At 72.5% G+C, this 56624-nt stretch carries 52 protein-coding genes (2 of these 52 only partly in view); 28 read left to right on the forward strand and 24 right to left on the reverse strand.

The annotated features are described in order from the left end of the window. A protein-coding gene (locus tag ACIO9J_RS22790; RefSeq protein ID WP_402002396.1) for a sugar phosphate isomerase/epimerase family protein crosses the window boundary here: on the forward strand, positions 1 to 99 show its final stretch. 798 nt of this gene lie to the left of the window's left edge; only the last 99 of its 897 coding nucleotides appear in the window; the start codon falls outside the window, past its left edge; the stop codon is at positions 97 to 99. Between the two features lie 51 nt (positions 100 to 150). Further along, positions 151 to 3291 (forward strand): ThuA domain-containing protein, encoded by a 3141-nt coding sequence (locus ACIO9J_RS22795; RefSeq protein ID WP_402002399.1) that lies wholly within the window; start codon positions 151 to 153, stop codon positions 3289 to 3291. 92 nt (positions 3292 to 3383) lie between these two features. Here ACIO9J_RS22795 and ACIO9J_RS22800 read toward each other — a convergent pair whose 3' ends face one another. Further along, entirely contained in the window at positions 3384 to 4571 is a 1188-nt protein-coding gene (locus ACIO9J_RS22800) for an aminoglycoside phosphotransferase family protein (RefSeq protein ID WP_402002402.1), read from the reverse strand. A 234-nt stretch (positions 4572 to 4805) separates the two neighbouring features. Between ACIO9J_RS22800 and ACIO9J_RS22805 the strand changes: the two genes are divergently transcribed. Further along, positions 4806 to 6296, forward strand: coding sequence for a hypothetical protein (locus ACIO9J_RS22805; protein ID WP_402002405.1), 1491 nt, complete (start codon positions 4806 to 4808; stop codon positions 6294 to 6296). A 45-nt stretch (positions 6297 to 6341) separates the two neighbouring features. On the opposite strand, the gene ACIO9J_RS22810 is transcribed toward ACIO9J_RS22805, so the two are convergent. From ACIO9J_RS22810 to ACIO9J_RS22835, 6 genes are all read right to left on the reverse strand, one after another. Further along, on the reverse strand, positions 6342 to 7760 hold the full coding sequence (locus tag ACIO9J_RS22810; RefSeq protein ID WP_402002408.1) for a PP2C family protein-serine/threonine phosphatase: 1419 nt from the start codon (positions 7758 to 7760) through the stop codon (positions 6342 to 6344). 307 nt (positions 7761 to 8067) lie between these two features. Continuing rightward, positions 8068 to 8712, reverse strand: coding sequence for a response regulator transcription factor (locus ACIO9J_RS22815; RefSeq protein WP_402002411.1), 645 nt, complete (start codon positions 8710 to 8712; stop codon positions 8068 to 8070). Between the two features lie 37 nt (positions 8713 to 8749). Continuing rightward, positions 8750 to 10066: a sensor histidine kinase gene (locus ACIO9J_RS22820; protein ID WP_402002414.1), complete on the reverse strand. Its 1317-nt coding sequence runs from the start codon at positions 10064 to 10066 to the stop codon at positions 8750 to 8752. Positions 10067 to 10146: 80 nt separating this feature from the next. After that, positions 10147 to 10956 (reverse strand): ABC transporter permease subunit, encoded by an 810-nt coding sequence (locus tag ACIO9J_RS22825; protein WP_402002417.1) that lies wholly within the window; start codon positions 10954 to 10956, stop codon positions 10147 to 10149. Further along, entirely contained in the window at positions 10953 to 11705 is a 753-nt protein-coding gene (locus ACIO9J_RS22830; protein ID WP_402002420.1) for an ABC transporter ATP-binding protein, read from the reverse strand. The genes ACIO9J_RS22825 and ACIO9J_RS22830 overlap by 4 nt, the downstream gene beginning before the upstream one ends. A 161-nt stretch (positions 11706 to 11866) precedes the next feature. Next, positions 11867 to 12412, reverse strand: a complete 546-nt coding sequence (locus ACIO9J_RS22835) for a potassium channel family protein (protein WP_402002423.1) — start codon at positions 12410 to 12412, stop codon at positions 11867 to 11869. A 141-nt stretch (positions 12413 to 12553) separates the two neighbouring features. Here ACIO9J_RS22835 and ACIO9J_RS22840 point away from each other — a divergent pair, with 141 nt between their 5' ends. The 4 genes from ACIO9J_RS22840 to ACIO9J_RS22855 all read left to right on the forward strand — a co-directional run bounded on the left by ACIO9J_RS22840 (position 12554) and on the right by ACIO9J_RS22855 (position 16301). Next, positions 12554 to 13768 (forward strand): cation:proton antiporter, encoded by a 1215-nt coding sequence (locus ACIO9J_RS22840; RefSeq protein ID WP_402002426.1) that lies wholly within the window; start codon positions 12554 to 12556, stop codon positions 13766 to 13768. Between the two features lie 201 nt (positions 13769 to 13969). Further along, positions 13970 to 14389: an SHOCT domain-containing protein gene (locus ACIO9J_RS22845; protein WP_402002429.1), complete on the forward strand. Its 420-nt coding sequence runs from the start codon at positions 13970 to 13972 to the stop codon at positions 14387 to 14389. Between the two features lie 56 nt (positions 14390 to 14445). Next, the gene (locus ACIO9J_RS22850) at positions 14446 to 14955 is read left to right on the forward strand and encodes a DUF6069 family protein (RefSeq protein ID WP_402002432.1); all 510 of its coding nucleotides are present in this window, start codon (positions 14446 to 14448) and stop codon (positions 14953 to 14955) included. Then, positions 14952 to 16301, forward strand: a complete 1350-nt coding sequence (locus tag ACIO9J_RS22855; protein WP_402003567.1) for a chloride channel protein — start codon at positions 14952 to 14954, stop codon at positions 16299 to 16301. The genes ACIO9J_RS22850 and ACIO9J_RS22855 overlap by 4 nt, the downstream gene beginning before the upstream one ends. Positions 16302 to 16337: 36 nt before the next feature. On the opposite strand, the gene ACIO9J_RS22860 is transcribed toward ACIO9J_RS22855, so the two are convergent. Continuing rightward, positions 16338 to 17141 (reverse strand): helix-turn-helix transcriptional regulator, encoded by an 804-nt coding sequence (locus ACIO9J_RS22860; RefSeq protein ID WP_402002434.1) that lies wholly within the window; start codon positions 17139 to 17141, stop codon positions 16338 to 16340. 143 nt (positions 17142 to 17284) lie between these two features. On the opposite strand from ACIO9J_RS22860, the gene ACIO9J_RS22865 reads away from it, so the two are divergent. After that, positions 17285 to 18022: an SDR family oxidoreductase gene (locus ACIO9J_RS22865; RefSeq protein ID WP_402002437.1), complete on the forward strand. Its 738-nt coding sequence runs from the start codon at positions 17285 to 17287 to the stop codon at positions 18020 to 18022. Positions 18023 to 18081: 59 nt separating this feature from the next. Here the strand turns inward: ACIO9J_RS22865 and ACIO9J_RS22870 are convergent, their stop codons facing one another. After that, on the reverse strand, positions 18082 to 19704 hold the full coding sequence (locus ACIO9J_RS22870; RefSeq protein WP_402002440.1) for an amidase: 1623 nt from the start codon (positions 19702 to 19704) through the stop codon (positions 18082 to 18084). Positions 19705 to 20032: 328 nt separating this feature from the next. Here ACIO9J_RS22870 and ACIO9J_RS22875 point away from each other — a divergent pair, with 328 nt between their 5' ends. Together ACIO9J_RS22875 and ACIO9J_RS22880 are read left to right on the forward strand one after the other, a co-directional pair. After that, on the forward strand, positions 20033 to 20926 hold the full coding sequence (locus tag ACIO9J_RS22875; RefSeq protein WP_402002443.1) for an NAD-dependent protein deacetylase: 894 nt from the start codon (positions 20033 to 20035) through the stop codon (positions 20924 to 20926). A 181-nt stretch (positions 20927 to 21107) separates the two neighbouring features. Next, the gene (locus ACIO9J_RS22880; protein WP_402002445.1) at positions 21108 to 21866 is read left to right on the forward strand and encodes a DUF4232 domain-containing protein; all 759 of its coding nucleotides are present in this window, start codon (positions 21108 to 21110) and stop codon (positions 21864 to 21866) included. A 39-nt stretch (positions 21867 to 21905) separates the two neighbouring features. Here the strand turns inward: ACIO9J_RS22880 and ACIO9J_RS22885 are convergent, their stop codons facing one another. Beyond that, the gene (locus ACIO9J_RS22885; RefSeq protein ID WP_402002448.1) at positions 21906 to 22625 is read right to left on the reverse strand and encodes a leucine-rich repeat domain-containing protein; all 720 of its coding nucleotides are present in this window, start codon (positions 22623 to 22625) and stop codon (positions 21906 to 21908) included. A gap of 177 nt (positions 22626 to 22802) precedes the next feature. Here ACIO9J_RS22885 and ACIO9J_RS22890 point away from each other — a divergent pair, with 177 nt between their 5' ends. The 8 genes from ACIO9J_RS22890 to ACIO9J_RS22925 all read left to right on the forward strand — a co-directional run bounded on the left by ACIO9J_RS22890 (position 22803) and on the right by ACIO9J_RS22925 (position 32468). Further along, a complete protein-coding gene (locus tag ACIO9J_RS22890) occupies positions 22803 to 23516 on the forward strand; it encodes a GPP34 family phosphoprotein (RefSeq protein WP_402002451.1) in 714 nt (237 codons plus the stop codon). Between the two features lie 75 nt (positions 23517 to 23591). Next, positions 23592 to 24713: an ABC transporter substrate-binding protein gene (locus ACIO9J_RS22895; protein ID WP_402002454.1), complete on the forward strand. Its 1122-nt coding sequence runs from the start codon at positions 23592 to 23594 to the stop codon at positions 24711 to 24713. A 160-nt stretch (positions 24714 to 24873) separates the two neighbouring features. Next, positions 24874 to 26517, forward strand: a complete 1644-nt coding sequence (locus ACIO9J_RS22900) for a PucR family transcriptional regulator (protein ID WP_402002457.1) — start codon at positions 24874 to 24876, stop codon at positions 26515 to 26517. 173 nt (positions 26518 to 26690) lie between these two features. Next, on the forward strand, positions 26691 to 27773 hold the full coding sequence (locus ACIO9J_RS22905; protein WP_402003570.1) for a M20 family metallopeptidase: 1083 nt from the start codon (positions 26691 to 26693) through the stop codon (positions 27771 to 27773). Then, complete coding sequence (locus ACIO9J_RS22910; RefSeq protein ID WP_402002459.1) at positions 27770 to 28630, forward strand: GNAT family N-acetyltransferase; 861 nt, start codon at positions 27770 to 27772, stop codon at positions 28628 to 28630. Before ACIO9J_RS22905 ends, ACIO9J_RS22910 begins: the two co-directional genes overlap by 4 nt. A 5-nt stretch (positions 28631 to 28635) precedes the next feature. Continuing rightward, positions 28636 to 29739 carry an o-succinylbenzoate synthase gene (gene menC / locus ACIO9J_RS22915; RefSeq protein WP_402003573.1) on the forward strand — a complete coding sequence of 368 codons (1104 nt, stop codon included), beginning with the start codon at positions 28636 to 28638 and terminating at the stop codon, positions 29737 to 29739. A gap of 117 nt (positions 29740 to 29856) precedes the next feature. After that, positions 29857 to 30654 (forward strand): SAM-dependent methyltransferase, encoded by a 798-nt coding sequence (locus ACIO9J_RS22920; RefSeq protein ID WP_402002462.1) that lies wholly within the window; start codon positions 29857 to 29859, stop codon positions 30652 to 30654. Between the two features lie 92 nt (positions 30655 to 30746). Then, positions 30747 to 32468: an FG-GAP repeat protein gene (locus tag ACIO9J_RS22925; RefSeq protein WP_402002465.1), complete on the forward strand. Its 1722-nt coding sequence runs from the start codon at positions 30747 to 30749 to the stop codon at positions 32466 to 32468. Positions 32469 to 32483: 15 nt separating this feature from the next. Here the strand turns inward: ACIO9J_RS22925 and ACIO9J_RS22930 are convergent, their stop codons facing one another. Further along, entirely contained in the window at positions 32484 to 33815 is a 1332-nt protein-coding gene (locus tag ACIO9J_RS22930; protein ID WP_402002468.1) for an MFS transporter, read from the reverse strand. 95 nt (positions 33816 to 33910) lie between these two features. Here ACIO9J_RS22930 and ACIO9J_RS22935 point away from each other — a divergent pair, with 95 nt between their 5' ends. After that, the gene (locus ACIO9J_RS22935) at positions 33911 to 34369 is read left to right on the forward strand and encodes a winged helix-turn-helix transcriptional regulator (RefSeq protein ID WP_402002471.1); all 459 of its coding nucleotides are present in this window, start codon (positions 33911 to 33913) and stop codon (positions 34367 to 34369) included. Between the two features lie 288 nt (positions 34370 to 34657). Here the strand turns inward: ACIO9J_RS22935 and ACIO9J_RS22940 are convergent, their stop codons facing one another. Next, on the reverse strand, positions 34658 to 34927 hold the full coding sequence (locus ACIO9J_RS22940; RefSeq protein WP_402002474.1) for a hypothetical protein: 270 nt from the start codon (positions 34925 to 34927) through the stop codon (positions 34658 to 34660). Positions 34928 to 35090: 163 nt separating this feature from the next. On the opposite strand from ACIO9J_RS22940, the gene ACIO9J_RS22945 reads away from it, so the two are divergent. Then, positions 35091 to 36485: a glutamate decarboxylase gene (locus tag ACIO9J_RS22945; protein ID WP_402002477.1), complete on the forward strand. Its 1395-nt coding sequence runs from the start codon at positions 35091 to 35093 to the stop codon at positions 36483 to 36485. Positions 36486 to 36561: 76 nt separating this feature from the next. On the opposite strand, the gene ACIO9J_RS22950 is transcribed toward ACIO9J_RS22945, so the two are convergent. Next, positions 36562 to 36864 (reverse strand): YrhK family protein, encoded by a 303-nt coding sequence (locus ACIO9J_RS22950; RefSeq protein WP_402002480.1) that lies wholly within the window; start codon positions 36862 to 36864, stop codon positions 36562 to 36564. A 182-nt stretch (positions 36865 to 37046) separates the two neighbouring features. On the opposite strand from ACIO9J_RS22950, the gene ACIO9J_RS22955 reads away from it, so the two are divergent. The 4 genes from ACIO9J_RS22955 to ACIO9J_RS22970 all read left to right on the forward strand — a co-directional run bounded on the left by ACIO9J_RS22955 (position 37047) and on the right by ACIO9J_RS22970 (position 39818). Next, on the forward strand, positions 37047 to 37472 hold the full coding sequence (locus tag ACIO9J_RS22955; RefSeq protein ID WP_402002487.1) for a DUF302 domain-containing protein: 426 nt from the start codon (positions 37047 to 37049) through the stop codon (positions 37470 to 37472). 36 nt (positions 37473 to 37508) lie between these two features. Beyond that, the gene (locus tag ACIO9J_RS22960; protein ID WP_402002490.1) at positions 37509 to 38717 is read left to right on the forward strand and encodes a cytochrome P450; all 1209 of its coding nucleotides are present in this window, start codon (positions 37509 to 37511) and stop codon (positions 38715 to 38717) included. 66 nt (positions 38718 to 38783) lie between these two features. Further along, on the forward strand, positions 38784 to 39335 hold the full coding sequence (locus ACIO9J_RS22965; protein ID WP_402002493.1) for a DUF421 domain-containing protein: 552 nt from the start codon (positions 38784 to 38786) through the stop codon (positions 39333 to 39335). A gap of 99 nt (positions 39336 to 39434) precedes the next feature. Next, positions 39435 to 39818 carry a hypothetical protein gene (locus ACIO9J_RS22970; protein ID WP_402002496.1) on the forward strand — a complete coding sequence of 128 codons (384 nt, stop codon included), beginning with the start codon at positions 39435 to 39437 and terminating at the stop codon, positions 39816 to 39818. A 40-nt stretch (positions 39819 to 39858) separates the two neighbouring features. On the opposite strand, the gene ACIO9J_RS22975 is transcribed toward ACIO9J_RS22970, so the two are convergent. Together ACIO9J_RS22975 and ACIO9J_RS22980 are read right to left on the reverse strand one after the other, a co-directional pair. Next, complete coding sequence (locus ACIO9J_RS22975) at positions 39859 to 40446, reverse strand: vitamin K epoxide reductase family protein (protein ID WP_402002499.1); 588 nt, start codon at positions 40444 to 40446, stop codon at positions 39859 to 39861. Between the two features lie 81 nt (positions 40447 to 40527). Next, positions 40528 to 41109 carry a hypothetical protein gene (locus ACIO9J_RS22980; RefSeq protein ID WP_402002502.1) on the reverse strand — a complete coding sequence of 194 codons (582 nt, stop codon included), beginning with the start codon at positions 41107 to 41109 and terminating at the stop codon, positions 40528 to 40530. A 253-nt stretch (positions 41110 to 41362) separates the two neighbouring features. Between ACIO9J_RS22980 and ACIO9J_RS22985 the strand changes: the two genes are divergently transcribed. After that, a complete protein-coding gene (locus tag ACIO9J_RS22985) occupies positions 41363 to 43102 on the forward strand; it encodes a BTAD domain-containing putative transcriptional regulator (protein ID WP_402002505.1) in 1740 nt (579 codons plus the stop codon). 12 nt (positions 43103 to 43114) lie between these two features. Here the strand turns inward: ACIO9J_RS22985 and ACIO9J_RS22990 are convergent, their stop codons facing one another. Together ACIO9J_RS22990 and ACIO9J_RS22995 are read right to left on the reverse strand one after the other, a co-directional pair. Further along, positions 43115 to 44410, reverse strand: a complete 1296-nt coding sequence (locus tag ACIO9J_RS22990; RefSeq protein ID WP_402002508.1) for a M20 family metallopeptidase — start codon at positions 44408 to 44410, stop codon at positions 43115 to 43117. After that, positions 44407 to 46986, reverse strand: coding sequence for an ATP-dependent Clp protease ATP-binding subunit (locus ACIO9J_RS22995; RefSeq protein ID WP_402002511.1), 2580 nt, complete (start codon positions 46984 to 46986; stop codon positions 44407 to 44409). Before ACIO9J_RS22995 ends, ACIO9J_RS22990 begins: the two co-directional genes overlap by 4 nt. Before the next feature lie 396 nt (positions 46987 to 47382). On the opposite strand from ACIO9J_RS22995, the gene ACIO9J_RS23000 reads away from it, so the two are divergent. After that, the gene (locus ACIO9J_RS23000) at positions 47383 to 48024 is read left to right on the forward strand and encodes an HdeD family acid-resistance protein (protein WP_402002514.1); all 642 of its coding nucleotides are present in this window, start codon (positions 47383 to 47385) and stop codon (positions 48022 to 48024) included. Between the two features lie 30 nt (positions 48025 to 48054). Continuing rightward, positions 48055 to 49599, forward strand: coding sequence for a threonine/serine exporter ThrE family protein (locus tag ACIO9J_RS23005; RefSeq protein WP_402002516.1), 1545 nt, complete (start codon positions 48055 to 48057; stop codon positions 49597 to 49599). A gap of 33 nt (positions 49600 to 49632) precedes the next feature. Here the strand turns inward: ACIO9J_RS23005 and hemC are convergent, their stop codons facing one another. Continuing rightward, entirely contained in the window at positions 49633 to 50568 is a 936-nt protein-coding gene (hemC, locus tag ACIO9J_RS23010; protein WP_402002519.1) for a hydroxymethylbilane synthase, read from the reverse strand. A 48-nt stretch (positions 50569 to 50616) separates the two neighbouring features. Then, on the reverse strand, positions 50617 to 50832 hold the full coding sequence (locus ACIO9J_RS23015; RefSeq protein ID WP_402002522.1) for a hypothetical protein: 216 nt from the start codon (positions 50830 to 50832) through the stop codon (positions 50617 to 50619). A 149-nt stretch (positions 50833 to 50981) separates the two neighbouring features. Between ACIO9J_RS23015 and ACIO9J_RS23020 the strand changes: the two genes are divergently transcribed. Continuing rightward, positions 50982 to 51455, forward strand: coding sequence for a GNAT family N-acetyltransferase (locus ACIO9J_RS23020; protein ID WP_402002525.1), 474 nt, complete (start codon positions 50982 to 50984; stop codon positions 51453 to 51455). Between the two features lie 20 nt (positions 51456 to 51475). Here the strand turns inward: ACIO9J_RS23020 and ACIO9J_RS23025 are convergent, their stop codons facing one another. From ACIO9J_RS23025 to ACIO9J_RS23045, 5 genes are all read right to left on the reverse strand, one after another. Then, positions 51476 to 53047: an MFS transporter gene (locus ACIO9J_RS23025; protein WP_402002528.1), complete on the reverse strand. Its 1572-nt coding sequence runs from the start codon at positions 53045 to 53047 to the stop codon at positions 51476 to 51478. A gap of 15 nt (positions 53048 to 53062) precedes the next feature. After that, a complete protein-coding gene (locus ACIO9J_RS23030) occupies positions 53063 to 54616 on the reverse strand; it encodes an MFS transporter (protein ID WP_402002531.1) in 1554 nt (517 codons plus the stop codon). A gap of 89 nt (positions 54617 to 54705) precedes the next feature. Beyond that, positions 54706 to 55308, reverse strand: coding sequence for a sigma-70 family RNA polymerase sigma factor (locus tag ACIO9J_RS23035; protein WP_402002534.1), 603 nt, complete (start codon positions 55306 to 55308; stop codon positions 54706 to 54708). A gap of 118 nt (positions 55309 to 55426) precedes the next feature. Beyond that, a complete protein-coding gene (locus ACIO9J_RS23040) occupies positions 55427 to 56176 on the reverse strand; it encodes a hypothetical protein (protein ID WP_402002537.1) in 750 nt (249 codons plus the stop codon). Between the two features lie 111 nt (positions 56177 to 56287). After that, positions 56288 to 56624, reverse strand: partial view of a cation:proton antiporter gene (locus ACIO9J_RS23045; RefSeq protein ID WP_402002539.1) — the 3' end only. 941 nt of this gene lie beyond the right edge of the window; 337 of the gene's 1278 nt are visible here — the last part of the coding sequence; its start codon lies off the right edge, out of view; its stop codon occupies positions 56288 to 56290.

Consider the following 56624-nt stretch of genomic DNA (forward strand, 5'->3'; position numbering starts at 1 on the left):
GCCGTCGCCGCCTCCGTCTGGCGCCCGCTGGCCCGCAGCCAGGACGCGCTCGCGACCGACGGCCTCGGCTTCCTGCGCCGCGCGCTCGCGGCCCACTGAGTTTCCGGCATCCGGCACCCGCACCCCCGTCCACACAGAGAGGACCCGCTCATGGGCTGTCATGCTCGTGACATTCATGGTCTGAGAAGCCTGCGAAGAGGTCTCGTCGTGCTCGTCGCGGCGCTGCTCCTCACCGTGGCCTTCCTGCCAGGCACCGGAGCCACGGCCGCCGACAAGGCCCCCGCCTTCCGCGCCCTGCTCTTCACCAAGGCCGTCGGCTACGTCCACGACTCCATCCCGGCGGGCATCCAGATGCTCAAGGAGCAGGCCGCCGCGAACAACTTCGAGGTCGTCCAGACCGACGACGCCACCGTCTTCGACGACGCGAAGCTCAAGGACTTCGACGTCGTCGTCATGCTCCAGAACTCCGGCATGGTCTGGGACACCGAGGCCCAGCGCGACGCGATGAAGAAGTACGTCAAGAGCGGCAAGGGCGTCGTCGCGCTGCACAACACCCTCGACATGGGCGTCGAGGACTCCTTCCCCTGGTGGGACGACCTCATCAACGCCGGTGCCCACATGCCCGCCCACTCACCGGGCGTCCTCAAGGGCACCGCCAAGGTCGCCGACCGCGCCCACCCCTCCACCAAGGGCCTTCCGGAGCGCTGGGAGCGCCCGGAGGAGTGGTACAACTTCGACAAGAATCCCCGCGGTGACGTGCACGTCCTGGTCACCGCCGACGAGAGCACGTACGACCCGGGCGGCTCCAAGATGGGCGCCGACCACCCCATCTCCTGGTGCCGCAACGCCGAGGGCGGCAAGGTCTGGGCCACCGCCATGGGCCACGACAAGGCGTCCTACAGCGAATCCGCCTTCCGCGAGCACGTGCTCGGCGGCATCAAGTGGGCGGCGGGCAACGCGCCCGGCGACTGCGGCGGCACGGTCTGGTCCGGCTACGAGAAGACCGCACTCGACGACAACACCGCCGACCCCATGGAGCTCGACGTCGCCAAGGACGGCAAAGTCTTCTACGTCCAGCGCAGCGGCGAGGTGAAGATCTTCGACCCCAAGACCCACGCCACCACCACCGCGGGCAAGCTCGACACCTACACCGGCGGCGAGGACGGCCTGGTCGGCATGGAACTCGACCCCAAGTTCGCCACCAACCGCTGGATCTACCTGTACTACGCGCCCGCCAAGGCCACCGACGACGTCAACCGCCTCTCCCGGTTCACGGTCAAGAAGGACAACACCCTCGACCTCGCCAGTGAGAAGAAGCTCCTCGACGTCCCCGCCTACCGCGACCGTACCTTCCCCGAGCCGGGACACACCGGCGGCGCCGTCGAGTTCGGCCCCGACCGCACCCTCTACCTCGGCGTCGGCGACGACACCCCGCCCAACCTCGACCCGGCCTGGCAGGGCTACGCCCCGCTCGACTGGCGCCCCGGCAAGCAGATGCTGGACGCCGCACGGACCGCGGGCAACACCAACGACCTGCGCGGCAAGATCCTGCGCATCAAGCCCAAGGACTCCGGCGGCTACACCATCCCCAAGGGCAACCTCTTCAAGCAGGGCACGGCCAAGACCCGCCCCGAGATCTACGCGATGGGCTTCCGCAACCCCTTCCGCTTCACCGTCGACCCCAAGAACGGCTACGTGCACGCCTCCGACTACGGCCCCGACCGCGGCGGCCCGACCACGGAGCGCGGCCCCGAGGGGCTCGTCGAGGTCAACGTCATCAAAAAGGCGGGCAACTTCGGCTGGCCCTTCTGCCACGGGAACAACCAGGCGTACGCCCCCTACGACCCCGACACCCAGAAGGCCGGCGCCAAGTTCGACTGCGCCGAGCCCACCAACCCCTCGCCCAACAACACCGGCCTGAAGGACCTGCCCGCCCTGGAGCAGCCCGACATCTGGTACGGGTACGGGGAGTCCAAGGAGTTCCCCGAGATGGGCGCGGGCGGCTCCGCGCCGATGAGCGGACCCGTCTACCACTACGACGCGAAGAACCCCTCCACGACCAAGTTCCCCGCCTACTTCGAGGGCGCGAACTTCTTCTACGAGTGGGCGCGCGACTCGGTGAAGGAGATCCGCTTCGACAAGGACGGCAAGCTCCTGAAGATCAACGACTTTCTGAAGTCGGCGAAGTTCGCCAAGCCGATGGACATGACCTTCGGCCCTGACGGATCGCTGTACGTCCTGGAGTGGGGCAGCGAGTTCGGCGGCGGCAACAACGACTCCGGGCTCTACCGCATCGACTACGCCCAAGGACAGCGCATCCCGCTCGCCAAGGCCAAGGCGTCCGCCACCAACGGCCCCGTCCCGCTCAAGGTCGACTTCTCCAGCGCGGGCAGCGCCGACCCGGACGGCGATCCCCTCACCTACGCCTGGGACTTCGACGGCGACGGAACGTACGACTCGACCGACGCCAACCCCTCGCACACCTACACGGCCAAGGGGAACTTCAACGCCCAGCTGAAGGTCACCGACTCCACGGGCAAGTCCGGCTACGCCAACATCCCCGTCAGCGCGGGCAACACCGCGCCGACGGTCAAGGTCGAGACACCGGTCGACGGCAAGCTCATCGAGTTCGGCGACAAGATCCCCTACAAGGTCACGGTGACCGACCCCGAGGACGGCACCATCGACTGCTCCAAGGTGACGGTGAACCCGGCGCTCGGCCACGACGACCACGAACACCCCACCACCGACATCCCGGGCTGCGAAGGCACGGTCGACACCGGCGACCTCGGCGGCCACCCGGAGGGCGCCGACCTCACCTACGTCCTCAACGCCAAGTACACCGACAAGGGCGGCGACGGCGTCAACGCCCTGACCGGGTACGGACGTTCGGTGCTGCAACCCAGGCACAAGCAGGCCGAGTACCGCGACGACCAGTCGGGCACCCGGATCGTCTCGCAGGAGGGCGCCGAGAACGGCAAGCGCATCGGCGACATCAGCGACGGCGACTGGATCGCCTACAGCCCGATGAGCGTCGAAGGCGTGAGCAAGGTCAGCTACAAGCTGTCCTCGCCCTACGGCGTCGGCTCCGTCGAACTGCGCGCGGACGCGCCCGACGGCAAGCTCCTCGCCACCACGCCCGTGCCCAACACCGGTGGCTGGGACACCTACCAGTCCACGCCCGAGGTCCCGGTGGAGGCGCTGACCGGCACACACAAGCTGTATCTGGTGTTCAAGTCCCCGCAGGACAATGCGTTCGACGTCGACGCGGTGCAGTTCTCCACGTCATAGTCCTGAGGCCATAGTCGAACAGCAGTAGCCAGAGGCATACGAGAGTCCGCGGTGCGCCACTGTCCAAGGCGCACCGCGGACCGTCGTCCCCGTCAGCGAGTGCCGACCGCCGCGCGCACGGCCCGGCGGGCCAGCTGGCAGTCGTCGTGCAGCCGCCTGAGCAGCAGCCGCTGTTCCTCGCCGGACGGCGCAGCACCGGGGTGGGCCGGACCCGGTGCAGCCGGGGTCGTCTCGTGCATCGAACGCTGCACGGCCGTTTCGTACGTACGGATCTCCCTGGTCAGGACGAGCATCAGGTTCACCAGGAAGGCGTCGCGCGCCGCGGGGCCCGCGCTCTGTGCGAGCTGGCTGATCTCGCGCCGTGCCACGGGGGCGTCCCCGAGGACGGCCCACAGCGTCGCCAGGTCGTACCCGGGCAGGTACCAGCCCGCGTGCTCCCAGTCGACGAGGACGGGCCCGGCGGGCGAGAGCAGTACGTTCGACAGGAGGGCGTCGCCGTGGTTGAACTGCCACATGGCGTGCAGCCCGTTGCCCTGGTGGGCCACCGAGTGCGCGATGCCGTGCAGCAGCTTCTGCAGGTCGCCCATGTCGCGGTCGGTGAGCAGGCCCAGCTCGTGGAAGCGGGAGATGCGCCTGCCGTAGTCCAGCGGCCTGCCGAACATCTCGGCCGGCGGACGCCAGGCGTTCAGCCGGACGACCGAACCGAGGGCCGCCCTGATGTCGGCGCGCGGCGGGGCCTCCGCGGGGTGCCGGTGCAGCGCCGCGACGCGTCCCGGCATCCGCTCGATCACCAGCGTGCAGTCATCGGGGTCGGCGGCGATGAGTCGCGGCGCCCTGACCGGCGGGCGGTGCCGGACGAACGAGCGGTAGGCCGCTATCTCGTGCCGGATCCGCTCGGCCCAGACAGGCGAGTGGTCGAGTAAACACTTGGCGACGGCGGTCCCGCGTCCCGCTGTGCCGACGAGCAGCACGGTGCGGCCGTTTCTGCGGAGCACCTGCACCGGATTGAACTCGGGGCAGATGCGGTGCACCGAAGCAATCGCGGTGCGCAGTTGCGCCCCCTGGGGGCCGGACAAGTCGAGTCTCCCGCTGAGCGGTTGGGTGCCGGGCCCCGACGCACGGCGCGTCCGGCCGGCGCCGAGCTGCGTGGCACCGGGGCGCACGGGCTCCAGATACGGGCCGCTCCCCGACGAGGGGGGAATCTCGCGGCCCCGTGGGACCGGGGGGCGCGGGTGGAGCGGCCGGGGCGGGGCGGACACGGAGGACGATGCTGCGTACATGGGCGATACAGATCCCTTCGTGTGCCTGTGAGTTGCGTGCGCCTCCCGGCCCGGCCGCTTCGGGTGCACCCTGGGGAGTGCCTTGCGGCGACCGGGTCGGGGTGGCGCACTCCTACCTGACACCCGGCGTCCCATGGCACACCATCTGGCGCACCCTGGCGAACCCTGGCGAATAGTCGCCCAGCAACTGACAGAGGGTTACTGTCAACTCAGCCGAGAACCTGGGGGCTTGACGTGAACGGACAACCCAATACTCGCCTTTCGGACCTTTTCGGCCTGGCCGGTTGGTCCAAGGGGGAGCTCGCGAGGCTGGTGAACCGGCAGGCGGCGGCCATGGGCCACCCCCAACTGGCCACCGACACCTCGCGGGTGAGGCGGTGGATCGACATGGGAGAGATCCCGCGCGATCCGGTGCCCCGGGTGCTTGCCGTCCTGTTCACCGAGCGTCTCGGCCGTGTCGTGACCACTGAGGATCTTGGTCTGGTCCGGCACGGGCGCGTTGGGAAGCGGCGTGGCGACGGGAGTGTGGAGCACCCCGACGGCGTGCCGTGGGCGCCCGAGCGGACAGCCGCGGTCCTCACCGAATTCACGGGAATGGACCTCATGCTCAACCGACGCGGCTTGGTGGGCGCGGGCGCTGCGCTTGCCGCAGGCTCCGCACTCAGCAGCGCCATGCACGACTGGCTGCACACCGATCCGGCCTTCGCGGCCGACGCTCCCCGCATCGAAGATCCCCTGCACGCCGACCCCGCTGGGTTCGACCGCTACGAGGCCGCCCCCATCGGGTCGCAGGAGATCGAGGAACTGGAGCGCTCCGTCGAAGTGTTCCGCGCCTGGGACGCGGCCCGCGGCGGCGGGCTGCAGCGCAAGGCCGTGGTGGGCCAGCTCAACGAGGTGGGCGGCATGCTCGCCTACCGACACCCCGAACACCTCCAGCGGCGCCTGTGGGGCGTCGCTGCCAACCTCGCGGTGCTCGCGGGCTGGATGTCGCACGACGTCGGCCTGGAGCCCACGGCACAGAAGTACTTCGTCATCGCCGCGCACGCGGCCCGAGAAGGAGGGGACAGGCCGCGTGCCGGCGAGGCCCTGTCACGGGCCGCGCGCCAGATGGTGCACCTGGGCAAGCCCGACGACGCCCTGGATCTGATGAAGCTCGCCAAGTCGGGAGCGGGCGAGGAGGCGCTGCCGCGCACCCAGGCCATGCTGTACACCATCGAGGCCTGGGCGCAGGCGGCGATGGGGCGCGGCCAGGCGATGCGGCGCACCCTCGGCCTCGCCGAGGACCTCTTCGTCTCGGACAAGGGGGACGTGCCGCCGCCCAGCTGGATGCAGATGTTCGACGAGGCGGATCTGCACGGCATGCAGGCCCTCGCGTACCGCACCCTCGCCGACCACGAGGCGTCCGCGGCGACCATCGCCCAGCAGCACGCCCGGCAGGCCATCGAGCTGCGCGCGAAGAACCGCAACCGCTCGCAGATCTTCGACTACATCTCCCTGGCATCGGCGTGCTTCATCGCCGACGACCCCGAACAGGCCGACAGGTACGCGCGGTTGGCGCTGGTGTCGATGCGGGCCAACTCCTCGCACCGCACCTGGGACCGGCTGCGCGAGATGTACCGGCTCACCGCGCAGTACTCCGGCTACCCGAAGATCCAGGACCTCCGCGAGGAGATCAAGCTCGCGCTGCCCAGGAGCAAGAGGGCGGGGAGGACGGCAAGGGCCTGACACACTCCCGGATCAGGGAGACCAGGGAACACACCGCGCGATCGGTCAGATCCGCGCGATCAACAGGCAGGCGTCGTCCTCACGCGGAGCCTCGCCGAACTCCTCGACGACGGTCCGCACGCAGTCCTGTGCCGTACGCGCTCCGCCGAAGCGGGACGCGAGGGAGAGCAGCCGGCCCGTCGCCGCTTCCCTGTCGCACCGTGACACCAGGCCGTCGGTGTGCAGCAACAGCAGGTCTCCGGGCCGCAGTTGCTCATCCGCCTGCCCGTACGTCGCGCCCGCGGTGGCGCCGAGGAGTTCACCGTCCGGTGGCGTCAGCGCGCGCCCCGTCCCGTCGCGGAACAGCAGCGGGGCGGGGTGGCCCGCCTGCGCCCAGGTGAGGCGGTGTTCGGCGGGGTCGTAGCGACAGCAGACCGCGCTGCCGAGCGCGGTCTTGACCGTGGCGTCGAGGAGCTGGTTGAGCCAGCCCATGAGGCGGCCAGGCTGCGCTCCCGCGACCGCCATGCCGCGCAGCGCGCCGAGCAGCATCGCCATGCCGGAGGTGACGGCGACGCCTTGCCCGGTGAGATCGCCGACGCTCAAAAGGGCCTGGCCATCGGGTAGTTGCAGCGCGTCGTACCAGTCGCCGCCGGTCAGGGCACCGGCCGAGGAAGGGAGGTAGTGCGCGGCGAGATCGAGTGTGCCGGGGCCGTCCCCGGGCGGGAAGCGCAGTGCGCCGCGCCACGGTGGCAGGACGGCCTCCTGCAGCTCGACGGCGAGCCGGTGCTCGGTGTGCGCCCGATCGCGATGGCGCTGTAGCGAGTCGCGTGTCTCGCGCACCACGCGCTGGCTGCGCCGCAGTTCGCTGACGTCCCGCAGTACCGCCCACATCGAGGCGGTGGAGCCGTCGGCGGCGAGCACGGGCTCGCCCATCATGTGCACCTGGCGGACCCCGCCGTCGGGCCGCATGATGCGGAACTCGCCGTCGATGGGCTTCCCGTCGATGAGGCAGTCCGTGACCATCGCGGTCAGCTGGGGCTGGTCCTCGTTGTGCACCAGGGCGGGGAGTTCGTCCAGGGAGAGCGGCGGGGCCGCGGGGTCGCGGCCGAGGATCTGATAGAGCTCGCCGGACCAGCTGGCCTCGTCGTTGAGGAGGTTCCACTCGGCGCTGCCGACCCGGCTGAGGAGTGAACCGCGGCGGGGCTCCTCGGGGGTGGGCGCGGGCGGCGCGGCCGGTGCTTCGGTCGGCGGCGGGCCGTCCCGCAGCTGGGCCAAGTGGTCGTCCAGATCGTTGAGTTGATGCACCGCCAGGTCGCACAGGGCGCGCTGCCAGCGTCCCTCGGGGTCCCCGTGATCGATCACGGAGTCGCGGCGCACGGCGTCGACCTCGCCGCGGAGGCGGCGCGTCTGCGAGATCAGCGCGTCGACCGCACCGCGCTCCGGCGGCTGGGCGGCAGCGTGGTCCGCGAAGACATGGGACGGCATGAGGTGCTCCGTTGAAGATGCGGTGCGACCAGCTTGACGGGTGGTGGACCGCTAATGACTTTCGCACAGCAGTAGGTGGCCTGTAAGGGATTTGGCAACACACGATGCGGTGGTGCTTATGGCATATGCCTCTGGCTCGCCGATATGCGGAGTCCCGCGCGGAAGTCTACGGGGGAACAGTGAAGAATGCGTAGGGCCTCGGCTCGGAATGTGGTGCTCCAGTGGGGGAGTTGGTGTCATGTGTGCCCCCGGCGAACGTACGCCCGACCGTGCGGCGGACGGCCGATGGTGACCGGGGCGGTGGGTCCTAGGAGCGCAGATACCGGATGACCGCGAGCACCCGCCGGTTGTGGTCGTGCGAGGTCGGCAGGCCGAGCTTGTCGAAGACCGCGGCGACGTGCTTCTCGACCGTGCCCTGGGAGACGAAGAGCGCCTGCGCGATCGCCGCGTTGGAGCGGCCCTCCGCCATCAGGGAGAGCACCTCGCGCTCGCGGCCGGTCAGCGGCGCCAGTTGGGCGCCACGGCTGCTCGCGCCAGCCAGCTGGGTCACGACCTCCGGGTCGAGCGCGGTGCCGCCCGCCGCCACCCGTTCCAGCGCGTCCGTGAACTCCGCGATGTTCGCCACCCGGTCCTTGAGCAGATAGCCGACGCCCGCGGAACCCGCCGCGAGGAGCCGGGTCGCGTACTTCGTCTCGACGTACTGCGAGAAGAGCAGCACGCCCGTGCCGGGATGCTCGGCGCGGATGTCGATGGCCGCGCGCAGGCCCTCGTCCGTGTGGCTCGGCGGCATCCTGATGTCGACCACCGTCACGTCCGGGCGGTGCGCGGCGACCGCGTCGCGCAGGGCGTCCGCGTCGCCGACCGCGGCGCAGATCTCGTGCCCGCGCTCGGTGAGCATCTGGGCCAGCAACTCCCGGAGTACGGCGGCATCCTCGGCGATCACGACACGCATGGCCCGCATGCTCTCACGACCGCTCCCACCGGCGCGTTCACGCCCGCAGCGGCAGCTCGACGGTGACCGCCGTCGGGCCGCCCGCGGGGCTGCGGACGTCGATGCGCCCGTCGACCGTACGGACGCGCTGCGCGAGCCCGGTCAGGCCGCTGCCCGCGCCCGGCTCGGCGCCGCCGCACCCGTCGTCGGTGACCTGGAGCCGCAGCACCCCGTCCCGCTGGCTCACGCCGATCGCGGCCCGCCCGGCGCCGCTGTGCTTGATGACGTTGGTGAGGAGCTCGGCGGCACAGAAGTACGCGATGGTCTCGATCGCCGGAGTGGGCCGCACCGGCACGTCCGCCGAGAGCTCGACCGGCACCGTGCTGCGCGCGGCGAGGGTGGCGAGCGCGTCCGGCAGTCCTTCGTCGAGGGCCGGCGGATGGATGCCGCGCGCCAGGTCGCGGAGTTCGGTGAGCGCCTCGGTGGCGTTGCGGTGCGCGCCGTCGACGAGTTGGCGGATGCGCGCGACGTCCGGTGGCTGCCCGTCGTCGAGCCGCTGTCTGATCATGTCGAGGCCCATGGCCACCGCGACCAGGCGGACCTGCGCGCCGTCGTGCAGATCGCGCTCGACCCGGCGCAACAGCGCCACGGAGTCGTCCACGGCGAGCGCCCGCGTCTCCTCCAGATCTCTGACGCGGTCGGCCAGTCGCCCGGGACCGAGCAGCGCCCGGATCAGCCAGCGGTCGCCCGCGACGACGAGTCCGGTCACCCAGGGCGCGCACAGCAGCGTGCCCACGCCGAGCGCCACCGCGAAGAAGGTCCAGGCGAAGGTGTCCGCGGTGAGGCCGCCGAACGGGACCGGCGTCAGGATCGGCATGCCCTCCGGGTCGCCCGCCGTGGGGTGCTGTCCGAACGCCGCCCAGCGCAGCGGCGCGGTGAGGTTCACCAGGCCGGTGATCCACCAGAGCACGGCATACGCCCCGAGCAGGCCGACCGGCAGCTTCGTGAGGACGTACGCCGCAGCCCGCCAGCCGGTGCCGTCCCGCAGCCGCGCGTCCAGACGGCCGACGAAGCCGTCGCCGGGGCGGAACGCCGGGGGCGCGGGCGTGCGCTCGCCGAGCAGCGCGGCGGCGAGCCCGCGGTGCACGCCGCCGAGCGCGCGGGCGAGGCGCAGCGCGGCGATGAGCAGCAGCACGCCCACCACGGCGAGCACGAGCGAGACCGTGAACCCGGCGCCCAGGGCCAGGAGTACGACGAGGACGAGGCCGCCCGCGACGCCCAGCGGGAACCCGGCCAGGCAGTACGCGGCCTCGGCCCACGCCCGCCGGGTGAAGGGGGCGCGGAGCGCGGCGCGGACGGCTTCTCGCAGGTGCATGGGGTTTCAGTTTCCTCTGTGCTCAGACGTGTGCTCAGACGTGTGCTCAGGCGTGCGGTCGGGTGTGGGCTCGGGCGCGCTCAGGCATCCCTGCGGATCAGCAGACGCCCGCCGACCGCGAGGACCGCGGCCGTGTACAGACACAGCAGCCCGAACCCGGCCCACGGCGAGAGCATGCCGGACACCGGCTCGGCGACCGCCAGGGAGTTGCCCGCGATCATCGTCGGGAAGAACTTGGCGACGGTCGTGCCCGAGACGCCGCCGATCACCGCGGGCAGGACGAAGGTGATGCCGACGAGCACGCCGATCGCGCTCGCGGTGTGCCGGGTGATCGCGCCGATCCCGATGCCGATGAGCCCGATCATCGCGAGATAGGCGCCGGACATCAGGACCGCGCGCAGCACTCCCGCGTCCCCGAGCGAGGGCCTCGGCACACCGTCGGCGAGCGCGGCCCGACCCGCGAGGAACGTCACGAAGCTGACGGCCTCGCCCACCGCGAGCGAGACCGCGCCGTACACGGCCGCCTTCGCCGTCAGGACGAGGCGCCGGTCGGGGACGGCGGCCAGGGTGGCGCGGATCGCCCCCGACGCGTACTCGCCGGTGACGACGAGCACCCCGAGCACGCCGATCAGGAGCTGTCCGAAGGCGACACCCGCCAGGACGTTGTTGGTCGGATCGAAGGCGGCGGCCTTGTCGGGGCTCGGCGCCTTGGTGTTGGCCATCGTGACGACGCCGGTGGCCACCATCGCGGCCACCACGAGGAGCAGTGTCCACAGGGTCGACCGCAGACTCCGCAGTTTGATCCACTCCATGCGGGCCGCGTGCCCGAATCCGTAGTGCCCGGCGGGGACGCGCGTCTCGCGGTGCCAGGCGGGTGCTGCCGTACTCATCGGGATGCCCCCTTCTGAGGCGTGGAGACCGTCGGCGCGGTGGTACTGCCCTGGGGTGGCGCGGTGAGCGCGAAGAAGGCCTCCTCCAGGGAGCCGCCCCGCGCGGTCAGTTCGCGCACGGAGGTGTCGGCGAGCAGCCTGCCCTGCCCGATCACCACCAAGTGGTCGGCGGTGAGCGCCATTTCGGCGATGAGGTGGCTGGAGAGCAGCACGGTGCGGCCCTCCGCGGCCAGGGACTTCATCAGCTCCCTGATCCACCGCACGCCCTCCGGGTCGAGCCCGTTGACCGGCTCGTCGAAGAGCAGCACGCCGGGATCGCCGAGGAGCGCGGCGGCGATGCCGAGCCGCTGCGCCATCCCCAGGGAGTACGTCCCGGCCCGCCGCCCCGCGACGTGGCCGAGCCCCACGATGCCGAGCACCTCGTCGACCCGGCTCCGCGCGATGCCCCCGGCGGCCGCGAGCGCCGTCAGATGCTGGGCCGCGGTGCGCCCCGGATGGAACGTGCGCGCCTCCAGGAGCGCACCCACCTCACGGGCGGGCCAGCGCAGTTCCCCGTACGGCAGGCCGTGGATCGTGGCCCGCCCCGCGTCGGGCCTGTCCAGGCCCATGATCATGCGCATCGTGGTCGACTTGCCCGACCCGTTCGGGCCGAGGAAGCCGGTCACGGCTCCTGGCAGCACGTCGAAACTCAACGCGTCGACGGCGACGGTGGGTCCGTACCGTTTGGTCAGACCCTTGGCCTCGATCATCACTGCTCCCTGCCGACGGCTGTACGGCGCGGCCGGATGCCCGCGTACCTGGTGTGTTCACCACCGCACCTCACGCTAGGGACGCGGCACCCCCGGCCGGAACGCTGCTTTCCTCCGTCCCCCCTGGGGGTTTTCCCCCAGAGGCCGCGCGGGGCAAGGGCTCAGCTCTCGGGGCGTCCTGCGGCTTCCCTGCCGTGCCGCGCGATCCGGACGCGCAGCAGCCGGCTCAGGGTGGTCGCGCCCGCGGTGAGGAAGACGAAGCTGTAGAGGAGTTGCAGGAGCGTCAGGACGCGCGCCGTCTGGCCGCTCGGGCTGATGTCCCCGTAGCCGACCGTCGCGAGGGTCACGACCGTGAAGTACAGCGCGTCCACGCGGGTGCGCAGCCCGATGAACTCGCCCCGCTGCCGCGCCAGCACGAAGTACGCGGCGGCGAACAGCAGGATGGTCAGGCACATCAGACCGGCGATCATCCAGGCGGGTGTGGTGCCGGTCCGGTCGGTCAGGACGTACTGGATCTGCACCAGGAGACCGACGGCGACCAGGGCGAGCCCGGCGACGAACAGGAGCCAGCTCAGGAGCGGCCGGTGCGGGCCGAGCAGGTGCAGCGGCAGCAGGAAGTACGCCGTGACCATCGCCGCCGACGCCGCCGCGAGCAGGGCGGGCCGGTGCAGGCCGAGCGTCCTCTTCCCGTCCGTAGGGTCCTTCACCGTGGCGCGTACCGCCGTTCCCCGGCGGTCCGGTGCGCCGGCAGACCAAGTCTCACCCGCACGGTCCGTTCTCGCATGCGCCGGGCGGCCGCTGCGCCGATCGTCGAAGCAGCACGGACCGGCGCGGAGCAGGGGAACGGTGTGGCACAGACTGGGACGCTCATCCTGATCATGGCGGTGGCCGTCCTCGCCCCGCTGCTCGCGCACGGGGCCGGGCGCTGGGTGCGGATCCCGGTGGTCATCTTCGAGATCGTGCTCGGCATCCTCATCGGCCCCGACGTACTCGGCTGGGCGCGCAGCGACGAGGTCGTCGACGTGCTCTCGGACCTCGGCCTCTCGATGCTGATCTTCCTGGCCGGGTACGAGATCGAGTTCGGCGCCATCCGCGGGGACACCCTGCGCCGGTCCGTCTGGGCCTGGCTGGTCTCGCTGGCGCTCGGCCTCGCCGTCGCGCTGGCCCTCACCGGCTTCGACCTCTCCCGCGCGGTCATCATCGGCACGGCGCTGACCAGCACGGCCCTGGGCACGGTGCTGCCGATCCTGCGGGACAGCGGGGATCTGGAAGGCCGGTTCGGCACGGTGATGATGGCGTTCGGGGCACTCGGCGAGTTCGGTCCCATCATCGCGATGTCGGTGCTGCTCAGCGGGCGCAGCCCCGGGGTGTCCACGGTCGTCCTCGTCGTCTTCGCCGCGATCACCGCGGCCGCCGTGTTCTGGGCGCTGCGCCCGCGCCCGCCCTGGTTCAGCCAGGTCATCCGCGCGACCCTGCACACCAGCGGACAGTTCGCGGTCCGCTTCGTGATGCTGCTGCTCGTCGCGATGCTCGCGCTGTCCCAGGCGTTCGGCCTCGACGTGCTCCTCGGCGCCTTCGCCGCCGGGCTGCTCACGCGGCTCGTGCTGCAGGGCTCGGCCCCCGAGAGCAGCGAGCAGATCCTGGAGAAGGTCGAGGCGATGGGCTTCGGCTTCCTCGTCCCGCTCTTCTTCGTCGTCACCGGCATCCAGTTCGACCTGGCCTCGCTCCTGGACGGCGGCCGCGCGCTGTTGCTGCTGCCCGTCTTCCTCGTCCTGTTCGTCGTCGTCCGCGGTCTGCCCGCCTACCTGCTCGCGCCACGGGACCTGTCGCCCCTCGGCCGCCGGGCGCTGACGCTGTACTCCGCCACCTGTCTGCCCCTCGTCGTCGCCATCACCGCGATCGGCGTCGACGACGAGGTGCTGAGCCAGAGCACCGCGGCCGCCCTGGTCGGCGCGGCGATGATCTCCGTCCTGGTCTTCCCGCTGCTCGCGATGCGGGTGCGCGCACGCGAGCGGAACGTGTCGCCCCGGCTGCCGCCTTCGGCGGAGACGGAGAGCTGGTGAACCGGGCGCGGCCAGCCGGGTGCATGCGGTGCATGCGGTGCATGCGGTGAATGCACTGAATGCACTGAATGCGCGGAAGGCGTACCTGAAATGCGCGAAGCCGGGGGCGCGGAGATACTTCGAAGCACTGTCCGTGCACCATTCGTCCACCGTCCGTGCGGCGAAGGAAAAACCTTGTGCGGCGATGGAAAAGAGGACGTCATGGACGACTATCCGCTTCTCGACCTCTTTCTCACGATGCTGTTCTTCTTTCTCTGGATCATGTGGCTCTTCCTGCTCTTCCGAGTCGTCATGGACGTCTTCCGCGACGAGGAACTGAGCGGCTGGGCCAAGGCGGGCTGGCTGATCTTCTGCATCGTGCTCCCGTACCTCGGCGTGCTGGTCTACGTCATCGTGCGCGGCCGCGGCATGGGGCAACGGGACGTCGAACGGTCGAGGAAGGCGGAGGCGGCCTTCCAGGACTACATCCGCAAGACGGCCGCGGACGGGAAACAGGGCGGTGCGGACGGCGCGAGCGGGCCGAGCGGCACCGACGAACTCGCCAGGCTCGCCGCACTGCACGACTCCGGATCGCTCACCGACGACGAATTCGCCCGCGCCAAGACGAAACTGCTCGCCTGAACCGCTCGCTTGAACCGCTCGTCTGAATACCTCTTCCCCCCGAAGGAATCGCCCTCGTGGAATCACCCAACAGCCCTTACGGCCGGTCGAGCACGCCGTACGGCGTCCCGCCGCCCGCATCCGATCCGACGCCGCTGCCGCCGCAGAGCCCGCGCCTGGACGCCGGGCGGCTGTGGGCGGGCGGCGTGATGACCGCGGTGGTCGCCGCGCTCACAGCCGTCGTCGCGCTGATGCTCGTCCGCGGTGTGCTCGGCATCGCCGTGTTCGCGCCCGAGGGCGACGGCGCGATGGGCAACGCCACCACGGGAGCGCTGGCGGGCGGCGCCGCCTTCGCGGCGCTCGTGGCGACCGCCCTGCTGCACCTGCTCGTCGCGGGGACCCCGCGCCCCGAGCGGTTCTTCGCGTGGATCGTCGCGCTCGCCACGGCGGTCATGGTGCTGCTGCCCTTCACCGCCGCGGCGTCCCTCCCGGCGAAGATCGGCACCGCGGCCGTCTATCTGGCCATCGGCGTCGCGATCGGATCGCTGCTGTCCTCGGTGGCCCGCAGCGCGGTACGCCGGGGCTGACCGTGCCGTCGGCCCAGGACGCGCCGCCCGACGTACCGCCGGAGGCCTCGTACGGGATCCTGCTCAGCGGCCGCTACCTGCGGATGCTGCTGCTCTCCCTCGTCTTCGGCGTGCTCATCGCGCTGGCCTGCTTCTTCTTCGTGGGACTCCAACACTGGCTGCAGCACGAGGTCTGGACGGAACTCCCCAAGACCTTCGGCTACCGCGAGGCACCCTGGTGGTGGCCGCTGCCGGCCCTCGCGCTCGCGGGACTGCTCCTCGCGCCGATCGTCGCCCGCGCGCCGGGCGGCGGCGGGCACCTGCCGGCGAACGGCCTCGGCGGCGCGCCGATCGGCCCGCGCGAACTGCCCGGTGTGGTCCTCGCGGCGCTCATGACGCTGCCGCTCGGCGTCGTCCTCGGCCCCGAGGCGCCGCTCATGGCGGTGGGCAGCGGCCTCGCGCTCCTTGCCGTACGCCGGATCAAGGGCGCGAGCGATCCGCGGACGGCGACGCTCGTCGCGACCGCGGGGTCCACGGCCGCCATCTCCACGATCCTCGGCGGCCCGGTCGTCGCCGCCGTCCTCGTCGTCGAGGCGGCCGGGCTCGCCGGTGCCCGGCTCGCCGTCCTGCTGCTGCCCTGCCTCACCGCGAGCGCCGCGGGCGCGGTGGTCTTCACCGGCTTCGGCACATGGACGGGGCTCTCCATCGGCGGTCTCGCCCTGCCCACCGTGCCGCCCCTGGTCAACCCCGACGCGGGCGACTTCCTGTGGGGCATCCCGCTCGCCGCGCTCATCGCGGGCGGCATCGCCCTGACCCGGCGTCTGGGCCGGATGACCGGCAAGTGGGCGGGCGGCCGGCACACCGCGGCCCGCACGGTCCTCTGCGCGGTAGCCGTGGGCGGCTGCCTCACCGCGTACGCCCTGCTCACCGGCCGCTCCCCGGAAGAGGCCGCGCTCTCCGGACAGGCGACCCTCGGCCACCTCGCGGCGGACCCGGGCGCATGGTCCGTGGCCGCGCTGCTCGCCCTGGTCGTCTGCAAGGGCCTCGCCTGGAGCATCAGCCTCGGGAGCCTGCGCGGCGGCCCCATCTTCCCCGCCCTGCTGCTCGGTGCCGCCGCGGCCCTCGCCTGCTCGGGACTCCCCGGCCTCGGCACGACCCCGGCGCTCGCGCTCGGCATCTGCGCCGCGGCGACGGCCGTGATGGGCCTGCCGCTGTGCAGCGCGGTGCTCACCGTGCTGCTGATGGGCGAGGACGCCCACGACCAGATGCCGCTGATCGTGCTCGCCGCGGTCGTCGCGCATCTGACGGTGCTGCTGGTCGACCGGGGGTTCCGCGTCCCTGGCAAGGAGCCTGCGTCTGCCGCGTGAGGCGGTGCGTCAACGGAAGGCTCCGCGGCGGCCTGTTCACCGGTCCGCGCCCTCGGCGACGTAGATCACCAGGGTCCGGTCGGGCTGTTCGGCGAGGTGGAAGGCCGTGTACGCGTACTCGACCACCTCGTGCCCGCCCCGCCGGAGCCGCTTCCGCCCGCCGTGCCTGACCTGCACGTCGTACCGGGGCCACCAGGCCCGGACTTCCTGGCTGCCGGACTTCAACTCGTCGATGAGCGTGGTGTAGCGCGGATCTCCGGGATGACGTCCGGCCATGGTCCGCAGCCGGGCGAGCAGGCCCCGCGCCTCCTCCTCCCAGTCGACGACCACGTCGCGGGCCGCGGGGTCGAGGAACGTCCAGCGCGCGAGGTTCGCCGGTGCGACGGGGCCGTCGGTGAGGTGCGGGAAGAGCTCTTCGGCCGCCTGGTTGCAACTGAGCACGTCGTACCGGCCGTTGATGATGAACGCGGGCTGCGGCTGGAGCAGCCGGGGGACGGCCGCGACCTCGGAGGGGAGCGGTTCGGGGTCCTCGTTCGCGGCCTCGGCCGCAAGGGTGTGCCCCGCGAGCCGGAAGAGATGGGCGCGCTCGCCCGGGTCGAGCCGCAGCGTCCTGGCCAGGGATTCGAGCACCTGGTCCGATGCGCGGATGTCCCGGCCCTGCTCCAGATACGTGTACCAAGTCGCGCTGATCCCGGCGAGCAGCGCGAGTTCCTCCCTGCGCAGCCCCGGCGTACGACGTCGGCCGGAGAGCGGCAGGCCAACCTCGGCAGGGGTGACGCGCTCCCGGCGAGTGCGCAGGAAGGCGCCCAGTTCGCGGCGCTGCTCGGGGCCTTGGGGCATGAAGGGTGGCACCTCTGATTCCAGGATGAAGAGATTCTGTATACCAGGATCAGACTCTCGCAGACTGGAATCCCGGTGCCGAGCACGGCGCCGACCGGTGGCCCTTGAAAGGCCGCCGGGGGAGACCAGGAAGAGGGATACCCATGTCGGAAATCGACGGCAAGGTCGTGGCGATCACGGGCGCGGGCAGTGGCATCGGCGAGGCGACCGCGCTGCTGCTCGCCGAGCGGGGCGCGCGGCTCGTCGTGGGCGGCCGCAGGTCCGAGCGGCTCGCGGATCTCGTCGCGAGGATCGAGAAGGCGGGCGGTGAAGCCGTGCACCTCCGCACCGACGTGACCCGGCGGGACGACCTGCACGCCCTGGTGGGTCTTGCCCGCGAACGCTTCGGCCGCCTCGACGTGCTGGTCTCCAACGCGGGGGTCGGAACGATCTCACCGCTCGACGACCTGCGCGTCGAGGAGTGGGACCACATGGTCGACGTGAACATCAAGGGCGTGCTGCACGGGATCGGGGCCGCTCTGCCGGTCTTCCGGGCGCAGGGCGGCGGCCACTTCGTCACCACCGCGTCCACCGCCGCGTTCCGCATCGTGCCGACCATGGCGGTGTACGCGGGGACGAAGGTCGCGGTGCGGGCCATCTGCGAAGGGCTGCGCCAGGAAGCCGGTGACTCGCTGCGGGTGACCACGGTCTCGCCAGGCATGATCGGCACCGAATTCGCCGACGCGTCGAGCAACCCGCGGGTCAGGGCGGAGCTCTCGGCGGCCAGGGACCGCATCGCGATCCCGCCCGCCGCGGTGGCCCGCGCGATCGCCTACGCAATCGGGCAGCCCGCCGACGTCGACGTGAACGAGATCGTCGTACGGCCGACCGCCCAGAGCTAGCCGTTGCCCCCCTGCCTGACGTGCCCCCGGGCCCCGACGGTCCGTACCCGTACGCCGCGTCAGAACCCCACGTCGGCCGGGCGGTAGGTGGGCGGGCGCCGGACGCGGCTCGCCTGTTCGTAGGCGTGGGCCAGGCGCAGCAGGACCGGTTCGCTCCAGGCCGTGCCCATGAAGGTCAGGCCCACGGGCAGGCCGACGGCGAAGCCGGCCGGGACGCTGACCGCGGGATATCCGGCGAGTGCGGCGGGAGTCGACGAGCCGCCGCCGTAGCTGTCGCCGCAGATCAGGTCGATCTTGGCAGGCGGACCCGTGGTCGGCATGACGAGGGCGTCCAGGCGGTACCGGCGCAGCACCGCGTCGATGCCCTCGGCACGCGAAAGCCGGTGGTTGGTGGCCAGTGCCTCCCGGTACTCGCGCTCGCTGAAGTCAAGGCGCTGCACGGCCTCCAGGCCGTCCTGCCGTACGTGGCGAAGTTCGCGGTCGGCGTGCTCACGGTTGAACGCGATCAGCTTCGCGAGGCTGCGCGGGTGGTCGCCGCGCGCCCCGGCCAGGTACGCGTTGAGCGCGCGCTTGATCTCGTACGCCTGCACGACCATCGAGCTCGGCAGGTCTTCTAGGCGCTCGGCGGTGGGGATGTCGGCCGGATCGACGATGGTCGCGCCCGCTTCGCGCAGCGTGGCGATCGCCCGCTCCGCGATCTCGTCCGCGTGGTGGCTGTAGCCGAAGTACACGCCGCGCGATACGCCGATGCGGGCCCCGCGCAACCCGTCCGCGCCGAGGAACCGGGTGTAGTCGCGGACGAAGTGGCCGCGGCTCGCCCTGGTCGCCGGGTCGCGGCCGTCGACCCCGACGAGGGTGCCGAGCAGGATCGCGGCGTCCCGCACCGTGCGCGCGATCGGCCCGACGCTGTCCTGGCTCGGCACCCCGGGGATCACGCCGCCACGCCCGACCAGACCGACGGTCGGCTTGACGCCGACGACGCAGTTCGCGGACGCCGGGTCGATGATCGAGCCGTTCGTCTCGGTGCCGATCCCGGCCACGCACAGACCGGCCGCCGCGGCCGCGGCCGTGCCCGAGCTGGACTCGTTGGGCGAGCGGTCCAGCTTGTACGGATTGCGGGTCTGGCCGCCACGGGCGCTCCAGCCCGCGTGATGGGTGAGCGACATGCCGCCCGCCCACTCGCTCAGATTGGTCTTGCCGAGGATGACGGCCCCGGCCGCGCGCAGCCGGGCGGCGACCGTGGCGTCCGCCGTCGGGCGCAGGCCCTCCAGGGCGAGCGACCCGGCGGTCGTGTGCATCCGGTCCGCGGTCTCCACCAAGTCCTTGAGCAGGACGGGCATGCCGTGCAGGGGCTTGCGGCGATCCCCTTCGGCGTCCAGGCGGCGGGCCTCGCGCAGCGCGTCCGGATTGACCTCGATGACGGCGTTGAGGAGCGGGTCGACGCGCTCGACGCGGTCCAGGAAGTGCCGGGTGAGCCGCTCGGCGTCGAGCCGCCCCTCGGCCATCCTCCGGCGGAGTTCGGTGATGCCGAGTTCGGCGAGGCCCCTGCCGTCCGCTCCGGGGTCCGCGCCGGGACCTTCGGCGGCACGGGCGGGTGAGGGGGCGCCGCCGAGCCAGGGCGCGGCGGCCGCGGCGGTGCCGAGCGCGAGCACCGCGCGACGTGGGGTGGTGTTCCGGTTCATGAGGTGCGGCTCCTGCGGATGAGCGGTCGGCACACGGGACTCGGCATGCACGGCGCGGGCCCTCGCCGTGCGCGGCGGGGCTTCCTCCGTGCGGTGGGGTTTCCGCCGTACGCGGAGAGGCTTCCGCCGTGCGCGGCGGGCTCCTTCCGCACGCGGCGGGCTCCTTCCGCACGCGGTGGAGTTCCCTCCGTACGCACAGCACGCTAGGGGCGCGGACGGCCGCCGCTCGCCCCGGCTGTCCCCCGGATCCACGGTCCCGGCAGCCCCCTGCCCCGCCTGGGGCCAGCCGGAACCCGCGCCCGTACGCCGCATACGTACGCTGGGAGGCATGCGGACGCGACCCACGTTGACCTGGGAGCCCACCGGCGGACTTCCCCCCGCCTCGACCGACCTCGGCGCCGTCGTCGACGCGGTGCGCGGGGGCGGAGTCGTGGTGCTGAGCGGGGCGGGGCTCTCCACGGAGTCCGGCATCCCGGACTACCGGGGCGAGCACGGCTCGCTGCGCAAGCACACGCCCATGACGTACCAGGAGTTCGTCGGCGGCGAGCAGGCGCGGCAGCGCTACTGGGCCCGCAGCCAGCTGGGCTGGCGGGCGATGACGCGGGCGCGGCCCAACGCCGGGCACCTGGCTGTGACCAGGCTTGCGGACGCGGGCCTCGTCACCGGAGTGATCACCCAGAACGTCGACGGGTTGCAGCAGGCCGCGGGGGCGCGGGACGTGATCGAGCTGCACGGGAGCCTGGGCCGGGTGCGCTGTCTGAGCTGCGGTCGCATGAGCGGCCGTACGGAGCTCGACGGGCGGCTGCGGGAGGCCAATCCCGGCTTCGAGGCGGCCGCCGAGCGCTACCGTGCCGCGCGGGTCAACCCGGACGGTGACGTGGACCTGCCCGACGAGGCGGTCCGTGAGTTCCAGGTGGTGGCCTGTGCGGTGTGCGGCACCGGCGTCCTCAAGCCGGACGTCGTCTTCTTCGGCGAGAACGTGCCGCCCGAGCGGGTCACGGAGTGCCGGCGCCAGGTCGACGCGGCGGCCGCGCTGCTGGTGCTCGGTTCCTCCCTGACCGTCATGTCCGGGCTGCGATTCGTGCGGCAGGCGGCCGATTCGGGCACGCCGGTCCTGATCGTCAACCAGGGCCCCACACGCGGTGACCGCTGGGCCACCCACCGGATCGGGCTGCCGCTCGGGCAGGCGTTGGCGGATCTGGTGGCGCGGGTGTGCCCTTGACGTCCCCGACGCCCCTGACGGCTTTCCGCCGGAACCGCCTCCTCCCTGTGCGTGATCGGTAACAGACGTACGGAGAGCGGTTGTTGGCGCGTTTCCCGGTGCAGAATCCGTTCGCCGACGCGAGCCGAGCCGAGTCGAGCTCGGCCGAGAGTTGTCGCGCGGCGGACCACGGGGGAACATCATGAACACAACCGTCTTCAGGACGCGGACGAACAGGCGGAGCAGTTGGAGCGGTCGGAGCCGCCAAAGCGGGAGGGCCTGCGTCCTCGCGGCCGCGGCGGTCGTCGCGGCGCTGGCGACCACGGCTTGCGAGCCGGGTGGGTCCGACGGATCGGACGACGCCAAGCCCACGGACCGGCCGAGCGCGACGGGTTCGGCGGAGCCGAGCGCCGGGGACAGCACCGACGGCAGCAGCGATCCCAGCTCCGACCCCAGTTCCAGCGGCAGCACCGATCCCACCTCGGACGATGGCGGGGACGGCGGCAAGCGCACCCTCCCCGCCTGCGCCCAGGACGCCCTGGCCTTCTCCTCCACGAAAGAGCCCGAGGACGGCAAGGAAGCCAGGCACCTCGTCCTCGTCGTCCAGAACGTCGGTGAGAAGAAGTGTGACGTCTACGGCTATCCCCGGGTACGGCTCGGTGCCGATGCCCGTACGACGGTCCCGGTGATCAAGGACAGCGACCCGGACTCAGGAAAGCCCGTGACCCTTGCTCCGGGCGACGAGGCGTACGCCGCGCTGCTCGTCAACGGCGGCGGACGGGACGAGTACGAGGCGGAGAGCATCACCGTGACCCTCCAGGGCGGCAAGCCCGGCAGCGAGGCGGGCGGGCCGGTGGACGTGCCCATGCCGGTCAAGACGCTGCACGCGGACGACGGCCAGCTCGTGACCTACTGGACGACGGCCTCCGGCTACGCCCTGGACTTCATCATGTCGAAGTAGTCGGACCCGGTGGGGCCAGGTCGGCGTAGTCGGTCCTGGTCAGACCAGGACCACGCAGCCCTGCCGTGCCAGCCGGACCAGCACCGGCAGGGCGGGGTCGACGCCGGTCCAGCGCAGATCCAGCTTTTCCAGCGACGGCAACTCGCTTATCCAGTGCGGGAGTTGGGTGATTCGATTGCCGCGCAGGTCGAGCTGGCGCAGCAGCGGCAGCCCGGCCAGGGGCCCTGGAACCTCGGTGAGCGCGTTGTCGCGGAGGTCCAGGTGACGCAGCGCGTGGAGCCGGTTCACGGACGACGGCAGGCGCTCGACGGCGTTGCCGCGGAGATGGAGCTCGCGCAGCCCGTGGAGCCGGCCGATCGAGGCGGGGAGTCCGGTGAGGTGGTTGTGCTGGGCCCGCAGTTCGACCAGGCCGCTCATCCCGCCGATGGCATCGGGCAGCGCGGGGAGGCGGTTCTCGCCGACGTTGAGGTAGCGCAGTCGGGTCAGGTGCGTGAGTGTAGAAGGGAGTTGGGTGAGGTGGTTGTCGTGCAGGTAGAGGAAATCGGTGAGTTCGGGCAGCAATCCCACTTCCTCGGGGACCAAGGTGAGCGCGTTGTGGCCTAGGTCGAGCGTGCGCAGCCGCTTCAGTGTTCCGATCTCCGGGGAGAGGGAGGTGAGTTTGTTGTCCGCGAGGATCAGCACCTGGAGTCCGGTCCGCTGCCAGACCGACTCGGGCACCTCGCCGAGCCTTTGACGCCACAGGTTCAGCGTGTGCTGCACGGCTCTGCCCCCTTGATCGGCTTCAGTCTTCCATGAGGCGGGTCCCTACTGGAGGCACGTCCTTGAGGCCAGCCCTTGAGGCACGTCAGGGGTAGCCGCCTACGGTAGGTGCCGTCGATCCAGTGCCGTCAGTCCAGCGCCGTCAACGGCGGCCAACCGCAGTGGGAGAGAGATCCGATGCCCGACGAGCCGATGCCCGACGAGCCGATGGAGAAAGATCCGATGCCGGGCCACATGCTCGTGGTCGAAGACCTGATGCTGTTGATGTTCGACGACAAGTCGGGTGTGATCGCCGGTGAGGGCACGTTGTACTACGCGCTCGGGGGCGCGGTCCTCGTCGAGCTCGGACTCGGCGGGCACGTCACGGTCGACGAGCGCGACAAGGGGCTGAACGGCCTGAAGGTGCACGCCGTCGCCGGTGATCCGCTGCCGGATCCGGTGCTGCGGAGCGCCCAGGAGAAGGTCGCGGAGAAGGTCCGCGGCGTACAGACGCTGCTCGTCTCGATCGGCGCCGACCTGCGCGGGACCGTGCTCGACCGGCTCGTGGAGCGCGGCATGCTGCACAGGGAGAGCAAGAAGCGGCTGGGCATGTTCCGTACGGCATCGATCACGGCCGCGGACACCCGGCACAAGGAGGCCCTCGTGGCGGGGGTCCGGGCCGTGCTGGTCGACGGCGAGGAGCCGGATGCCCGCACGGCGGCGCTGATCGGGTTGCTCTCGGCGAGCGGCACGCTGCCGACCCTGCACGCCGTCGTCCCGTGGTCGGGCGAGGTCTACACGCGCGCCAAGGAACTGGAGCGGTCGAGCTGGGGAGCCGAGGCGGTGAACGTCGCCGTGCAGCGGACGGCTGCGGCGAACTCCGCCGCCGGCACCGCGGCCGTCACCACTTAGGGTTGCTCTTCCCGGTCCGGCGCGTCTCTCCCCGACCGGGGCATCACGCCACACGGGAGACGCCGGGGGATGAACATGAGCACGCCGCCATCGCTGTCATCGGGGCCGGGCACGGGCCGTCCTGACGAGTCGTCCTGCCGCATCGGCGTGCTCGTTCCGCTGACCCGGCCCGGCTGGGCCGAGGCAGGTCAACACCTGCTCGCAGGCATGGAGTTGGGCGTATCCGACGTCAACGCCGCCGGAGGCGTCGGCGGGCGGCCGCTCGAACTCGTCGTCCGTGACACGGCCGCCGATCCGGAGAAGGCCGCGGCGGCCGTGGACGAACTGGCGGCGCTGGGCGTGGCCGCCCTGGCCGGTGAGTACCACAGCGTCGTCGCCCGCGCGGCCGCCGCCAGGGCCGACGCGCTCGGCCTGCCCTACCTCTGCTCCTCGGCGGTCCTCGACGCGCTCACCGAGCACCCGACGGAACGGGTCGCGCGCCTCGCCCCGCCGCAGTCACGGGGCTGGCGGACCTACGCCGACTTCCTCCTCGGCGCGGGGCACCGCCGGATCGCCGTGGCGGCCCAGCGGACCGTCTACTGGGAGGCCGGGACTCGTATCCTCCGGGACCACCTGGCCGCACGCGGCGGCACCCTCGTCGAACTCGACGCGAGCGCGCTCACGCCCGCCGCCGTGTGTGACGCGCTGGTGGACCACCGCGCGACGGCCCTGCTCCTCCTGGTCGGCATCCCGGACCCGGCGGTACCGATCGTCACGTCGGTCCGCCGCGACCCGCGCCTCGCCGGGCTGTTGATGGGCGCTCCCGCCGGGCAGCCGGAGTTCGCGGAGTGGGCGGCGGCGCTGGGCGACGACGGCGCAGGCATCCCGTTCCTGCGCTATCTGCCCGAGCGCCTTACCCCGCTCGGCGAGCGCGTCGCGACGGGTCTGCGCGAGCGGTTGGGCGGGGCGCCGTCCTTCGTCGCCTTCGAGGGGTACGACACCGTCGCCGTCCTCGCCGACGTGCTGCGGTCGCAGGGTGCGGACCGGGCACGCATCGCGCAGGCGTGGCCGCACGTCGCGGTCGAGGGCACCCGAGGGAGGATCGAGTTCGCCCGCACCCCGGGCATCGGTGTCCGGCAGTGGACCCGGGCGCCGATCCAGGTCGTCGACCGGGACCCGGCGGAACCGGGCCGCTTCCGGGTCCTGCACGCGGGCTGAGAGGTCTGTCGTCGGCGCTCCGGACCAGGACCGGGACAGATGCGGGCAAGGCCCCCACCAAGGGGTTCGTCCCGGGCCACCGATCAGGTCACGTATTCTCGTACGCACATACGAACGCGCTCGACCGCACCCGTCCTAACCTGCGGAGATGATCAGGCACATGTCGCCACACCCGGCCCGGAGTCTGAGCCGGGTGCTCGAGGACCTCGGCCCCACCCTGCTCGATCTGCTCCACGGCGATCCGGAGCAGGGGAGTGAACTCGGCGGTGTCGGCATCCATGATCCGTACGACGAGCAGCACTACCCCGAGCGCGCCGTCGTCCTCGGCGTCGGCGTGCACGGAGCCGACGCCATCGCCCGCCTCCTGCGCGAACTCGCCGCCGCGGGCGCCGCCGCGCTGGTGGTCCGCGGGCCCGTCGACGACGGCGCCGCGCTCGACGAGGTGGCGGCGCAGACCGGTGTGGCGCTGCTGTCCCTGACGCGCGGGGCCTCCTGGGCCCAGCTCGCGGCCATGCTGCGGACCCTGCTCGCCGAGGGCGACGTGGGGGAGACCGGGCGGCAGACCCTGGGCGGGGTGCCGTCCGGCGACCTCTTCGCGCTGGCCAACGCGGTCGCGACGCTGCTCGACGCGCCGATCACCATCGAGGACAGGCGCTCGCGCATCCTGGCCTTCTCCGGGCGCCAGGACGAGGCCGACCCGGCACGGGTGGCGAGCATCCTGGCCCGGCGGGTGCCCGAGCGCTATCGGCGCCTGCACGAGGAACACGGCGTCTTCAAGGAGCTCTACCGCACCGGGAAACCGGTGTACATCCCGCCGCCGACCCTGGGCGACGAGGTCGCGCTGCCCCGCATGGCGATCGCGGTCCGCGCGGGGGACGAGATCCTGGGATCCGTGTGGGCGGCGCTGCGCAAGCCCCTCACCAAGGAACGGGAGGAGGCCTTCCAGGAGGCCGCCAAGCTCGTCGCCCTGCACATGCTGCGCTTTCGCGCGGGGACCGACGCGGAGTACCGGCTGCGCGCCGACCTGGTGACGACCGCCCTGGAGGGCGGCCCCGGCGCGGCGGGGGCTCTTGGCCGACTCGGGCTCGGCGACGGGCCGCTCCTCGTGATGGCCCTCGGCCTCGAACCGGCGGGGGACGCCGACCACGCCCGGGTCACCGCGGAGCGCCAGCGCCTGTCCGGCGCGCTCGCGGTGCATCTGACGGCGGTCCAGCCGAGGTCCGCCGTCGCACTCCTGGGGGACGTCTCCTACGCGCTGTTCCCGGTGCCGGACGACACCACGGCCGTACGGGAGCGGGCGGTTCAGGTCGCGTCGAACTTCCTGGAGCGCACCGGGGACCAGCTCGGCGCCGTCGTCGGCATCGGCTCGGTGGCGGGCGAGGCGGCGGCGCTCGCCCGGTCGCGGGCCGACGCGGACCGGGCGCTGCGCGTGCTGTTCAGCGGCCGCATCGCCCGGCGGGCCGCCTCGATCGCCGATGTGTACGTCGACGCGCTGCTCCTGGAGATCCGCGACCTGGCGATCGCCAACCGCGACGAACTGTCCGGCCCCATCGCCCGGTTGACGGACTACGACACCCGGCACAACGCCCACCTGGTGGAGACGCTGCGGGCCTGGCTCGACGCGTTCGGCGACGTGATCGCCGCCTCGGCGAGCGTCTTCGTCCACCCGAACACCTTCCGCTACCGGATCCGCCGGGTCGCGGAGGTGGGCCAGATCGATCTCCAGGACCCGTCCGCGCGCTTCGCGGCCATGCTGCAGCTCCGGCTGACGGGCGCGTACGACGGGAACAAGCGCACGGGCTGAATCCGCTCCGCCCGGCAGTTGGGACGCTCGTACGAATCCACGCCGGATGTTGTCCCTCCCGTACGAACTCCGGCCCCCGCATCCTGCCTAGCGTTGTCCTCACCCCACCCCTGGAGGACGCACCCGTGCAGGCCGATCACGCACCCCTTCCCGCCGCGCCGCCCCTCGACGCGATGCTCGCCGACCTCGAAGAGCTCGTGACCTGCGAGTCGTACTCCGCCGATCACGAGGCCGTGGCCCGCAGCGCTCGCGTCGTGGCCGAGCAGGGCGCCCGGCTGCTCGGCGCCCGCCCCGAGACGATCGTCACCGGCGGAGTCACCCACCTGCGGTGGAGCTTCGGCGCCCCGCGCACGCTGCTGCTCGGCCACCACGACACGGTCTGGCCCATGGGCACCCTCAAGACCCACCCGTTCTCGGTCGAGCGGGGCATCGCCCGCGGCCCCGGCGTCTTCGACATGAAGGCCGGTCTCGTCCAGATGTTCCACGCCCTGGCCCAACTGCCGTCCCTCGACGGCATCTGCGTCCTGGTCACCGGCGACGAGGAGGTCGGATCGGATACCTCGCGCGCCCTCATCGAGGAGAGCGCGCGCGCCTGCCGGGCCGCGCTCGTCCTGGAGGCCGCCGCCGCGGGCGGCGCCCTCAAGACGTGCCGCAAGGGCGTGTCCAACTACCAGCTCACCGTGCACGGCCGCGCCGCCCACGCCGGGCTCGAACCGGAGAAGGGCATCAACGCCGCGACCGAGCTCGCCCACCACCTGCTCGCGCTCGGCGACATCACCGAAGCCGTCACCGTCCGCACCGGGCCGGGGACGACGGTCACCCCGACCGTGCTGTCGGCCGGTACCGCCACCAACACCGTCCCGGCCCGCGCCGAGCTGAGCATCGACGTACGCGTGCCCAGCCCGGCGGCCCAGACGGCGGTCCACGAGCTCGTCACGGCGCTGCGGCCGCACCACCCCGAGGCCGGTCTGCGCGTCGAGGGCGGCCCCAACCGCCCGCCCCTGGACGCCGACGCCTCCGAGGCCCTGTTCGCGCTCGCCTCGCGGACGGCCGCACGCCTGGGCATGGAGCCCCTCAAGGAGGCGTCCGTCGGCGGCGCGTCCGACGGCAACTACACCGCGGGCGTCGGATGCCCCACCCTCGACGGACTCGGCGCCGTCGGCGACGGCGCCCACGCCGACCACGAGCACGTCGTCACCGCCGAGATGCCGGTCCGCGCCCAGCTCCTTGCCCACCTCATCGGAGCGATGCCGTGAACGACGTCGACACCCTTCCCGACACCCTTCCCGACACCCGCGAGACGGGGACCATGACCTCCCTCGACATCCGCGAACTGCACGCCATGGACGACCTGGAGGCCGTCTGCCGCCTCTACGGTGAGATCTGGGGCACCCACCCGGACCAGGGCCCCGTCTCCGCCGAGGTCATGCGGGCCCTCGGACACGCGGGCAACTACGTGGCCGGGGCGTACGAGAACGGGCGGCTCGTCGGCGCGTCCGTCGCCTTCTTCGGCGAACCCGCCGCGGCCACCCTGCACTCGCACATCACGGGCGCCACCGCGGGCCGCGGCATAGGGCTCGCCCTCAAGCTGCACCAGAAGCAGTGGGCGCTGCGGCGCGGCATCACCCGGATCACCTGGACGTACGACCCGCTCATCCGCCGCAACGCCCACTTCAACCTCACCAAGCTCGGCGCCCGCCCCGAGGAATACCTCCGCTCCTTCTACGGCGCCATGGACGACGCGATCAACGGCGGCGACGAGTCCGACCGGGTCCTCGCCGCATGGGACCTGACGGCGCGTCCGGCCGATCCTTCCGCCTGGGACGAGGCCGCCGCAGACGCCGTGCGCGCCGTACGCAACCGGGGCGGACGCCCCGAAGTCACCGCCACCGAGGCCGAGTTCGTCCTCGTCGACCTGCCCGACGACATTGAGGCGCTGCGCCGCAGCGACCCGGACGCGGCGCGCGCGTGGCGGCTCGCCGTCCGCGACACCCTCGGCACCCTCCTCGACGAGGGAGCCCGCGTGCTCGGCCTCCACGACCGCCGCAGCTATCTCGTGCACCGCACGCCCACCACCGGACCCGTCCGCCCCCACACGGAGAGCACCCTGTGACCACCATGAAGATCTCCGGCATCGAACTGCGCCGCATCGCCATGCCGCTCGTCTCGCCCTTCCGCACCTCCTTCGGCGTCGAGACCAGCCGCGACGTCCTCCTCGTCCGGGTGGTGACCGACGACGGCGAGGGCTGGGCCGAGTGCGCCGCCATGTCCGAACCCCGCTACTGCAGCGAGTACGTCGACGGCGCCCAGCGCGTCCTGCGCGACTTCCTGATCCCGGCCCTGCCGAAGGACGGCGTGAACGCCGCGACCGTGAGCCGCTTCCTGGAGCCGTTCACCGGGCACCGCATGGCCAAGTCCGCCCTGGAGACCGCCATCCTGGACGCCCAACTCCGCACGCGTGGCGAGTCGTTCGGCTCCTACCTCGGCGCCGAGCGCGACCGCGTCCCCTGCGGAGTCTCGGTCGGCATCATGGACTCCATCCCCCAACTTATCGACGCGGTGGAGCGGTACGTCGCCGAGGGGTACGTCCGCATCAAGCTGAAGATCGAGCCCGGCTGGGACGTCGAGCCCGTCCGCGCGGTCCGTGAGCGCTTCGGCGACGAGCTGCTCCTGCAAGTCGACGCCAACGCCGCGTACACCCTCGTCGACGCCCAACACCTGGCCAAGCTCGACGAGTTCGGCCTCCTCCTGATCGAGCAGCCGCTCGCCAACGACGACATGGTGCAGCACGCGCAGCTCGCCAAGATGCTGCGCACCCCCGTCTGCCTCGACGAGTCCATCGAGTCCGCCGCGCACGCCGCCGCGGCCATCACGCTCGGCGCCTGCTCCATCATCAACGTCAAGCCCGCCCGGGTCGGCGGCTATCTGGAGGCCCGCCGCATCCACGACCTCGCGAGCGCCCATGGCATCCCCGTCTGGTGCGGCGGCATGCTGGAGACCGGCATCGGCCGTGCCGCCAACGTCGCCCTCGCGGCGCTGCCCGGCTTCACCCTCCCCGGCGACACCTCCGGCTCCAGCCGCTACTTCGCCACCGACATCACGGAACCGTTCGTCCTGCGGGACGGTCACCTCGACGTACCGAAGGGCCCCGGCCTCGGCGTCGAGCCCCTGCCCGACGTCCTGGCCGACGTGACCACGTCGACCGAGTGGATCGCCCTCTAGCGCGCCGACCGCCGGTGGCACACAACACCGCCTGTGGGCAGGGGTGTTCGTGTGAAAGGGTGTGCCCATCGGTACGCGGCCCCGCCGGGGCGTGACGGCGGACGAGAGGGGCGGGCGTTGAGCCAGGGCGGGTTCCGCGTGGGGGAGATAGACACGAGCAAGCCGCACCCGGCGCGCATCTACGACTATCTGCTGGGTGGCAAGGACAACTACGAGGTGGACCAGCGGGCCGGCGACGAACTCGCCGCCGCCGCGCCCGAGGTCCGCATCGGGGTCCGGGCCAACCGCGCGTTCATGCGCCGCGCCGTCCGGCACGTCACCGGCGCGGGCGTCCACCAGATCCTCGACATCGGCACCGGCCTGCCCACCTCGCCCAACGTGCACGAGATCGCCCACGAGACGGTGCCTGACGCGCGGGTCGCGTACGTGGACAACGACCCGATCGTCCACACCCATGCCGAGGCCCTGCTCCACGGCGTCGGCGGCACCAGCAGCGTGCTCGCCGACCTGCGCGATCCACGGGCCGTCGTGGACCACCCCGACGTCCGCCGCGTCATCGACTTCGACGAGCCGGTGGCCCTCTTCCTCGTCGCCGTCGTCCACTTCCTCACCGACGCGGAGGAGCCCGAGCGGATCGTCGCCGACCTGCGCGACGCACTGCCCGCGGGCAGCTTCCTGGTGCTCTCGCACGCGACGGGCGACTTCGCCGACCGCACCGACGCCGAAGCCGTCTACCACCAGGCCACCGCCACCCTGAACTTGCGCACCCACGCCCGGGTCGAGCGGTTCTTCGCCGGCTTCGAACTGGCCGAGCCCGGCTTGGTCCAGGTTCCGTTCTGGCGCCCCGACGACGTCCCGGCGGCGCGGTCCGGCGAGATCGGTATTTACGGGGGCGTCGCGCGCAAGGCCGGTTGACGCGCCCGCGGCGCGGCTACCGGGCGTGCATGTGATCGAACGGATACCTTCCCGTGCGCCGTTCGCCGCTCTGATCTGCGGAGATTGACCTCATGGGTCATGTGCGTCGCAGGAATCGTCGCCGTCGGGGTCGCGTCCCCGCGCTCGTGTGCGGCATCGTGCTGCTCGCCGCGGGCTGCTCGGGCGGTGGCGACGACGAGTGGCGGCACGACGCCCTCGGCCGCTGCGCCACGTCCGTCCCCCACACCCCGGCCGCCTCCGCCCCGGAGAGGAAGCCGGACGAGAAGCCGGACAAGGACCCGGGGGAGAAGCCGGGGGAGAAGCCCAAGTCGCCGAACCGCGACGACTTCGACGGGGACGGCCGGCACGACCTGCTCCTCGCGGGCGCCTACCAGAAGCCGGGCTCGGCCCTGGTGCGTCACCAGGCCCTGCTGCTCGGGGCCCCGGGCGGCGCGGCGGCGGGCCGGCAGGTCTCGCTGACCGACGAGGTGCCGGGCCTCAAGGACGCCGAGGCCGGCGAGCACGGCCTCTCGGCAATCACCGGCGACTGGGACGACGACGGCCGGGCCGACATCCTCTACGACGCTCCGCACGACGTGTCGGAGAACGGTCCGCCCCACCACAAGGAGCAGATCGTGTGGGGCGCTCCCGGCGGGGTGAGCGGCAGGCCCACCGCGCTGTCGGACTCCGCGGTGCGGCACGTCGACTCGGGCGACTTCGACGGCGACGGGGCGACCGACCTCGTGTCGGGACCGTACAAGGCGTCGAAGGACGCGAGGAACGAAGTGCGCTGCGTGGCCGTCGACTTCGGCCCCTTCACCCGGGACGGCGAGCCGCAGGAGCGCCGCTACGCCGACATCACCCGGCGCGGCACGGTCCGCACGGACGCGTTCACGGCGGGCGACTTCGACGGCGACGGCCGCACCGAGTTCGTCACCTCCGGGTTCCGCGAGGCCGGCGAGGCCGTCCCGGACGAGAGCTATCCGGAGTACTTCGTGGACGTCTCCTACCACCACGTCGGCACCGACCGTTCGGTCTCGCGTACGGGCGGTCTGAAAGCGCTCGGCCACGGCAGGAACACCCACTACGACCCGGAGACCGGCGGCGGCGTCCCGAACCCCCTGGCGTCGTCGGCGGCCTCACTGACGACCCGTCTCACCGGCGACTTCGGCGGCAACGGCCGGACGGACCTGATCGACGAGGAACAGGTCTACTACGGAGGCGCCCAGGGGCCGGGCAGCGGCCGCGCCCCGACGGACACGATCAGGAGCGACGGCAAGGCGGTGGGCGACGTGAACGGTGACGGCCGCGACGACCTCGTGGTCTCCGACCACCGCGATCAGTACCACCGCGCCGGTACCGTCGCCGTCTTCCTCGGCGGCGCGCACGGCCTCGCCGAGCAGGCCGCTCACACATTCGACCGCAGGGACGTGGGCATGGCCGGCAGGGCGAAGGACGACCGTGCCCGCGACTCCTTCGGCAGCGGCCTGGCCCTCGCCGACCTGGACGGCGACGGCTGCGACGAACTGGCCGTACTGACCCAGGACTTCCCGGGCCGCGGCGCCACGGGCACCTACTGGATCGTGCCCGGCGGCCCGCGCGGCCCGGTCCCCTCCCGTGCCGTACGCCTTGGGTCTTTCGTTTGGATCAGGCCGGATCAGGGAGCGGGGTCTGGTGCGTGCGATCGCAAGGCGGAGGAGGGCGGCAACGCGGAGCGTTGGCAACCGACGACAACGCCGGAGGGGGCACCTCCCTGCTCGAGCGAAGCCGAGAGCTTGGGGGAGGGCGTGCCAGACCCCGCGAGCCCGGCCTGATCCAAACGAAAGACCCTAGACGTGTCCCGGCTCGGCCGCGGCTGAACCCGGCGTGCCGCTCGGCGAGCCGTGGCGGGTGAACGCCCACAGCGCGAGCGCGACGCAGCTGAACCCGGCGCCGAGTGCGCAGACCGCGCCCCAGCCCTCCGCCGTGTAGAGGGAGGTCGCGGCGATGGCGCCGGTGGCGCTGCCGAGCGAGTAGAAGACCATGTAGCCGCCGATGATCCGGCTGCCCGCGTCCGGGTGCAGCGCGTAGATCAGGGTCTGGTTGGTGACGTGGACGGCCTGCACCGCGAGGTCGAGCAGGATCACCCCGAGGAACAGGGCCCAGAGCGAGTCGCGGGTGAAGGCCAGCGGCAGCCATGAGAGGGCGAGCAGCGCGAGGGCGATACCGGTGGTCCGCTGCGAGAGCCCCCGGTCGTTGAGGCGGCCCGCCGCGCTCGCGGCCAGCGCGCCCGCGACACCGATGAGGCCGAGCGCCCCGATCGCGGTGTGCGAGAAGGAGTACGGGGCCTCACTCAGCGGCAGCGCGACGCTGCTCCACAGCGTGCTGAAGGAGGCGAAGATCAGCAGACCGAACAGGGCGCGGAGCCGCAGCAGCCGTTCCTTTGCGAAGAGGGTGAGCGTGGAGCGCAGGAGCTGTCCGTAGCGCAGGGACGTGGTGGGCGGGGCGTCGGCGCGGTGCGGCAGGACCCGGTGCAGGACCAGGGCGAGCAGCGTGGTGAGCGCGGCCGACGCCAGGTAGACGGCGCGCCAGCCCGCGAGGTCGGCGAGGGCGCCGGACACGGTGCGGGCGAGCAGGATGCCGATGACCACGCCGCTGGTGACCTGGCCGACGACGCGGCCGCGCCCGGCGGCCGGGGCCAGCGATGCCGCGAAGGCCAGCAAGGTCTGGGTGACGACTGCCAGCAGGCCCGTCGCGGCCATGCCCGCGAGCAGGAACGCCGCGGTGTGCGCGGTGGCCACCAGGGCCAACGCCCCGACCAGGAGCAGCAGTTGGGCCACGACGAGCCGTCTGCGGTCCGCCACGTCGCCCAGCGGTACGAGGAAGAAGAGGCCGAGGCCGTAGCCGACGTGCGTGAGGGTGACCACGCTGCCGACGAGCGCCGGGCTCATGGCGAGGTCGTGTCCCATGGTCACCAGGAGCGGCTGGGAGAAGTAGACGTTCGCCACCGCGGCGCCGCAGGCCACGGCGAAGAGCAGGACGACGCCGCGTGACAGGGCGAAGACGGGGTCGCGCGACAGGGCGAAGGCGGGGTCGCGCGGACTGTGCCGTGCGGTGTCGCCTTCCCCGCTCGGCTCCTCGGTCCGTCCCGTCACGGCCTCGCAGTTGCCGGCCATTGGCATCCCCTCCCATGAACTGGTTTCAACTTGCTACCGGTCGAGACCGTAACTTCCTTGGTAGCATGTTGCAACCACATCGGGAGTGAGGGGCGGATGCCATGGTGACCAGGACGCGGTTCGACGACAGCGAATGCCCGGTCGCCCGGTCGGTGGACGCGATCGGCGACTGGTGGTCGCTGCTGATCGTGCGCGACGCGTTCGACGGGAGCCGGCGCTTCGGGGAGTTCCAGCGCGGCCTCGGCGTCGCGAAGAACATCCTCACCGCGCGGCTGCGTTCCCTGGTCGCGGGCGGGGTCCTCGCATCCGTCCCCGCGTCGGACGGCAGCGCCTACCGCGAGTACGTACTGACGGAGAAGGGCAGAGCGCTCTTCCCCGTCATCGTGGCGCTGCGGCAGTGGGGCGAGGGGAACTTCTTCGAGCCCGGCGAACCGCACTCGGAGCTCGTCGACAGGCGGAGGGGGGAGCGGTTGCGCCCCTTGGAGGTGCGGTCCGCGGACGGGCGACGCCTGGAGCCGGACGACACGACGGTGCACAAGGTCTCCGGCGCGTCTGGCTGAGCTGGGGAGGGGGCGGCTCTGGACCGGGGGTGGCTCCGGGCCGGGGTGACTCCGAGCCGGGGCTGGCTCCGGGGTGAGGTCCCGTCCCCGTCCTGGGTCCGGGCGCAGCCTCAGGTCCGGTCCTCGTCCCGGATCCGGTCCTCGTCCCGGGTCTGGCCCCAGCCTCAGGCCCGGCCCCAGCCTCAGGCTCGGCCCCAGCCTCAGGCCCGGCCCCGCCCCAGATCCGCCCCCGCCCCAGGCCTGCCGCCGGCCCCAGCCCGCGCCCGACGGCCGAAGCCCCCCGCCCGATCAGTGAGTCGCCGTCCCCCCAGCCCCCCGCCCCCGCGATTTGGCGAACAGCCCCCAGAAGGAGACGACGGCCCACGTCCCCTCCAGGAGCAGGAACCCCCAGTCGCCCTCCACGACCGCGTCGACGGCCATCAGGAGTGAGCCGATCGCGTTGAGCCAGAGGTAGGACCAGGCATCGGTGCGCATCCGGTTCGCCTGTACGGCGACGAACGCGGCGAGGACGAGCAGGGAGCCGACGATCTGCACGGTGAGCCACATGCCGTCGATCATTCCGGGGCGCGTGAGGTCCGTGCGGCGCGCTGGTGCATTCGCCGCAGCGACTTCCTCCCTTCGATGGGAGCAGGCAGGGAGCCGCCGTGGACATCCCCGTCCGGGCTCGCGACGATCCCCACGATGACGGCGTCCGCCCTCGTGCCCGGAAGGAACCCGTCCCATGCCCCTGCACCGGACCACAGCCCACCCCGTCAAGCCCGGCAGCCCCTTCGACGACGTCTACGCGCTGCCGATCAGCGAGCAGATCCTGCCCAAGTACAAGATGCCGCGCTCGTCCTCCGACCCCCGCGCCGTCCGCGAACTCATCCACGACGAACTCGCGCTCGACGGCAACGCCTCGCAGAACCTCGCCACGTTCTGCACCACCTGGGCGGAGCCCGAGGTGCACCGGCTGATGGACGAGTGCCTCGACAAGAACATGATCGACAAGGACGAGTACCCGCAGACGGCCGAGATCGAGAACCGCTGCGTACACATGCTCGCCGACCTGTGGAACTCACCCGAGGGCGAGACCACCCTCGGCTGCTCCACCACCGGCTCCAGCGAGGCGTGCATGCTCGGCGGCCTCGCCCTCAAATGGCGCTGGCGCAAGCGCCGCGAGGCCGAGGGCAAGCCCACCGACCGGCCCAACATCGTCGCGGGACCCGTGCAGGTCTGCTGGGAGAAGTTCGCCCGCTACTTCGATGTCGAGCTGCGCCAAGTCCCGCTCCTCGACGACGCGTTGGGGATGCGCGCCGAGCAGCTCAAGGACTACGTCGACGAGAACACCATCGGCGTGGTCGCCATCCTCGGCGTCACCTTCACCTGCGTCTACGAACCGGTCGACCGGATCGTCGCCGAACTCGACCGCATCCAGGCCGAGACGGGGCTCGACGTTCCCGTGCACGTGGACGCGGCCAGCGGCGGTTTCCTCGCGCCGTTCCTCCACCCCGAACTCGTCTGGGACTTCCGGCTGCCGCGCGTCGCCTCCATCAACACCTCGGGGCACAAGTACGGCATGGCGCCCCTCGGCGTCGGCTGGGTGGTGTGGCGCTCGGCCGAGCTGCTACCCGAGGACCTGGTCTTCCGCGTGAACTACCTCGGCGGCGACCTGCCCACCTTCGCCCTGAACTTCTCCCGGCCCGGCGGCGAGATCGTCGCCCAGTACTACAACATGCTGCGCCTCGGCCGCGACGGCTACCGCAAGGTGTACGAGGCCTGCGCGGCCACCGCCCACATGCTCGCGGAACGGATCGAGAAGATGGGCCCGTTCACCGTCCTGTACGACGGCCGTGGCGCACTGCCCGCCGTCTCCTGGCGGCTCACCGATCCGGGAACGGCCGGGTTCACCCTCTACGACCTGACCGACGAGCTCCGCAAGCGCGGCTGGCAGGTCCCCGCCTACCCGCTGCCCGCCGGACGCGACGACACCGTCGTCCAGCGGGTCCTGGTGCGGCACGGCACGGGCCACGACAAGATCGGGCTGCTCGCCGACGACATCGGCGCCGCCGTCGACCGGCTGATGAAGTCGGGCCCCGGCGGCCACGCCCCCGAACAGCCGGGATTCCACCACTGACGGCCGCGCCGCGCGCCGTCCCCGCGCAATAGTCCAGGGAGGTCGGTAGTCCAGGGCGCTCAACAGCCGTGGGCGCTCAGTAGTCCTGGGCGTCGTCGTGCGGCGGCGCGGCGGTGGCGGGCACGCCGTCGCGCAGCCGCCGCAGATGCACCTGGCGCGCCAGCCGGATCGCCGGACGCAGCAGCAGCTCGACGCTGCCGAGCAGGAAGCGCCAGGTCCCGGTGCGCGTCCAGGAGGCGGAGAAGAACATCACGCTGCCCGTGATGAACCACAGGGCGATCAGGACGTCGTTGAGGATGCTCACCGCCTCGTAGCGGCGGCGGATGACGATCTCGTCGTGGCCGATCCGGAGGACGAGCTGCTGGTCTCGGGGTGTCACTCCGCGCACGCCAGGCGCAGGGGGGGCCGGTCCGCGGGTGGTCCCCGGCGGCCGGGTCGCCCGAACGTGTGGCCGCGGCGCCGCACGCGCGCGGCGTCCGCCACGCACGACCACCTCCCTGGCGGCCCCTCGCCGGGCGGGTCGCCCGCCCCTGCGCGCCGCCGCCACCTACGGTGAAACGCGTGAACGAACCAATGCCCAGCGAGACGGCCTCGGGGCTCGTCACGCTTCCCGCGCACGGCACCGTCGACGCCGTGGTGGACCGGCTGCGCACCGCGGCGACCGAGGCCGGCCACCACGTGTTCGCCGTCATCGACCACCAGGCCAACGCGGAGAAGGCGGACATGACGCTCCGCCCCACCCGGCTCGTCCTGTTCGGCAGACCGGCCATCGGCACCCGGCTGATGCAGGACCGGCAGACCGCCGGGATCGACCTGCCCTCCAAGGTGCTCGTCTGGCAGGACGAACACGGCGAGACCCAGCTGACCTTCTCCACCGGCACCTGGCTCGCGAACCGGCACGGACTCAAGACGAGCGGCCGCGAGACAGCCGCCCGACTCGACGCCGCCGTACGGGAGTTCGTGACCCGGGCCAGACGCCCCCTGTGACTTGACTGTGCGTCAGATGCGGTCGACCGTGACGCCATGACCTCACTGTCGCCGTCCGCCGCCCGCTATGTGCCGAGCTCCGGCGAGGCATGGCGGGACCCCTACGACATGTACGCCGGGCTGCGCGACCGCGACCCGCTGCATCATGCCGAGGACGGCGACTACTGGGTCCTCTCGCGCTACGACGACGTGGTGCACGCGCTGCGCCACCCCGGGCTGTTCTCCTCGCGCGGCGGTCTGACGTCTGCCTACGACGACATGGCGGCGGCAGGCGTCGAAGGGGCGCCGCCGCTCGTCATGCTCGATCCGCCCGAGCACACCGAGTTCCGCAAACTCCTCACCAAGGGCTTCACGCCCCGCAGGGTGACGGCCATCGCCCCCGCGGTGCGCGCGTTCGTACGCGAACGCCTCGACGCGATCGACGCGGCGGGCGGCCGTGCCGACATCGTCGCCGAGCTGTTCGGGCCGCTGCCCTGCTTCGTGGTCGCGCACTACCTCGGGGTCGACGAGGCCGACCGGACGCGCTTCGCCGGCTGGACGCGCGCCATCGTCGAGGCGGGCGGCGCGGGGGACGTGCTCGGCGCGCACGAGGCGGTCGGTGACCTCTTCGGGTACTTCGCCGAGCTGATCGAGCGCCGCCGCGCGGAACCGGCCGACGACACGGTCTCCGACCTCGTCCGCCTGATGGACGGCGATCCGCACGCCGTGATCCGCATCCTGGGATTCGCTTTCACGATGATCGCCGGTGGCAACGACACGACCATCGGCCTGCTCGGCACGGCGGGCCAGCTCCTGACCGAGCGCCCCGAGCTGCGCGCGGCACTCCTGGACGACCCCGGACTCGTCGCCCCCGCCGTCGAGGAGTCGCTGCGCCTCGGCTCGCCCGTCCAGGGCCTGGCCCGCACCCTCACCGCCGACCTCACCCTGCACGGCGCGACGGCACCGGCGGGACGCAAGGTGCTGGTCCTCTACGCGTCGGCCAACCGCGACCCGCGCGCCTTCGGCCCCGGCGTCGACGAACCCGACCTCTCCCGTACGGGACCCCAGCACCTCGCCTTCGGATACGGCGCGCACCACTGCCTCGGCGCCGCGGCCGCCCGTCTCCAGGGGCGCATCGTCCTGGAGGAACTCCTCGCCCGCTTCCCCCGGTTCACGGTGGACGCGGCGGGCGGCACCTTCGCGGGCGGCCGGTACGTGCGGCGCCACGAGACGCTGCCGTTCCACGCGGACGGGGGCCGTCCGTGACGCGGTGCCGGTGCGGCCGCCGCCAGATCCCGCACCGGGCGCCCCGACGTCCCTAGAGTGTCCGAAATGTGGCATGACATGGTGGTGTCGGGCATCGGCTACGGCGAGAAGGCCCTCCGGACTGTTCTCGTCTACTTGGCGCTCGTGGTGCTGCTGCGCCTCGTCGGCAAACGCGGCCTCGCCCAGCTCAACACCTTCGACCTCGTCGTCATGCTGCTGCTCTCCAACGTGGTGCAGAACGCCGTCATCGGCCCCGACGACTCGGTCACCGGCGGGCTCTTCGGCGCCGCCGTCCTGATGGCGGCCAACTCGGTCCTGGTCCGCTGCGCCGCCCGCTACGACTGGCTCTTCCGCCTCTTCGAGGGGACACCGACCGTACTGGCCCGCGACGGCCGCTACGACGACCGTGAGGTCACGCGCCAGGGGCTGCGGCGCGGCGTCCTCGACGTCGCCATCCACACTCAGGGCGGCGACCACGTCGAGGAGACGGAGCTGGTGGTCCTCGAACCGGGCGGCACGCTGCTCGTCAAGCTGAAGCCGGGCGACCAGGTGGCGGACAAGGACGACATCGCCGCGCTCCGCAGAGTCCTTGCCGGCCTGGATCGCCGCGGCGGCTGAGGAAGATCATTCCGTTTGCCGACGAGGCGCCCCGTGATGATCCTTGGCGTCGGCGCGCGCCGACGGGCGCGCCGATCGCGAACGAACGAGGGGGACAGGGTGGGGCTTCACCTCTATCCGAACGACGACGAGGTGACCAGCCCGGACATCTCCTGGTCCTACAGCGGCTTCCGCATGTTCCGGGAGTGGCTGGCCCAGGCCGAGGGCTTCGTCCTCGCCGAGATGCGCGGCCACGACGGGAACCGCCCGTGGAGCGACGTCACCACCACGCTGGAACCGCTGCTCCACCACGCGGACGACGACGGCCCCGACCTCGCACCGGACCAGTGCGCGGCCATGCTGCCCCGCCTGCGGGCCATCGCCGACGAACGGCGGAGTGACGCGGCCGACCCCGTGGTCGGCAGGCGCGTGGACGACACCCGTCAGCTGATCACCGTCATGGAGTTCTGCGTGGCGGAGGACCTGCCGCTGGTCTTCGGCTGACCGCGCGGAGCCTCCGCGACAGACGTGCAGACCCCCGCCCTCACCACAGCCGCGCGCCGAAGCGGGTCAGGATCAGTACGGCGAGGACCCCGTACATCAGCACCGGACCCAGCCACGCGTACCGGGTCACCGTCGCCGTGAGCCGCCGGGGCGCGGGCAGCACGCCCGAGCGCAGGGAGTGCAGCGTCACGTACCAGAAGAGGGGCAGGACGACCGCCCAGACGAGCATGCACCACGGGCACAGCGCCCCGATGACGTACAGGCACTGGGTGATCAGCCAGACCACGAAGCCGAACGCCGCCGTCACGCCCGCCTGGAGGAGCATCCACAGCCAGCGGGGGAAGCGGGCGCCGGACAGCAGGGCGAGCCCGAACGCGGCAAGCGCGGCGAAACCGGCGATGCCGAACAGCGTGTTCGGGATGCCGAACACATTGCTCTGCCAGGCCTCCATGACGTCGCCGCAGCTGAGCACCGTGTTGATGTTGCAGCCGGGGGCGAACGCCGGATCGGCGAGCGACGCGATGCGGTCACGGGTCAGCTCGGCGGACGCGACCGTGCCGAGCACTCCGGCGAGCAGCATGAGCAGGCTCGGCCCGCGGCCTGCGCGGACGTTCGTGGACTGGGGCATGCGGTCCAAGGGTGGCCGTCACCCAGGCGCCGGGGCAGTGCCGACGGTCCCTGGGTGACGGGCCGTTCGGCCCGGAGCGGCTCAGGAGCTCTTGGCCCGGAACTTCTCCGCGAGATCGGCGCCACGGATGACGCCGCCCGTGTGGTACTTCAGGCCCCACGCGTCGATGATCGAGCCGTCGCCGAACACGCACCCGGAGATCACCTGGTCCGACCGCGTGGCGCCCTTGGGCCCCCAGCCGCCGGAGTCCAGCTTTCCGGGGCCGTACATCGCGGTGCCGTTGATGGCGTGGCAGTAGGCGATGGACGGATTGCCGGTGCCGCCGCCGGGGTCGGCGAACTTGCGCTGGTAGGCGCGCTGGGCCAGCGTCTCCTTCTCGGCGGCCAGGGTGTCCGCCGCGACGGCGATCCGGGAGCCGTCGTCGGCGCTGAAGACACACATCGTCCGCTCGCCGCCGAGCCGGACGAGCTTCTGCGTGGCAGGGTCCGTGCGGTAGGGGTACTGGGTCTGTGGGGTGCCGCCCTGCTTGGCGCACCACGCGGCGGCGGAGATCTTGGCGGTCGGATGCTGCGCGTCGGGGCCGCTCTGCGCGGCCTGGGCCACGGCGGCGGTCGTGCCGAGCAGAAACAGGACACCGGCACCGATGACTCGGGAGCGTTTCACACTGCCTCCTCAGGGAGGGACGTCGGCCTCTTCGGCGAGGGACGTGGGGGAGTGGTGGGCGAACGCACACATCCTGAGCACCGGTTTCGACACCGTCAACGCGCTGCGCACGGCCGCTCGGAGGCCCGGACGACATTGGCGTGATCTTCGCGGGACGCGCCCCTGAAGTGCCGGAACGGACGACGACTTCCGGCCAGTAACTCCCCTGTAACGGCCCCTCTTCGGCGGGCGGCTGCGGCTAGAGTGACCGACCGTGAGGGGCGCGGCAGCACACTCGGACGGCGTCGCGGAGCAGGCGACGGCGGCTCCGCCGCTCCTCCGCATCCACCTTCTCGGCGGCTTCCGCACGGCCAGGGACGGCGGCGCGCGGACCGTCGAACGCTGGTCGAGGCCCGGCGCCCGCACCTTGGTGAAGCTGCTCGCGGTCACCCCCGGGCACCAGTTGCACCGCGAGCGCGTGATGGCCGCGTGCTGGCCCGACGCCGAACTCGCCCCCGCCCTCAGGAGCCTGCGCGTCGCCCTGCACACCGCCCGGCACGCCCTGGAACCCGAACTCGCCCCACGCGCCGCCTCCGCCTACCTGATCGGGGACGGCGCACTCATCCGCCTGGCGCCCGAGTGCGTCTGGATCGACACCGACCACGCGGCGACGCTCGCCGAGCACGCGCTCGCGGCGGACTCCCTGCCCGAACTCACCGCAGCCCTGGCCGCGTTCACCGGCGAACCGCTCCCCGAGGACCGCTACGCGCCCTGGGCCGACCTCTGCCGTGAACGCCTCGGCGAGCTCTCCCGACGCGTCGCACTCGCCCTCGCTGGTGCGCAGTTGGGCGCGGACGACCTGGACGGCGCGGTCCGCACCGCCCGCCGTGCCCTGGCCGACGCCCCCGCAGAGGAGGCCGCGCACCGGGTGCTGATCGAGGCGTATCTGCGCCAGGGCCTGCGAGGCAGGGCGATCCGTCAGTACGAGGTGTGCGCGGCCGCCTTGGCCGACGAACTCGGCGCCACGCCGGGACCGGAGACACGGCGGCTGCACCGGGCCGCGCGGCGCACGCCGCACTCCGTCGCACGGGAGCGGTCCGGGTCCGCCATGGAACGGGAGGCCGAGGACGCCGCACGGGTGCGACTCGCCTGGGCCGCGTCCCTGGAGCGCTCGGGGCGCTACGCGGAAGCGGCCCGCACGCTCCACGAGGCCCTCGACTCCTACGAACGGCACGGTGAGCGTGACGACTGCGTGCTGACCGCCGCCCGCCTCGCCGAAGTGCTGTGCCGCAGCGCCACGTCGGAGCAGGCGCACGCCACGCTGAGGCGACACGCGCCCACCTCGCGTACGCCCGCGGCCGTGACCGGCACGCACCACATGGCCCGCGCCATGGTCGGCTTCTACGCGGGCGCTTACGACGAGGCGCTGACGGCGGCGCGCCTGGCCGAGGAGGCGAGCGCCGCCGTGCGCGGCGCCGAGGGGCAGGCGCTGCGGGCCCGCGCGCTGGCCCAGCAGTCCATCTGCCGCAGCCTCGCGGGCGAGCTTGACCTGGCGGTCGCGCTCGGCGAGCGGGCCCTTGCCCCCGCCGAGGCCTGCGGCGATCCGGCGCTGCTGGCCAACGTCTTGTCCGTACTGCGCGAGAACGCCTGCCGGGCGGGCAGCCTCGACGACGCCCTGCGCCACGGCCGCCGCGCGCTCACCCTGGCCGAACGCGCGGGACGCCCCACGGCCACCGCCTTCGAACGGGCCAACCTCGCCGAGCTGCACCTGCGCAGGGGCGAGCGGCCGGAGGCGGAGCAACTGGCCCGGTCCGCTGCCGAGTTGGCCGAACCCTTCGGTGAAGCGGCGCTGGCCTTCGCCCTGATCGCCCTCGCCCGCGTCCGCATGCACGCCGAACCGGCCGGGGCCGCGGCCCTGCTCGACCGCGCGGAGGGATGCGCCAGGGACAGCGACCACCACCAGGCGTCGGCGGAAGTCCGGCGGGCGCGCGGAGAGTTGGACGATCTCGGATAGGCGGTCGTCGGCTCACTCCGGCGCGAGGGCGCCGGTCAGGTGGTCGTAGGCGACGTGGGCGTGCAGGCGTACGCCGGTGACGAGGGTGTCGTCGTCGAGGTAGAAGTGCGGGTTGTGGTTGACGACCAGGCCCCGGCCGCCGGGGGTGGGGACGGGCGCGCCGGACCCGTCGAGTTCGGCGTCCTGGACGCCCAGCATGACGTACAGGCCGCCGTACTTGTTGACGAACTCCGAGACGTCGTCGTAGCCGAGCGTGGCGCCCGTGACGACCACCTTGTCCTCGCCGACGACGCGGCGGAAGGTGGGCAGCGCGGCGTCCACCCAGGGCTCGCGATTGTGTACGGCGGGGACGTCCTGGAGGTACTCGACCGTCGCCGAGGCCCCGTACGCCTGCGCCACGTGCTCAGCCATCCGCGTCAGCCGCCCCTGCACGTCCTTCATGTCCGATTCGACGGTGCAGTGGATGGTGCCCCAGAGCGTGATGGTCTGGCCGACGATGTTGAAGCGGCCGACGTCCTCGATGTGGCCGATCGTGACGGTGATCGGGTCGAACGCGGAGATCTGCCGGTAGAGCTGGCCGATGCCGACCTGGATCGCGCCGGCCGCGGGCATCGGGTCGATGCCCTGCCAGGGCGTGGAGCCGTGCACCTGCTGCCCGGTCAGCACGATCTTGATCATGCAGGAGGCGCCGTACTGGTTGCCGGCCCGGTAGGCGACGTGCCCCTTGGGGAACGGCGTGACGTGCATGCCGAACGCCATCGTCGGCTCCGGGTCCGCGCACGCCCCCTCCTCGATCATCGCGCGGGCGCCGCCCCGCTCGTCGGCGGGCGGCCCCTCCTCCGCGGGCTGGAAGACGAACAGGACCGTGCCGGGCAGCTCCTCGCGCACCCCCGCGAGGACGGTGGCCGCGCCGAGCAGCATCGCGGTGTGACCGTCGTGGCCGCAGGCGTGCGAGACGGGGAAGGGGCCGCCGGGATAGTCCTCGTCCACGACCTCGGAGGCGAAGTCGACGCCGCACAGGTCGGGTACGGGCAGTGCGTCGGTGTCGGCCCGCAGCGCGACGACGCGGCCGCTCTCCTTGCCGCCGCGCAGCACACCGACCACGCCGTGCCCCGCGATCCCCGTCCTGACCTCGTCCAGGCGCAGTGAAGCGAGGTGGTCGGCGACGAGCTTGGCGGTGGCGACCTCCCGGTTCGACAGCTCGGGGTGCCGGTGCAGATGGCGGCGCCAGGCGATGACCTGGTCGGTCACCTCGGCGGCGCGCCGGTCGAGGGCGGCGAGGACCGGGTCGGTGTGCGGGCTGCTCATGGGGCGACGGCCTCCCCGGTCCCGTCCGGCGCGCCGGGCCCCTCGTCCTGCTCGGGAGACCCGGGCCCATCGGACCGCTCGGGCGACCCGTCCCCGTCGGGCCGCTCGATGGCGCAGACGAGGGCGTCGTCCTTGACGTCCGCGACGATGGTGTCGCCCGGTTCCGCCTCGCCCATGAGGATCAACTCGGCCAGCCGGTTGTCCAGTTCGGTCTGGATCGTACGGCGCAGGGGGCGCGCCCCGAACTCCGGCTGGTGCCCGTGCGCGACCAGGAGCTTCTTGGCCGCCTCGGTGACCTCGAGCTCCAACCCCTGGGCGCGCACGCGGCGTTCGGACTGCTTGAGGAGCAGGGCGAGGATGCGGCTCAGATCGTCCTCGGCCAGGCCGTGGAAGATGATCGTCTCGTCGATGCGGTTGAGGAACTCAGGGGTGAAGTAGCCCCGCAGATCGGCCTTGAGGTCGTCCTTGATCTCGGAGACGTCGCCCTGGTGCGCGAGGATGCGCTGGGCGCCGATGTTCGAGGTCATCACGATCACGCAGTTGCGGAAGTCGACGGTGCGGCCCTGGGCGTCGGTGAGCCGCCCGTCGTCGAGTACCTGGAGCAGGGTGTTGAAGACGTCCGGGTGGGCCTTCTCCACCTCGTCGAAGAGCAGCACGCTGTACGGCTGCCTGCGCACCTTCTCGGTCAGTTGCCCGGCCTCCTCGTGCCCCACGTATCCGGGCGGGGCGCCGATCAGCCGCGAGACGGTGTGCTTCTCCTGGAACTCGCCCATGTCGAAGCGGACCATGCGGCTCTCGTCCCCGAACAGCAACTCCGCGAGCGCCTTGGCGAGTTCGGTCTTGCCGACGCCGGTCGGGCCGAGGAAGAGGAAGGACCCCACGGGCCGGTCGGGGTCGCCCATGCCCGCGCGGTTGCGGCGCACCGCCTGGGAGATCGCGGTGACCGCCTCGTCCTGCCCCACCACCCGGTCGTGCAGCGCGTCCTCCAGCTTGAGGAGCTTCTCCTTCTCGCTGGCGGTCATCTGCGCGACCGGAATGCCGGTGCGCCGGGACAGGATCTCGGCGATGTCGAGCGCGGTCACCTCCATCACGCCCTCGCGCCGCTCCTCGACCCCGGCGAGCTCGCTCTCGGCCGTCGCGATCTGCCGCTTGAGGCCGGAGGCCCGCTCGAAGTCCTCGGCGCCGACCGCCTCGTCCTTCTCCCGGCGCAGCTTGGCGATGCGGTCCTCGCGCTCGATGACGGCGCCGGACCTGCCCAGCGACTTCAGCCGGACGCGCGCGCCCGCCTGGTCCACCAGGTCGATGGCCTTGTCCGGCAGGAACCGGTCCGAGACGTAGCGGTCGGACAGCTCGGCCGCGGCGGTGAGCGCGCCGTCGGCGTAGCGGACCTGGTGATGGGCCTCGTAGGAGTCCCGCAGCCCTTCCAGGATCTGCACGGTCTCCTCGACGCTCGGCTCCGGGATGAGCACCGGCTGGAACCGGCGCTCCAGGGCGGCGTCCTTCTCGATGTACTTGCGGTACTCGTCGATGGTGGTCGCCCCCACGACGTGCAACTCCCCGCGGGCGAGGGCGGGTTTGAGCATGTTGCCCGCGTCCATCGCGCCCTCGCCGGAGGCGCCCGCGCCGACCACGGTGTGCAGTTCGTCGATGAAGAGGACCGTCGAGTCCGACGCCTCCTTGACCTCGTCGATGACCTTCTTCAGGCGCTCCTCGAACTGGCCGCGGTACTGCGCGCCCGCCACGAGCCCCGACAGGTCGAGCGAGACGACCCGCTTGCCCGCCAGCGTCCTGGGCACCTCGCCCGCCACGATGCGCTGCGCGAGGCCCTCGACGATCGCGGTCTTGCCGACGCCCGGCTCGCCGATCAGTACGGGGTTGTTCTTGGAGCGCCGGGAGAGGATCTCCACGGTCTGCTCGATCTCGTCGGCCCTGCCGACCACCGGGTCAAGGCGGCCGGCCTTCGCCTCCTCGGTGAGATCCCTGCCGTACTCGTCCAAGGTCGGCGTGGTGCTCGTGCCGCCGGTGGGCGTGCCCTCGGCCCGCGCGGCCGCCTCCGTGCCGTGCCCGAGCCGGTCCGCGTCCACGCCCTGCGCGGCGAGCGTCCGCGCCGCACCGGAGTCCGGGGTGCCGAGCAGCGCGGCGAGGATGTGCTCGGGGCCGATGTAGGACACCCCTGCCGCCTGGGAGCGCTCGAAGGCCGCCATCAGGACGCGCTTCGCTGCGGGCGTCAACTGCGGTTCGGCGGAAGGCACTTCGCTCGCGCCCGGCAGGGCATCGGCGATCGCCTTGCCCAGCTGGTCGGGGTCGGCGCCCGCCTGCGCGAGCAGGCTCCTGGCCGGGTCGACCTGGGTCGCGGCCCACAGCAGGTGCTCGGTGTCGAGGTCCGCGCTGCCGTCGTCGGCGGCGCGCGTGGTGGCCAGGCCGATCAACTCGCGCGCCGAGTCCGTGAGCAGCCGTCCGATGGGCACCCGCTGCACCTGTGGCGGCGAGGAGGCGGGGGACATCCCGAAGAAGCGGTTGAGCAGCTCGGAGAAGGGGTCGGGGCCGCCGAGGGATCCGAAGGAGGACATGGTCATGGTCGCGTCGCCGTCCAGGTCTGGGGCAGGTCGTCGTGCGGGGCACAAGCCTGTGCGGGGCCCAAGCCTGTGCGAGGCGGATCACCGGGGTGGATCACCGGGGTGGATCGCCGGGGCGGTCGCCCTCCCTCACTAAAACAAGCCCGACGTATTACCGCAGAAGGTGCGCACGCCGGTGAATTGGGGTAGCGGGACCCGCACCCGGGGACGCGGCTCCGCGCGCCTCCCCACGCTGCGGCCCGCGCTCCGGCCCGGTGCGGACGGCCCCGTCACCCGCTCGGCCGCACGGCGCCCCTCGGCCGACGGCCCTGCGCCCCGGCCCCGGACGCCCGCACCGCGGACCTTTCGGTCCTCGCTCCCGGTTGTCGCCGCGACGGCGCCGACCAGCCTGGAAGCATGCACACAGCCACTCCACCCACCCCGGACACCCCTCCAGGGCCGAGCGGGCCCGACGGCCCCGGCGGCCCCGACGGGCTCGCGGGGCCGCTGAACAGGCTGGTCCGCGGCGCCTGGCAGTACGTGCTCGTCTCGGGCGTGCTCGCCCTGGTCATGGGCGTACTCGCACTGGTCTGGCCCGGCGCGACACTGCTGGTCGCGGGCGCCTTCTTCGGCGCCTACCTGCTGGTCGGCGGCATCTTCCAGATCGTCGCCGCGTTCGGCACGCACGTGTCGGGCGCGATGCGGGTGCTGGCCTTCATCAGCGGCGCCCTGGGCATCCTGCTCGGCCTGTTCTGCTTCCGCGGCGCGATGCAGTCGATCCTGCTGCTCGCCCTGTGGATCGGCATCGGCTGGCTCTTCAAGGGCATCACGCTGACCATCGCCGCGGTCTCCGACCCGGACATGCCCGCCCGCGGCTGGCAGGCCGTCACCGGCATCGTGAGCGTGATCGCGGGCTGCGTCCTGATCGTCTCGCCCTTCGACTCGGTGGCGATCCTCACCGTGCTCGGCGGCTGCATGCTGATCGCGGTCGGCGTCGCCGAGATCGTCACCGCCCTCCAGATCCGCCGCCGCGCCAAGCAACTGCCGCACCACGTGTGACGGTCCCGGCCCGGACAGCGACGACCGACCATGGCACCCTCCGACCCGGCCGACGGGCGCCGACGCCACCGCAGACCCGTACGCCTGCGCACCCGGCAGCTTCCGCGGGCGGCCCCCGACGCCGCCGTACCCGACGCGCCCGCCGAACGCGAGCCGGCGGTCCCGCTGCGCCGCATGGCCCGGCGCGCCGGACGCGGTGCCGTGTCCGTGACCAGGCTGTGGCGGCGCAGGCTGCCGCCGCCCGACACCTCCGAACCCCCGCCGCCGCCCAAGGAGTTGGTGCGCTTCCTGCGCGACTGCGGAGTCGCCCTGTGCCGGGCGGGCGAGATCAGCGAACGCGTCCAGCGCGTCGTCACCACGCTCGGCACCCGCTACGGCCTGCACCCCGTGCACGCCTTCGTCCTGCCGACCGGCGTCTTCGTCCGGGTCGGCGACGGCCCCGACTCCGTCGTCGACTTCGCCCCGGTGCGCGGCGACACCCTGCGGCTCGACCAGATCGGCACCCTGTACGCGTTCGTCCGTGACCTCTACGAACACCCCGTGGACCCGGCCGAAGGCACCGAGCGGCTGCGCCAGGTCTACGCCCTGCCCGCCCGCTTCTCCGCCCCGCTGCGCGTACTCGGCTACACCGTCATGACCCTGGGGCTCGGCTTCCTCACCGTCCCCAGCCCCATGGCGCTGATCGGGTACGCCGCGCTCGGCGCCGCCGTCGGCACCCTGCGCGAGACGGTCGCCGCCCGCCTGCCGAGCCTCATGCTGGCGCTCCCGGTGCTCGCCGCGGTCCTGGTGACCGTCCTCGCGTACCGCTACAGCGGCCCGCTGCTCGGCGAGAACCCGGCGAAGCTCCTCATCCCGCCGCTCATCACCTTCCTGCCCGGCGCCGCCCTGACCATGGGGACCATGGAACTGGCCGCCGGATCCATCGTCTCCGGTTCGAGCCGCCTCATCTACGGGATGAGCGTCCTGGTCCTGCTGACCTTCGGCATCACGGTCGGCAGCCAGCTGATGACCGCGCACCCCATCCCGCACGGCACGGCCGCGTCCTCCTTCGGCGCCTGGGCGCCGTGGGCCGGAGCACTGCTCCTCGCCGTCGGCTATCTGTTCAACTCCTCGGCCGCCGCGCGGTCGTTGCCCTGGCTCATGCTCGCCCTGGTCCTGGTGGAGGGCACCCAGCAGCTCGGCAACGCGCTCTTCGGCAGCCTGTTCGGCGCCTTCCTCGGCGGGATGTCGCTGCCGGTGTTCAGCCAGATCATGCAGCGGTGGCGCAGCGCACCGCCCTCGCAGGTCACCTTCCTGCCCGCGTTCTGGCTCCTCGTCCCCGGCGCGCTGAGCCTGACGGGCGTCGGTGAACTCCTGGTCGGGCAGAGCGACCGGGGCCTGCCGACGATCGTCAGCGCCCTCATGACCGTCGTCGCCGTCGCGCTCGGCGTGCTCGTCGGGGCGGGCGCCACGCAGCCCAGGGAGGCCGGGGCCGCCGACGACCCGTCCCGCGCCGAGGAGCCCGACGCTCCCGAGGGGCGGGAGCCCGGCCCGGGGGAGCCCGGCGAGGCCGTCACTCCCTCAGCGCCTGGCTGAGGGCACGCCCCCGGTCAGGTGCGACGCGACCTTTCAGTGCGCGATCCCGTCGATCAGCTCACGCGCCCCCTGGCGCAGCAGCGCCACCGCCACGGACATGCCCAGGGTCGTGGGGTCGAGCGGACCCGCCCACTCCTGTGCGTTCAGGACCGTCTTGCCGTCCGGGGTGAACACACAGGCGCGCAGCGACAGATCGCCGCCCCGCTCCGAGCGGGCGAACCCGGCGATCGGCGAATTGCAGTGGCCCTGAAGGACGTGCAGGAACATCCGCTCGGCCGTCGCCTCCCGCCAGGCGTCCCGGTCGCCGAGCCCCGACACCGCGTCGATCGTGGTGGTGTCCTCCTCACGGCACTGCAGGGCCAGGATCCCCGCGCCGATCGGCGGGCACATCGTCTCCACCGACAGGATCTCGCTGGCCAGCTCGGGGCGGCCGATGCGGTCGAGGCCCGACTGGGCGAGCAGCAGCGCGTCGGCGTCGCCCGCCGCGAGCTTCGCCAGCCTGCGGCCCGCGTTCCCGCGCATCGGCACGCACTCCAACTCCGGGTGCGAGGCGGCGAGCTGCGCGACGCGGCGGACCGACGACGTGCCGATGCGGGTGCCCGCGGGCAGCTCGTCGAGGGTGCGGCCCTCGGGGTCGATGAGCGCGTCGCGGATGTCGTCCCGCTTGAGGAACGCGGCGAACGTGGTGCCGGCGGGCAGCGGCCGGTCCGCCGGTACGTCCTTCACGCAGTGCACCGCGAGGTCCGCCTCACCGGCGAGCAGCGCGGCGTCGACCTCCTTGGTGAAGGCCCCCTTGCCGCCGAGCTTCGCCAGGTCGCCCATCCAGCGGTCCCCGGAGGTCGTGACCGGCACGACTTCGGTCCGGATGCCGGGGTGCAGCGCGGCGAGTTCGCTGCGGACGCGCTCCACCTGGGCGAGGGCCATGGGGGAGGAGCGGGAGACGATGCGGATGAGTTCAGGAACGGACATGCGCTCCACGATAAGGGCTGCCGAGGGCCCGCCCGACCGGTGCGATGATCAACGAGCTGGCCCGGAGCGGGAGTTGTGCGCCGACCGGCCGATCCCGACGTAGACATCCGGGCCGACCGTGCCGTACGACGTGGCGCCGGCCGAGCCGTACGGCACGGTGCTGCTCGCACGCTGGGGCGCGGTGCCTCTTGTGCCGTACACCTGCGAGCCGCCCGAGCCGCCCGAGCCGTACGCTGCCGCGCCGGTCACCCCGTACGCTGCCACGTCCACTGGGCCGTACGCCGCAGCCCCCGGCCGCTGACGGCGCGCGACCCCGCGGGCCCGCCCCGGCGTGCGCCACCCGTTCCCCGCTCATAGCGTGAAGTGCGCCCAAGGCGTGGCCTGGTGCCGCGCCCGCCGCCCTCGGAGGCCCCATGTCCACGCCCGCACCGTCATCGCGCCCGGAGATCGCTCTCGCGCCGATGACGGCCACTCATCTGGCCGATGTCCTCGCCCTGGGGCGCCAGGTCTACGACACGACGGTGAAGCCCTACACGTCCTGGTCGCTCTCGGCGATCGCCGGGCACATGGACGGCGAGGCGTCCGCCTGCTGGGTGGCGCTGGACGGGGAGAGGGTCGCCGGGTTCGTGCTCGGCTCGATGGGCTTCGACCAGCGTGCCGACTGGGGCAACCTGGAGTGGATCGCCAGCGCGCCCGCGTACCAGGGGCAGGGCATCGCGAGCCGCCTGGTGAAGGCCTGCGTCGCGTCGCTCACCGAGGCGGGCGCGAGCGCCGTCGTCACGGACGTCGAGTCCCGCAACACCGCATCGGCCGCGCTGATGCGGCGCAACGGCTTCGAGGCGAGCGTGTCGGTCACCCTCTTCGTACGGGAGGCGGGGGCCTCCTAGCCCGGAAGCAGCCGGGTGGCCTACGCCTCGTCGCGCACCCCCGGCTCCAGCGGCGGCGCGTTCACCCCCAGGCACGTCTTGCACTGCGGCTCGTTGCCCTTCTCCGCGTGCCAGGCGGCGGGGCTGGGCCTCACGAACAGCGCCGCCGCGAACGCCGCGAGGACGAACAGCGCCGCGCACATCACCGCGGCCTTGCCGAAGGCGGTGTTCAGCGCGTCCGGGTCGGCGTACGCCGTGCCGGTCAGGCCCACCGCGAGCGGCAGCCCCGCGACGACGAGCAGTTGGGCGATGCGCGCCGCGGTGTTGTTGACGCCGGACGCGAGGCCCGCGTGGCTCCCGTCCACCGAGGCGAGCACGGTCGCGGTGAGCGGCGCCACGAACAGGCTCATGCCGAGGCCGAGCACGACCACCGCGGGCAGCACCTCCGTGACGTACGAAGCCCCCGGCCGGATCCGCAGCATCAACAGCACCCCGGCGGCGGCCACCAGCGGTCCGGCCATCAGCGGCAGGCGCGGGCCGATCCGCCGGGCCAGGTCACCGGAGTACGCGGAGAGCAGCAGCATCAGCACCGTGATCGGCAGCGTCGCCGTGCCCGCCTGCAGCGCGTCGTAGCCGAGCGTCGTCTGGAGCTGGACGGGCAGCATGAACAGGATGCCGCCGATCGCCGCGTACAGGCACAGAGTCATCACGTTGGCCGCGGAGAACAGGCGTGAGCGGAACAGCGTCAGGGGCAGCATCGGGTCGCGCCTGCGGTGCTCGACCAGGACGAAGGCGGCGCCCGCCGCCAGACCGAGCACGCCGGGAAGCACCGCGCCGGCCGCCGACGAGTCACCGGACGCGCCGATCAGCGAGAAGCTCACGCCCGCCAGGAACAGCGCGGCCAGGCACGCGCCCGGCACGTCGAACGGCCGCGCGGACGCCGACTCGTCGCGGCTCTCCGGCACGTGCCGCACCGCGACCAGGACGAGCGCGGCGAGCGGCACGTTGATGAGGAAGATCCACCGCCAGCCGGGACCGTCGATCAGCCAGCCGCCCAGGAAGGGCCCGATCGCGCCCGCCACGCCGCCGAGCCCCGACCAGGCACCCACGGCGCGCGCCTGGTCGTCGGGGCGGTACGAGGAGCGCACGAGCGCCAGCGAACCGGGGGTCAGGAGCGCGCCCCCGACACCTTGGAGCGCCCGCGCCGCGATCAGCGTCCCCGCGTTCTGCGCGAGCCCGCACAGCGCGGAGGCGAGCGCGAACCACACCACGCCCACGATGAGCGTGCGCCGCCGCCCGACGCGGTCACCGAGCGCGCCGCCGAGCAGCAGCAGCGCCGAGAGCGTGAGCATGTAGGCGTTGACCACCCACTGGAGGGCGGAGATCGAGGTGTCCAGGTCCCTGCCGAGCGTGGGCAGGGCGACGTTGACCACCGTCCCGTCCAGCATCGCCATGCCCGACGCGAGGACCGCGCACGCGAGCACCCAGCGGCCGCGCGCCGAGGAGAGCGCGACTCCGCCCTCACCCGCGGGGCCCGTCGGGCCCGTCGAACCCGCGGAGCCCGTCGAGCCCGCGGACCCCTCAGAGCCCGATCCCTCGGAGACCGACGCCATCAGGTCACCCCCGCCCTACATGTGCACCGCGCCGCCGCCCGCTTCCGTCGCGACCGGGGCCCCTCTGCGGTACAGGACGACCGTAACGACCAGGCCCACGGCGAAGAAGAGGGCCGACCACCAGTACGCCGTCGAGTACGACTGCATCGCGGACTGCGCCTGCACCTCGGGCGTCGGCTTCTTGCCGACGAGGTAGTTCGACGCGGCCGTGGTGGCGAGCGTGTTGAGCAGCGCCGTACCGATCGAACCGCCCACCTGCTGGCTGGTGTTGACCATCGCGGAGGCCACCCCGGCGTCGTGCGCGGCGACCCCTGCCGTGGCCATGCTCATCGCGGGGGCGAAGATCAGCCCGAGCCCGAGCCCGGCGACGAGGAGCGGCGGCAGGACGTGCGCGGCGTACCCGCTGGTCGTGTCAAGGGCGGTGAGCCAGGCCATGCCCGCGGCCGAAAGGCCCATGCCCAGCGGCACGATGGGCTTGGCGCCCATCTTCGGCAACAGGTTGTTGGTGGTCACCACCGAGGCCACCACCATCACCGCGACCATCGGCAGGAAGGCGAGGCCGGTCTTCACGGGTGTGTAGCCGAGGATCTGCTGGAGGTAGTACGTCAGGAACAGGAAGACGCCGAACATGCCGGCGCCCGAGATGAACATGGCAAGGAACGAGGCGCCGCGGTCCCGGTCGAGCACGACCCGCAGCGGGAGCAGCGGATGCGCCGCCCGCGTCTGCCACCAGGCGAACGCCACGAGCAGCACGGCGCCGACCACCAGGAACCCCCAGGTCTGCACGTCGCCCCACTCATGGGTCTCGGCGTTGGAGAAGCCGTAGACGATGCAGAAGAGACCCGCGGAGACCAGCAGCGTGCCGGGCACGTCGAGCTTGGGACGGTCCGGGGGAGCGCCCGCGTGCAGCAGCCGGGCGCCGCCGATCATCGCGGCGACGGCGAAGGCGAGGTTCACGTACAGGCACCAGCGCCAGTTCAGGTACTCGGTCAGCACACCGCCGAGCAGCAGTCCCACCGCGCCGCCCGCGCCCGCGATGGCGCCGTAGATGCCGAAGGCCTTGGCGCGCTCGCGCGGATCCGTGAACGTCGTGGTGAGCAGCGAGAGCGCGGCGGGCGCGAGCAGCGCGCCGAACACGCCTTGCAGCGCGCGGGCCGCCACCAGCATCGAGAAGCTGTTGGCCGCGCCGCCGAGCGCGGAGGCGAGCGCGAAGCCGGCGAGCCCGGACAGGAACACGAGCTTGCGCCCCACCAGGTCGGCGATGCGCCCGCCGAGCAGCAGCAGCGAACCGAAGGCGAGCGCGTACGCGGTGACGATCCACTGCCGGTTGCCGTCGCTGAACCCCAGGTCCCGCTGGGCGGAGGGCAGCGCGATGTTCACGATCGTCGCGTCGAGCACCACCATGAGCTGGGCCATGCCGATCACGGCGAGGATCAGCCAGCGGTGCTCGTGGCGCCCGCCTCCCGTGTACGGCACGGAACCAGGTGCCGAACCGGATGTCCCGGCATCGCGGACGGAGTCGGTACCGGGCGGAACGGGCTCCGAAGCGGGTATGGACGAGCTGTCCATGGTGACCTCCAGACACCCCCGCACCACGCTAAACGCACTGCTCGGAGGCCGCGACCGGGACCTCCGGGCAGTGCGTGGAGCCCGCTCGGTCAGGCGGCGCGGTCGGCGGCGAGCAGCAACGCGCTCACCCGCTCCCGCGCACGCGCCACCCGGGAGCGCACGGTGCCCACCGGGCAGCCGACGGCGGCCGCCGCCTCCGCGTACGGCAGCCCGGCGAGCTGGGTCAGGACGAACGCCTCACGCCGCGGCGCGTCGAGCCCGGAGAGGAGGTCGAGCAGGGCCACGCCCTCCTCGAAACCGGGCAGGCCGCGCGGCTGCGCCCGCTCGGCGGCCGCCTGCCAGTCGCCGGTGTCGGCGATCCGCGGCCGCGCCGCCGCCCGCCGGAACCGGTCGGCGACGGTACGGCGGGCGATGGCGAGCAGCCAGGTACGGGCACAGGCTCGCGCCGCGTAGCCGGGCAGCGAGGTCAGGGCCCGCAGGTACGTCTCCTGGGTCAGGTCGTCCGCACCGTGCAGATCACCGCTGAGGTGGGCCACGAAGCGCCAGACGTCGCGCCGGGTGGCCCGCACGAACCGTTCGAACGCCTCGGCGTCGCCGTCGCGGGCCGCGAGCGCCCACTGGGTGATGAGGTCGTCGCGGGCCGGGTCCCCGCCGGGCGCGCCGGACAGGGGCCGCAAAAGGGTAGGAGTCATCGCGAAAGGTCCTTCGGTGAAGGGAGTTCGGAAGCGGCGCGGCGCACCCGGCCGGGCACTGCGGACCCGGGGGCGCGGACGCCGAAAATCCGCCCGGCACCGAGGGGTGCGGGCGGTATCAGGAACTGACCGGAAGAACCGGTGGACCTCTGCGGGAGACGACGTACTGAAGGAGGACCCCGCGCAGCCGCGGCACGGGCACGAGCGCGCCGACGCGCGGCGGGGCGGGGGGAAGGGCCGCGACGAGGATCCGCAGGACGAGGCGGAGCGGCACGAACAGGGCCGCGGCGAGCGCCCGTCCGGTGCGGAACGCGGCGGCCTCGCCGCGCCACAGCCACAGGGCGCAGATCAGGGCGGCGACGACGTGGGCGAGGAGCATGCCGAGGGCGCTGTGGCCGAAGAGCGACATGATCCACTCACCGGCGTCGCCGGAGTGGGACCCTGGGGCGGTCCCGGCGCCGGACCCGGAGGGCATCGGCATCGCATGGTTCATGTGGTTCATGGAATCCATGCCGCCACCGCCGGTCGCCTCCGCACCGCCAGCCGCCCCCATGCCACCGACCGCCCCCGCGCCACCGTGCGCGGCGGTGCCGCCCGCCCCGGCCGGTGCGCCGAACCGCTGGGCGAAGCCGAACAGTTCGTGCAGGGCGAGCTGCGCCGCGACCGTGGCGGAGGTGACCGTCAGGGCGCCGCGCTCACGGCCGGTCAGCCACCACGCGGCGGCGGCCGTGGCCGCGAAGGCGTAGCCGACGGCCCACCAGGGCAGCGGGGCACCGGACATGAGCGCGTGCCCCAGGGCCGTCACCACCACGCACACGGCCGCGAACACGGCGGCTCGTGCGAGGCGGAACGCGGGCCCTGAGGTCATGGGGAGCATCGTGCCAGCAGGGCGGGCGGTGCCGGGCGGCGAGTCCCGAAGTTGCCCGGTGTGTACCGAGCTGCACCGCCCGGCACGTCCGCCGGCCGACCCGCGGGCGACCTACGAGCGGTCGCGCGCGTCCTGCCCGTCGAGGTTCTCGACCGGCTCCCTGGGTCCGGGCAACTGCGCGGCGGCGGCTTCGACACCGTCACCCGCGGCGACGGACGAGGCCCGCCTGCGCGCGAGCAGTTCGCCCACGAAGCCCGCGATGGGCTGTGTGTAACGGGCGGTCAGCGGGCCGACGATCACCAGGATCAGCACGTACGCGGTGGCCAGCGGGCCGAGCGAAGGCTCGATCCCGGCCGCGACCGCGAGCCCCGCGATGACGATGGAGAACTCGCCGCGCGCCACGAGCGCGCCGCCCGCCCGCCACCTGCCCTTGACGGACACCTGCGCA

This window comes from Streptomyces sp. NPDC087300, assembly GCF_044744425.1.
Lineage (GTDB): Bacteria > Actinomycetota > Actinomycetes > Streptomycetales > Streptomycetaceae > Streptomyces.

Bases quoted from the DNA above. Each gene is read 5' to 3' on its own strand.
- ACIO9J_RS22795 (WP_402002399.1), top strand. From the start codon at position 151: ATGGGCTGTCATGCTCGTGACATTCATGGTCTGAGAAGCCTGCGAAGA.
- ACIO9J_RS22800 (WP_402002402.1), bottom strand. From the start codon at position 4,571: ATGTACGCAGCATCGTCCTCCGTGTCCGCCCCGCCCCGGCCGCTCCAC.
- ACIO9J_RS22810 (WP_402002408.1), bottom strand. From the start codon at position 7,760: ATGCCGTCCCATGTCTTCGCGGACCACGCTGCCGCCCAGCCGCCGGAG.
- ACIO9J_RS22815 (WP_402002411.1), bottom strand. From the start codon at position 8,712: ATGCGTGTCGTGATCGCCGAGGATGCCGCCGTACTCCGGGAGTTGCTG.
- ACIO9J_RS22820 (WP_402002414.1), bottom strand. From the start codon at position 10,066: ATGCACCTGCGAGAAGCCGTCCGCGCCGCGCTCCGCGCCCCCTTCACC.
- ACIO9J_RS22825 (WP_402002417.1), bottom strand. From the start codon at position 10,956: ATGAGTACGGCAGCACCCGCCTGGCACCGCGAGACGCGCGTCCCCGCC.
- ACIO9J_RS22830 (WP_402002420.1), bottom strand. From the start codon at position 11,705: ATGATCGAGGCCAAGGGTCTGACCAAACGGTACGGACCCACCGTCGCC.
- ACIO9J_RS22845 (WP_402002429.1), top strand. From the start codon at position 13,970: ATGGACGACTATCCGCTTCTCGACCTCTTTCTCACGATGCTGTTCTTC.
- ACIO9J_RS22860 (WP_402002434.1), bottom strand. From the start codon at position 17,141: ATGCCCCAAGGCCCCGAGCAGCGCCGCGAACTGGGCGCCTTCCTGCGC.
- ACIO9J_RS22865 (WP_402002437.1), top strand. From the start codon at position 17,285: ATGTCGGAAATCGACGGCAAGGTCGTGGCGATCACGGGCGCGGGCAGT.
- ACIO9J_RS22870 (WP_402002440.1), bottom strand. From the start codon at position 19,704: ATGAACCGGAACACCACCCCACGTCGCGCGGTGCTCGCGCTCGGCACC.
- ACIO9J_RS22875 (WP_402002443.1), top strand. From the start codon at position 20,033: ATGCGGACGCGACCCACGTTGACCTGGGAGCCCACCGGCGGACTTCCC.
- ACIO9J_RS22880 (WP_402002445.1), top strand. From the start codon at position 21,108: ATGAACACAACCGTCTTCAGGACGCGGACGAACAGGCGGAGCAGTTGG.
- ACIO9J_RS22890 (WP_402002451.1), top strand. From the start codon at position 22,803: ATGCCCGACGAGCCGATGCCCGACGAGCCGATGGAGAAAGATCCGATG.
- ACIO9J_RS22895 (WP_402002454.1), top strand. From the start codon at position 23,592: ATGAGCACGCCGCCATCGCTGTCATCGGGGCCGGGCACGGGCCGTCCT.
- ACIO9J_RS22900 (WP_402002457.1), top strand. From the start codon at position 24,874: ATGTCGCCACACCCGGCCCGGAGTCTGAGCCGGGTGCTCGAGGACCTC.
- ACIO9J_RS22905 (WP_402003570.1), top strand. From the start codon at position 26,691: ATGCTCGCCGACCTCGAAGAGCTCGTGACCTGCGAGTCGTACTCCGCC.
- menC (WP_402003573.1), top strand. From the start codon at position 28,636: ATGAAGATCTCCGGCATCGAACTGCGCCGCATCGCCATGCCGCTCGTC.
- ACIO9J_RS22925 (WP_402002465.1), top strand. From the start codon at position 30,747: ATGGGTCATGTGCGTCGCAGGAATCGTCGCCGTCGGGGTCGCGTCCCC.
- ACIO9J_RS22930 (WP_402002468.1), bottom strand. From the start codon at position 33,815: ATGCCAATGGCCGGCAACTGCGAGGCCGTGACGGGACGGACCGAGGAG.
- ACIO9J_RS22935 (WP_402002471.1), top strand. From the start codon at position 33,911: ATGGTGACCAGGACGCGGTTCGACGACAGCGAATGCCCGGTCGCCCGG.
- ACIO9J_RS22940 (WP_402002474.1), bottom strand. From the start codon at position 34,927: ATGATCGACGGCATGTGGCTCACCGTGCAGATCGTCGGCTCCCTGCTC.
- ACIO9J_RS22945 (WP_402002477.1), top strand. From the start codon at position 35,091: ATGCCCCTGCACCGGACCACAGCCCACCCCGTCAAGCCCGGCAGCCCC.
- ACIO9J_RS22960 (WP_402002490.1), top strand. From the start codon at position 37,509: ATGACCTCACTGTCGCCGTCCGCCGCCCGCTATGTGCCGAGCTCCGGC.
- ACIO9J_RS22965 (WP_402002493.1), top strand. From the start codon at position 38,784: ATGTGGCATGACATGGTGGTGTCGGGCATCGGCTACGGCGAGAAGGCC.
- ACIO9J_RS22975 (WP_402002499.1), bottom strand. From the start codon at position 40,446: ATGCCCCAGTCCACGAACGTCCGCGCAGGCCGCGGGCCGAGCCTGCTC.
- ACIO9J_RS22990 (WP_402002508.1), bottom strand. From the start codon at position 44,410: ATGAGCAGCCCGCACACCGACCCGGTCCTCGCCGCCCTCGACCGGCGC.
- ACIO9J_RS22995 (WP_402002511.1), bottom strand. From the start codon at position 46,986: ATGACCATGTCCTCCTTCGGATCCCTCGGCGGCCCCGACCCCTTCTCC.
- ACIO9J_RS23000 (WP_402002514.1), top strand. From the start codon at position 47,383: ATGCACACAGCCACTCCACCCACCCCGGACACCCCTCCAGGGCCGAGC.
- ACIO9J_RS23005 (WP_402002516.1), top strand. From the start codon at position 48,055: ATGGCACCCTCCGACCCGGCCGACGGGCGCCGACGCCACCGCAGACCC.
- hemC (WP_402002519.1), bottom strand. From the start codon at position 50,568: ATGTCCGTTCCTGAACTCATCCGCATCGTCTCCCGCTCCTCCCCCATG.
- ACIO9J_RS23020 (WP_402002525.1), top strand. From the start codon at position 50,982: ATGTCCACGCCCGCACCGTCATCGCGCCCGGAGATCGCTCTCGCGCCG.
- ACIO9J_RS23025 (WP_402002528.1), bottom strand. From the start codon at position 53,047: ATGGCGTCGGTCTCCGAGGGATCGGGCTCTGAGGGGTCCGCGGGCTCG.
- ACIO9J_RS23030 (WP_402002531.1), bottom strand. From the start codon at position 54,616: ATGGACAGCTCGTCCATACCCGCTTCGGAGCCCGTTCCGCCCGGTACC.
- ACIO9J_RS23035 (WP_402002534.1), bottom strand. From the start codon at position 55,308: ATGACTCCTACCCTTTTGCGGCCCCTGTCCGGCGCGCCCGGCGGGGAC.
- ACIO9J_RS23040 (WP_402002537.1), bottom strand. From the start codon at position 56,176: ATGACCTCAGGGCCCGCGTTCCGCCTCGCACGAGCCGCCGTGTTCGCG.